At 73.3% G+C, this 56,573-nt stretch carries 52 protein-coding genes (1 of these 52 running past the window's edge); 17 read left to right on the plus strand and 35 right to left on the minus strand.

Going from position 1 to position 56,573, the window contains the following annotated elements; genetic code table 11:
* Positions 1-355: 355 nt before the first annotated feature.
* The 7 genes from V6U82_RS18970 to V6U82_RS19000 form a co-directional block, all read right to left on the minus strand.
* Complete coding sequence (locus V6U82_RS18970; protein WP_120569019.1) at positions 356-949, minus strand: nucleotidyltransferase family protein; 594 nt, start codon at positions 947-949, stop codon at positions 356-358.
* A gap of 140 nt (positions 950-1,089) precedes the next feature.
* Positions 1,090-2,793 carry a bifunctional 3'-5' exonuclease/DNA polymerase gene (locus V6U82_RS18975; protein ID WP_334463071.1) on the minus strand — a complete coding sequence of 568 codons (1,704 nt, stop codon included), beginning with the start codon at positions 2,791-2,793 and terminating at the stop codon, positions 1,090-1,092.
* 37 nt (positions 2,794-2,830) lie between these two features.
* The gene (locus V6U82_RS18980) at positions 2,831-3,787 is read right to left on the minus strand and encodes a carbohydrate ABC transporter permease (protein ID WP_128138358.1); all 957 of its coding nucleotides are present in this window, start codon (positions 3,785-3,787) and stop codon (positions 2,831-2,833) included.
* 13 nt (positions 3,788-3,800) lie between these two features.
* Positions 3,801-4,742 carry a carbohydrate ABC transporter permease gene (locus V6U82_RS18985; protein ID WP_043329767.1) on the minus strand — a complete coding sequence of 314 codons (942 nt, stop codon included), beginning with the start codon at positions 4,740-4,742 and terminating at the stop codon, positions 3,801-3,803.
* 22 nt (positions 4,743-4,764) lie between these two features.
* On the minus strand, positions 4,765-6,180 hold the full coding sequence (gene ngcE / locus V6U82_RS18990) for an N-acetylglucosamine/diacetylchitobiose ABC transporter substrate-binding protein (protein ID WP_334463004.1): 1,416 nt from the start codon (positions 6,178-6,180) through the stop codon (positions 4,765-4,767).
* A 24-nt stretch (positions 6,181-6,204) separates the two neighbouring features.
* The gene (locus V6U82_RS18995; RefSeq protein ID WP_120569015.1) at positions 6,205-6,954 is read right to left on the minus strand and encodes an SIS domain-containing protein; all 750 of its coding nucleotides are present in this window, start codon (positions 6,952-6,954) and stop codon (positions 6,205-6,207) included.
* Positions 6,951-7,898: a MurR/RpiR family transcriptional regulator gene (locus V6U82_RS19000; protein WP_120569014.1), complete on the minus strand. Its 948-nt coding sequence runs from the start codon at positions 7,896-7,898 to the stop codon at positions 6,951-6,953. The genes V6U82_RS18995 and V6U82_RS19000 overlap by 4 nt, the downstream gene beginning before the upstream one ends.
* Before the next feature lie 157 nt (positions 7,899-8,055).
* Here V6U82_RS19000 and V6U82_RS19005 point away from each other — a divergent pair, with 157 nt between their 5' ends.
* Entirely contained in the window at positions 8,056-9,045 is a 990-nt protein-coding gene (locus tag V6U82_RS19005; RefSeq protein ID WP_334463009.1) for an N-acetylglucosamine kinase, read from the plus strand.
* Between the two features lie 189 nt (positions 9,046-9,234).
* Here the strand turns inward: V6U82_RS19005 and V6U82_RS19010 are convergent, their stop codons facing one another.
* The 4 genes from V6U82_RS19010 to ngcE (V6U82_RS19025) form a co-directional block, all read right to left on the minus strand.
* Positions 9,235-9,789 (minus strand): hypothetical protein, encoded by a 555-nt coding sequence (locus tag V6U82_RS19010; RefSeq protein ID WP_334463011.1) that lies wholly within the window; start codon positions 9,787-9,789, stop codon positions 9,235-9,237.
* An 85-nt stretch (positions 9,790-9,874) separates the two neighbouring features.
* Positions 9,875-10,780 (minus strand): carbohydrate ABC transporter permease, encoded by a 906-nt coding sequence (locus V6U82_RS19015; protein WP_128138589.1) that lies wholly within the window; start codon positions 10,778-10,780, stop codon positions 9,875-9,877.
* Positions 10,777-11,685: a carbohydrate ABC transporter permease gene (locus tag V6U82_RS19020; RefSeq protein WP_128138588.1), complete on the minus strand. Its 909-nt coding sequence runs from the start codon at positions 11,683-11,685 to the stop codon at positions 10,777-10,779. Before V6U82_RS19020 ends, V6U82_RS19015 begins: the two co-directional genes overlap by 4 nt.
* Positions 11,685-13,100: an N-acetylglucosamine/diacetylchitobiose ABC transporter substrate-binding protein gene (gene ngcE, locus V6U82_RS19025; protein ID WP_334463013.1), complete on the minus strand. Its 1,416-nt coding sequence runs from the start codon at positions 13,098-13,100 to the stop codon at positions 11,685-11,687. Before ngcE (V6U82_RS19025) ends, V6U82_RS19020 begins: the two co-directional genes overlap by 1 nt.
* 163 nt (positions 13,101-13,263) lie before the next feature.
* Between ngcE (V6U82_RS19025) and V6U82_RS19030 the strand changes: the two genes are divergently transcribed.
* On the plus strand, positions 13,264-14,709 hold the full coding sequence (locus V6U82_RS19030; protein ID WP_334463016.1) for an acyltransferase family protein: 1,446 nt from the start codon (positions 13,264-13,266) through the stop codon (positions 14,707-14,709).
* Positions 14,710-14,712: 3 nt separating this feature from the next.
* On the opposite strand, the gene V6U82_RS19035 is transcribed toward V6U82_RS19030, so the two are convergent.
* On the minus strand, positions 14,713-16,008 hold the full coding sequence (locus V6U82_RS19035; RefSeq protein WP_334463018.1) for an aspartate aminotransferase family protein: 1,296 nt from the start codon (positions 16,006-16,008) through the stop codon (positions 14,713-14,715).
* Positions 16,009-16,125: 117 nt separating this feature from the next.
* Between V6U82_RS19035 and V6U82_RS19040 the strand changes: the two genes are divergently transcribed.
* The gene (locus V6U82_RS19040; RefSeq protein WP_334463074.1) at positions 16,126-17,088 is read left to right on the plus strand and encodes a hypothetical protein; all 963 of its coding nucleotides are present in this window, start codon (positions 16,126-16,128) and stop codon (positions 17,086-17,088) included.
* Positions 17,089-17,145: 57 nt separating this feature from the next.
* Here the strand turns inward: V6U82_RS19040 and V6U82_RS19045 are convergent, their stop codons facing one another.
* The gene (locus V6U82_RS19045; RefSeq protein WP_334463020.1) at positions 17,146-17,832 is read right to left on the minus strand and encodes a Tat pathway signal sequence domain protein; all 687 of its coding nucleotides are present in this window, start codon (positions 17,830-17,832) and stop codon (positions 17,146-17,148) included.
* Between the two features lie 348 nt (positions 17,833-18,180).
* Here V6U82_RS19045 and V6U82_RS19050 point away from each other — a divergent pair, with 348 nt between their 5' ends.
* The 3 genes from V6U82_RS19050 (at position 18,181) to V6U82_RS19060 (ending at position 20,296) form a co-directional block, all read left to right on the plus strand.
* Positions 18,181-18,936 (plus strand): TetR/AcrR family transcriptional regulator, encoded by a 756-nt coding sequence (locus V6U82_RS19050; RefSeq protein ID WP_334463022.1) that lies wholly within the window; start codon positions 18,181-18,183, stop codon positions 18,934-18,936.
* 183 nt (positions 18,937-19,119) lie between these two features.
* Positions 19,120-19,749, plus strand: coding sequence for a DUF6230 family protein (locus V6U82_RS19055; RefSeq protein ID WP_334463024.1), 630 nt, complete (start codon positions 19,120-19,122; stop codon positions 19,747-19,749).
* Between the two features lies 1 nt (position 19,750).
* A complete protein-coding gene (locus tag V6U82_RS19060; protein ID WP_128137258.1) occupies positions 19,751-20,296 on the plus strand; it encodes a DUF6114 domain-containing protein in 546 nt (181 codons plus the stop codon).
* A gap of 53 nt (positions 20,297-20,349) precedes the next feature.
* Here V6U82_RS19060 and murD read toward each other — a convergent pair whose 3' ends face one another.
* On the minus strand, positions 20,350-21,696 hold the full coding sequence (gene murD / locus V6U82_RS19065; protein ID WP_334463025.1) for a UDP-N-acetylmuramoyl-L-alanine--D-glutamate ligase: 1,347 nt from the start codon (positions 21,694-21,696) through the stop codon (positions 20,350-20,352).
* 82 nt (positions 21,697-21,778) lie between these two features.
* Between murD and V6U82_RS19070 the strand changes: the two genes are divergently transcribed.
* A complete protein-coding gene (locus tag V6U82_RS19070) occupies positions 21,779-23,128 on the plus strand; it encodes a hypothetical protein (protein WP_334463026.1) in 1,350 nt (449 codons plus the stop codon).
* A 126-nt stretch (positions 23,129-23,254) separates the two neighbouring features.
* On the opposite strand, the gene V6U82_RS19075 is transcribed toward V6U82_RS19070, so the two are convergent.
* The 3 genes from V6U82_RS19075 to V6U82_RS19085 form a co-directional block, all read right to left on the minus strand.
* Complete coding sequence (locus V6U82_RS19075; protein ID WP_442933450.1) at positions 23,255-25,051, minus strand: PucR family transcriptional regulator; 1,797 nt, start codon at positions 25,049-25,051, stop codon at positions 23,255-23,257.
* Between the two features lie 146 nt (positions 25,052-25,197).
* Positions 25,198-26,649, minus strand: a complete 1,452-nt coding sequence (gene argG / locus V6U82_RS19080; RefSeq protein ID WP_334463028.1) for an argininosuccinate synthase — start codon at positions 26,647-26,649, stop codon at positions 25,198-25,200.
* A gap of 44 nt (positions 26,650-26,693) precedes the next feature.
* On the minus strand, positions 26,694-27,506 hold the full coding sequence (locus V6U82_RS19085; RefSeq protein WP_334463076.1) for a TrmH family RNA methyltransferase: 813 nt from the start codon (positions 27,504-27,506) through the stop codon (positions 26,694-26,696).
* Positions 27,507-27,608: 102 nt separating this feature from the next.
* On the opposite strand from V6U82_RS19085, the gene V6U82_RS19090 reads away from it, so the two are divergent.
* Entirely contained in the window at positions 27,609-29,441 is a 1,833-nt protein-coding gene (locus V6U82_RS19090; protein WP_334463030.1) for a thiamine pyrophosphate-requiring protein, read from the plus strand.
* Positions 29,442-29,444: 3 nt separating this feature from the next.
* On the opposite strand, the gene V6U82_RS19095 is transcribed toward V6U82_RS19090, so the two are convergent.
* The 5 genes from V6U82_RS19095 to V6U82_RS19115 all read right to left on the minus strand — a co-directional run bounded on the left by V6U82_RS19095 (position 29,445) and on the right by V6U82_RS19115 (position 34,943).
* A complete protein-coding gene (locus tag V6U82_RS19095) occupies positions 29,445-30,005 on the minus strand; it encodes a dihydrofolate reductase family protein (protein ID WP_334463031.1) in 561 nt (186 codons plus the stop codon).
* 120 nt (positions 30,006-30,125) lie between these two features.
* A complete protein-coding gene (locus tag V6U82_RS19100; protein ID WP_334463033.1) occupies positions 30,126-32,327 on the minus strand; it encodes a transglycosylase domain-containing protein in 2,202 nt (733 codons plus the stop codon).
* 102 nt (positions 32,328-32,429) lie between these two features.
* Positions 32,430-33,233, minus strand: a complete 804-nt coding sequence (locus tag V6U82_RS19105) for a hypothetical protein (RefSeq protein WP_128137353.1) — start codon at positions 33,231-33,233, stop codon at positions 32,430-32,432.
* A 124-nt stretch (positions 33,234-33,357) separates the two neighbouring features.
* Positions 33,358-34,464 carry an SPFH domain-containing protein gene (locus V6U82_RS19110; protein ID WP_334463036.1) on the minus strand — a complete coding sequence of 369 codons (1,107 nt, stop codon included), beginning with the start codon at positions 34,462-34,464 and terminating at the stop codon, positions 33,358-33,360.
* A gap of 5 nt (positions 34,465-34,469) precedes the next feature.
* Complete coding sequence (locus V6U82_RS19115) at positions 34,470-34,943, minus strand: NfeD family protein (protein WP_128137354.1); 474 nt, start codon at positions 34,941-34,943, stop codon at positions 34,470-34,472.
* Positions 34,944-35,041: 98 nt separating this feature from the next.
* On the opposite strand from V6U82_RS19115, the gene V6U82_RS19120 reads away from it, so the two are divergent.
* A complete protein-coding gene (locus tag V6U82_RS19120) occupies positions 35,042-36,352 on the plus strand; it encodes a serine hydrolase domain-containing protein (RefSeq protein WP_334463038.1) in 1,311 nt (436 codons plus the stop codon).
* Positions 36,353-36,727: 375 nt separating this feature from the next.
* Here V6U82_RS19120 and V6U82_RS19125 read toward each other — a convergent pair whose 3' ends face one another.
* Positions 36,728-37,540, minus strand: a complete 813-nt coding sequence (locus V6U82_RS19125; protein ID WP_334463040.1) for a DUF3097 domain-containing protein — start codon at positions 37,538-37,540, stop codon at positions 36,728-36,730.
* A 161-nt stretch (positions 37,541-37,701) separates the two neighbouring features.
* Here V6U82_RS19125 and V6U82_RS19130 point away from each other — a divergent pair, with 161 nt between their 5' ends.
* Positions 37,702-38,496, plus strand: a complete 795-nt coding sequence (locus V6U82_RS19130) for a hypothetical protein (protein WP_121685435.1) — start codon at positions 37,702-37,704, stop codon at positions 38,494-38,496.
* Between the two features lie 63 nt (positions 38,497-38,559).
* On the opposite strand, the gene V6U82_RS19135 is transcribed toward V6U82_RS19130, so the two are convergent.
* The 7 genes from V6U82_RS19135 to V6U82_RS19165 all read right to left on the minus strand — a co-directional run bounded on the left by V6U82_RS19135 (position 38,560) and on the right by V6U82_RS19165 (position 45,545).
* Positions 38,560-39,339 (minus strand): HAD-IIA family hydrolase, encoded by a 780-nt coding sequence (locus tag V6U82_RS19135; protein ID WP_091048117.1) that lies wholly within the window; start codon positions 39,337-39,339, stop codon positions 38,560-38,562.
* Between the two features lie 33 nt (positions 39,340-39,372).
* Positions 39,373-40,404: a ferrochelatase gene (locus tag V6U82_RS19140; RefSeq protein ID WP_128138317.1), complete on the minus strand. Its 1,032-nt coding sequence runs from the start codon at positions 40,402-40,404 to the stop codon at positions 39,373-39,375.
* Between the two features lie 57 nt (positions 40,405-40,461).
* Positions 40,462-41,229: an enoyl-ACP reductase FabI gene (fabI, locus tag V6U82_RS19145; RefSeq protein ID WP_128138316.1), complete on the minus strand. Its 768-nt coding sequence runs from the start codon at positions 41,227-41,229 to the stop codon at positions 40,462-40,464.
* A 23-nt stretch (positions 41,230-41,252) separates the two neighbouring features.
* Positions 41,253-42,008: a 3-oxoacyl-ACP reductase FabG gene (gene fabG, locus V6U82_RS19150; RefSeq protein WP_128138315.1), complete on the minus strand. Its 756-nt coding sequence runs from the start codon at positions 42,006-42,008 to the stop codon at positions 41,253-41,255.
* 557 nt (positions 42,009-42,565) lie between these two features.
* Positions 42,566-43,516, minus strand: coding sequence for a VWA domain-containing protein (locus tag V6U82_RS19155; RefSeq protein WP_128138314.1), 951 nt, complete (start codon positions 43,514-43,516; stop codon positions 42,566-42,568).
* On the minus strand, positions 43,513-44,460 hold the full coding sequence (locus tag V6U82_RS19160; protein WP_334463046.1) for a DUF58 domain-containing protein: 948 nt from the start codon (positions 44,458-44,460) through the stop codon (positions 43,513-43,515). Before V6U82_RS19160 ends, V6U82_RS19155 begins: the two co-directional genes overlap by 4 nt.
* Complete coding sequence (locus tag V6U82_RS19165) at positions 44,439-45,545, minus strand: AAA family ATPase (protein WP_135241114.1); 1,107 nt, start codon at positions 45,543-45,545, stop codon at positions 44,439-44,441. Before V6U82_RS19165 ends, V6U82_RS19160 begins: the two co-directional genes overlap by 22 nt.
* Positions 45,546-45,798: 253 nt before the next feature.
* On the opposite strand from V6U82_RS19165, the gene V6U82_RS19170 reads away from it, so the two are divergent.
* The 3 genes from V6U82_RS19170 (at position 45,799) to V6U82_RS19180 (ending at position 48,318) form a co-directional block, all read left to right on the plus strand.
* Positions 45,799-46,008 (plus strand): hypothetical protein, encoded by a 210-nt coding sequence (locus tag V6U82_RS19170; protein WP_018788370.1) that lies wholly within the window; start codon positions 45,799-45,801, stop codon positions 46,006-46,008.
* Between the two features lie 73 nt (positions 46,009-46,081).
* Entirely contained in the window at positions 46,082-46,609 is a 528-nt protein-coding gene (locus V6U82_RS19175; protein ID WP_334463051.1) for a PH domain-containing protein, read from the plus strand.
* Positions 46,610-46,959: 350 nt separating this feature from the next.
* On the plus strand, positions 46,960-48,318 hold the full coding sequence (locus tag V6U82_RS19180) for a PH domain-containing protein (protein ID WP_334463078.1): 1,359 nt from the start codon (positions 46,960-46,962) through the stop codon (positions 48,316-48,318).
* Between the two features lie 14 nt (positions 48,319-48,332).
* Here V6U82_RS19180 and V6U82_RS19185 read toward each other — a convergent pair whose 3' ends face one another.
* Positions 48,333-49,403, minus strand: a complete 1,071-nt coding sequence (locus V6U82_RS19185) for a phosphatase PAP2 family protein (protein ID WP_334463054.1) — start codon at positions 49,401-49,403, stop codon at positions 48,333-48,335.
* Positions 49,404-49,518: 115 nt separating this feature from the next.
* On the opposite strand from V6U82_RS19185, the gene V6U82_RS19190 reads away from it, so the two are divergent.
* Positions 49,519-49,923, plus strand: coding sequence for a thioesterase family protein (locus tag V6U82_RS19190; protein ID WP_128139129.1), 405 nt, complete (start codon positions 49,519-49,521; stop codon positions 49,921-49,923).
* Positions 49,920-50,747: an MBL fold metallo-hydrolase gene (locus V6U82_RS19195; protein WP_334463057.1), complete on the plus strand. Its 828-nt coding sequence runs from the start codon at positions 49,920-49,922 to the stop codon at positions 50,745-50,747. Before V6U82_RS19190 ends, V6U82_RS19195 begins: the two co-directional genes overlap by 4 nt.
* Before the next feature lie 13 nt (positions 50,748-50,760).
* Here V6U82_RS19195 and V6U82_RS19200 read toward each other — a convergent pair whose 3' ends face one another.
* Together V6U82_RS19200 and V6U82_RS19205 are read right to left on the minus strand one after the other, a co-directional pair.
* Positions 50,761-51,663, minus strand: a complete 903-nt coding sequence (locus V6U82_RS19200) for an aminoglycoside phosphotransferase family protein (protein ID WP_334463059.1) — start codon at positions 51,661-51,663, stop codon at positions 50,761-50,763.
* Positions 51,664-51,670: 7 nt separating this feature from the next.
* On the minus strand, positions 51,671-52,180 hold the full coding sequence (locus tag V6U82_RS19205; protein ID WP_334463061.1) for a MarR family winged helix-turn-helix transcriptional regulator: 510 nt from the start codon (positions 52,178-52,180) through the stop codon (positions 51,671-51,673).
* 82 nt (positions 52,181-52,262) lie between these two features.
* On the opposite strand from V6U82_RS19205, the gene V6U82_RS19210 reads away from it, so the two are divergent.
* A complete protein-coding gene (locus tag V6U82_RS19210; protein ID WP_334463063.1) occupies positions 52,263-53,489 on the plus strand; it encodes a multidrug effflux MFS transporter in 1,227 nt (408 codons plus the stop codon).
* A gap of 16 nt (positions 53,490-53,505) precedes the next feature.
* Here V6U82_RS19210 and V6U82_RS19215 read toward each other — a convergent pair whose 3' ends face one another.
* Complete coding sequence (locus tag V6U82_RS19215) at positions 53,506-54,435, minus strand: carbohydrate kinase family protein (protein WP_334463065.1); 930 nt, start codon at positions 54,433-54,435, stop codon at positions 53,506-53,508.
* A gap of 328 nt (positions 54,436-54,763) precedes the next feature.
* On the opposite strand from V6U82_RS19215, the gene V6U82_RS19220 reads away from it, so the two are divergent.
* Complete coding sequence (locus V6U82_RS19220) at positions 54,764-55,900, plus strand: lytic polysaccharide monooxygenase auxiliary activity family 9 protein (RefSeq protein ID WP_334463080.1); 1,137 nt, start codon at positions 54,764-54,766, stop codon at positions 55,898-55,900.
* Between the two features lie 60 nt (positions 55,901-55,960).
* On the opposite strand, the gene asnB is transcribed toward V6U82_RS19220, so the two are convergent.
* A protein-coding gene (gene asnB, locus V6U82_RS19225; protein WP_334463067.1) for an asparagine synthase (glutamine-hydrolyzing) crosses the window boundary here: on the minus strand, positions 55,961-56,573 show its 3' portion. The gene runs 1,349 nt beyond the window's last position; 613 of the gene's 1,962 nt are visible here — the last part of the coding sequence; its start codon lies off the right edge, out of view — the gene reads right to left on this strand; it ends in the stop codon at positions 55,961-55,963.

Raw genomic sequence — 56,573 nt, forward strand, 5'->3', positions numbered from 1 at the left:
CCCTACCAACCACGCCCCACCAGCCCCGTCCCCGCTTGACGAAACCCATAGGGACACCCCCCCCGAGGTCGGCTTGGAAGCCACTCAGCGCTTCCTGTCATCGGCGCCTCCCAGGCACCGAGGGGGCGGAAGTGGTCAACTTCTGCGGTGGTGTGACCGGGATCCGACCGCAGCGCGGCTCCGTCGAGCAAGATCGATCGGGCCATCACCAACGACGGGCTACTCAACGTGCTTCAAAATATGAAGGATCATGGGTACGCATCCTCGTTGGCCTACAATCCGGATAACGGGGAAACGCGATAAGGCGCCGAGTGTCCACCCCAGCTATGATGCACCGACGGCATCCCCATGAGAGTCAGGCGCCGACGCGCTGTTCGGGGATGGACAGGCCGTAGAGCGCCATCAGTTCCGGACTGTCGATCCGGCTGCCGTCGGCCACCGAGTCGCAGGCGATGTCGACGATCTGGTCCTTGTGCGCCAGCAGGTACGGCCGCGCCCCCACGTCGGCGCTGGCGAGCGTGGCGATGCCGGACCAGTGCCGGCGGCCGAACAGCATTGGGTAGCCGCGCAGCCCGTCGTAGGTGGCGCAGACCAGCACGTCCGGATACGGCAGCGCGGTGACCCGGCGGACCGCGGCCGCGGTGAGCCCGGGCATGTCCACCGGCACCACGACCACCGCTTCGATGTCGTCGTCGGTGAGCGCGGCGAGCCCGGCCCGGATCGAGGAGCCCACGCCGGTGCCCCAGGCGCGGTTGACCACGACAGTGGCGCCGCTCAGGTCGGTGGTCTGCCGCACCTGCTCGGCCGCCGCGCCCAGGACGACCACGACCTGTGCGCAGCCCGCCTCGGCCATCGTGTCGATCATCTGGCTGACCAGGGGCTTCTCGCCCTGGTGCAGCAGCGCTTCGGGTCCGCCGATGCGGCGGCCGCCACCGGCGGCGATGATCATTGCAGCGATCCGGTTCAGCGGTGCCCCCTCGATCAGGGGACGGACCGGGCACAGCCGCCCGGTCCGTCCCGTCGTACGCACACCGGACCCAACGAGCACGGCCGGGGGCAAGTAGCGGGGCAAAACGGAAAATTGCGTGACTATGCCGCGTCCGCGTAGCAGTCGACAGTGGACAGGTCGAGCGGGAACCGGACCGGGGTGTCGCCGAACAGCAGCCGGGTGGCCCGCGCGCCGGCGGCGGTGACCGCCTCGGCGACGGCCGCCGCCTGCCCGGCCGGACAGTGCACCATCACCTCGTCGTGCTGGAAGAAGACCAGCTCCGCCTCCGTGCCGGCCAGCTCGGTGCGCAACGTGGCCAGCAGCGTGGAGGCCCACTCGGCGGCGGTGGCCTGGATGACGAAGTTGCGGGTGAAGCGCCCCCGCGAGCGGGCCGCCCGGGCCGACGGGCCGTGCGGATCGGCCCCGCCCTCCGGCATCGGCTCCTCCCCCTCGGCGAACCCCGCCGACCCGGGCGGGCAGGTACGCCCCAACCAGGACCGGACCAGCCCGCCCGCCTCACCGGTGCGCGCCGCCGCCTCGACGTAGCCGAACGCGGTCGGATAGTTCTTCCGCAGCACCGCCAGGGCCGGCACCGCCGCCCCGCCGGTCTGCCCGTACATCGCCCCGAGCAGGGCCACCTTGGCCTTCGCCCGGTCACCGGCGAACGCGTCCCGGGCCAGCGCGGCGTAGAGGTCACCGGCGCCGCCCGCCGCGGCGAGCCGCTCGTCGCCGGAGACCGCCGCCAGCACGCGCGGTTCGAGCTGGCCCGCGTCGGCCACCACGAACGTCCAGCCCGGGTCCGCCACCACCGCCTGCCGGATCACCTTCGGGATCTGCAACGCCCCGCCGCCCCGGGTCGCCCACCGGCCGGAGACCACGCCACCCGGTACGTACTCCGGGTGGAACCGGCCGCCCGAGACCCAGGCGTCGCGCCAGGCCCAGCCGTGCGCCGTCCAGATCCGGTACAGCTCCTTGTATTCGAGGACCAGCGGCGCCGCCGGATGCTCCACCCCGCGCAGCACCCAGGCGCGCGTGTTCGGCAGGTCCACGCCCGCGCGGGCGAACGCCCGCAACAGCTCCGCGGGCGAGTCGGCGTGCACCTGGCGTACGCCGAACGCGTCGGCGATCCGCGCCTGCAGCTCGGCCAGCCGGCGCGGCGGCCCGCCGACCGGGGACGCCTCGCCGAGCAGGCCGGCCAGGATCGCGTCGTGCACGTCGGCGCGCCACGGCAGCCCGGCCGCGCCCATCTCGGCCGCCACCAGCGCGCCCGCCGACTCGGCGGCCACCAGCAGCCGGAACCGGCCGGGGTGCGTGGTCGCGGCGATCCGGGCGAGCTGGTCGGCGTACACCCGGGTCAACGCCGTGATGCCCGGACCGGGCGGGCCGGACGGCGGCTCGAACAGCGCGGCCTGGGCGTGGCCCGGCGGCTCGGGCGGGCGGGGCGCCGGGTCCGGCGGGACCGGCGCGCCGGTGACCCGGGCCCAGGCGGCCGGTAGCGCGCGGGGCTCGCCCCACCGGCCCGCGTGCCCGAGCAGCAGCGCCTCGGTCAGCTCCACGTCGTGGCAGCGGTCGAGCCGCACCCCGGCGCGCAGCAGCGCCGGGTAGACGGCCGCCCAGGCGGCCCAGAGCCAGCGGGGGTGCCCGGCGACCTCCCGGGCGGCCACGGCGGCGGCCAGGTCGGCCACCTCCTCGGCCGGGCCGGCCGGGGTGCCGTCGGCGTGCAGCGGTTGCAGCACGCCGCCGCCCCGCTCGTCCGCCACCACCGCCACCAGCACGGACGCGATTCTGCCCGGTGCCACCGACAGCCCGGGGCCCCGGCTCGTCGAGCCGGGGCCGCGAGCGCTACTTGCCGACGCCGGCGGTGAGGCCGGACTGCACCTGGCGCTGGAAGACGATGTACACGATCAGCACCGGAAGCATCGCCATGGTGACGCCGGCGAACAGTCCGGACCAGTCGGACTTGTAGCCCTGGTTGACCGACAGCTCGATCAGCCCCTGGGCGATCACCTGGTTCTTCGGCTCGCCGGAGACCGACTGCATGAGCAGCGTCGGCAGGTACCACTGGTTCCACTGGCCGAGCACGTTGAAGATGCCGATGCTGATCAGGCCGGGCTTGGCCATCGGCAGCATGACGCTGAAGAACGTGCGGGTGTGCGAGGCCCCGTCGACCTGGGCCGCCTCGGCGATCGAGTCGGGCAGCGTCCGGAAGAACGAGTGCATGAAGAAGATCGTGAACGACAGCGACCAGGCCACGTAGACCAGGATCAGCATGAGGTGCTTGTTCGGACCGAGCAGCGGGAGGCTCACCCCGGTGTTGTAGACGCCCTTGAACAGCGGCACCGCGGCCAGGTAGATCGGCAGCGTCAGCCCGGACAGGAACATCCAGTAGATCAGCCGGTTGCCGCGGAACTCGTAGCGCGCCAGCGCGTACGCGGCCATCGAGCCGAGCAGCATCGTCAGCGTCACGCTGAACACCAGCACGAGCAGCGTGTTCAGGAAGAAGCTGTCGATCCCGGCGGTCCAGGCGCGGGCGAAGTTGTCCCACTGCAGCGCGTCGGGGATCAGCGACAGCGGTTCGCGGATCACCTCGGAGTCGGTCTTGAGCGCCGACATCACCACCCACAGCAGCGGGTAGACCACCATGATCGCCCAGACCGCGAGGAACAGGTGCGAGAAACCGTTGAAGATCCGGCCGCCGAAGCCGTTGCCGACGTCCTTCGTAGGCCGGTCCGCGGGCGGGCGGGCCGGCGGCGCCGTGTCGGACCGGGCCGGACCGGAGGGGTGCGTCACAGTACTCATCGTCCAGACCTCCTCAGAACTCGATCCGCTCACGGCGGGTGATCCGCAACTGGAGCGCGGCCAGCAGGATGGTGAAGATGGCCAGCGCGACGGCGATCGCGCAGGCGTAGCCGAACTGGCCCTTCTGGAACGCGTTGAACTGGATCACCGAGGCGAAGATCTCGCTGGCGTGGTTCGGTCCGCCCTGGCTCGGCGTCATGACGAAGACCAGCGCGTACATGTCCAGCGCGATGAAGCCCAGATAGACCCAGGCGACCGAGATGCTGTCCCGCAGCAGCGGCAGGGTCACCTTGAAGAACGTGTGGAACCGGCCCGCGCCGTCGAGGATGGCGGCCTCGTAGATGTCCTTCGGGATCGACTGCATCGCGGCGGAGAACAGCACCATGTAGAAGCCGGCGCCGCTCCACACCGCGATGAACAGCAGCCACCAGAGCACCGCCGGCACGCCGAGGAACGGTTCCGGGTCGGCGGTGAAGGCGATCGGGTTGTCCGCGTCGACCAGCCCGATCTTGATGAGCAGGCCGTTGATCAGGCCCTGCCCGTCGGTGCGGTAGATCTGCTGCCACATGACGGCGATGACCACGAGCGACAGCACCTGCGGGAAGAAGAAGATGACCTTGTAGATCCCGGAGCCGAACACTCCGCGGATGCCGGCCCTGTCCTCGCGTCCGCCCACGTTGAGCAGGAACGCGAGGAACAGGGCCAGCGCGATCGTGAACAGCGGCACGGTGACCAGGAAGAACACGTTGTGCCAGAACGCCTTCCGGATCAGCTCGTCGGAGAACAGCCGGACGTAGTTGTCCAGCCCGACGAAGCGCTGGGAATCGGAGTACCCGCCCCAGTCGGTCAGCGAGTATCCCGCCGCCTGGGCGAACGGCCACACCACGTAGAACAGGTACAGCGCGACGGGCAGGGCCAGGAAGCCCGTGACGAAACGCGCGACTCCGTGCCGCATTGGACTCACTTCCTCGCGGTGATCAGGCGGTGCGGGTCTGCTTCTTGATCGACGAGTCCTTGGCGACCTTGTCGGCGGCCGCCTGCATCTTGTCGACGAACTGCTGCGCGGTCAGGCGACCGGCCATCAGCTCCTCGGAGAGGTTCTGGCTCTCCTTGTCCAGGTCGGCGTAGAAGTCCGGGAACTTCACCGAGATCAGGTCCGAGCTGCCGTTCTTCATCAGCGAGTTCGCCGACGCCAGCGCGGTGTCCTGGACGTTGTCGCCGGAGCCCTTGGTGGAGGCCAGCGACTTGGTCAGCTCGGCGAACTTCGCCGAGCCGGCCTTGGAGAGGATGGCCCGCAGGAACTCCTTCGCGGCCTCCTTGTTCGGCGCCTTGCTCGGCACCACGAAGCCCTCGCCGGAGGAGGCGAAGACGTCCTTGGCGGCCTTGTCCCCGCTCTTGCTCCAGTAGTCGGAGATGGTCATCTCGAAGCCCGGCGGGATGGTCGCGGCCATCTCGTTCTTCAGCCAGGTGCCGACCTGGATGAAGGCCGCCTTGCCGTCCAGGAACGCCTGCTGCGACTGGGTGTGGTCGAGCTTGCCCGGCAGCAGCAGCTTGTCCTTGACCAGCTTCTCCCACGGCTCCAGCGCCGCGACGATGCCGTCGGCCTTCCAGGCGCCGTCCTTCAGGTTGTCGATGTCGACGACGGCCTGCTTGCCGACCGCCTTCCAGATGCTGGCGAACAGCGCCCAGCGCGGGTAGTAGCCGTGCACCGCGTCGTGCACGTACGGCGCCATGCCCTTGGCCTTGATCTTCGGCGCGAGCGCGAAGAACTCGTCCCAGGTGGTCGGCGCCGTCCAGCCCTCCTTCTTGAACAGGGCCGCGTTGTACCAGTTGCCCCAGACCGTGTACGCCACGTTGACGACGTAGAACTTGCCGTTCTGCGTACCGTCGGCGACCGTGCCGGGCAGCAGGCTGTCGGCGACGGTGCCCTCGCTGTCCCAGGCCGGCGCGGTGAGCAGGTCGTCCAGCGGCTCGATCGCGCCCTCGTTGATCAGCGTGCTGCGGTCCATCATGTCGGCGCCCGAGTTCATCACCAGGTCGCTCGGCTGCGTCGCCATCTTGGGCTGCTCTTCGGTCTTGATCTTCTGGGTCGAAGACATGTTGACCGTGACGTTCGGGTGCTTGGCGTTGAAGACGACCTTGTCTTCCTTGGCCCACTGGTCGCCCAGGCCACCGTTGAAGACGACCACCTTGACCGCGCTGCCGTCCTTGACGCCGAACGGGTTGTCCTTGCTCTTGGCCGCGCCGCCGCCGTCGTCGGACTTGCTCGGCTCGCTGCCGGCGCAGGCGCTGAGCAGACCGGCCGCCGGGACGGCCAGCAGACCGGCCGCCGCGGCACGCTGCAGCAGGGTCCGACGGCTGACGTCGCCGAACTTCTCGGGGGAAACCGACATCTTGTCTCTCCTTGTGGTGTCGGGTCAGGCGGTCCGCCGGAGGCGCCCGGCGTACCGCGACTCGAGGGCGAGGTTGTGCTCGTCCCCACCGGGGACGTTGGCGGAGAGGTAGACAGGGGGTACCTCTCCGGCCTGGTGGAACCGTCGTACGACCTCGGCGGTCAGCAGCTGCGCCAGCAGCGCCGCGGTGACCGACGAGACCGCACAGACCGCGCCGCCGCCCTCGAGCGGCAGCAGTGCGTCGCCGTACGGCGCGCCGTTGTCCAGCACGACGTCGGCGAGGTCGGCGAGCCGGTGCCCGGAGGGGTGCCGAGGAGCTACCCGGGCGGTGTGCTCGACCGAGGTGACAGCGATCAACGGATGGCCGCCGCGCTTGACGAGCGTCGCCAGCTCGACCACCGAGCCGTTGATGCCGGACTGCGAGGCGACCACGAACACGTCCCCCGGCTGCGGCGCCGCCAGCGCGTAGAGCTGGTGCGCCACGGCCGGGTCGCGTTCCAGCTTCGGGTCGGCGAGCACGTCGCGGGGCGCGTCGCCGTGCAGCACGAGGTCGTGCAGGGAGAGCCGGTTGGCGGGGACCAGGCCGCCGGCCCGGGCGACCAGCTCGGCGGCGAAGGCCTCCGAGTGGCCGGCGCCGAACGCCTGGAGGACGCCGCCCGCACGCAGCCCGGAGGCGATCAGGTCGGCCGCCCGGTCCACCGCCACGGCCTGGCTGTCCACGAGCCGGTCGAGCACCGGGCGGACCGCGTCGGCGTACCTCTGGGCACTGATCATGAGAGGGCCCCCTTCGCGGCCTTGTGCCCGTCGACGGCCTGGGCGGTACGCCGGAAGGCCGCGTGGGCGCGGTCGTGGGTGCGCTGCGCCACCGCGATGTAGAGCAGGTCGAGCACGACGAGCTGGGGGTGCCGGGCGGAGAGCGCGTCCGGCCGGAACGTGGTGGCCTGGCTGGCGGTGACCAGCACGATGTCGGCCAGCTCGGCCAGCGGCGAGCGGGGGAAGCCGGTGAGCGCGACGGTGGTGGCGCCGCGGCTGCCGGCCTCGGCGAGCAGCTCGATCGTCTCCCGGGTCTGCCCGGTGTGCGAGATGCCGAGCGCGACGTCCCCGGCGCCCAGCAGCGCGGCGCTGGCCAGTCCCTCGTGCACGTCGCTCCAGGCCCACGCGGCGACGCCGATGCGGTGCAGGCTGAACTGCATCTCCTCGCCGACGAGTGCGCTGCCGCTGGCGCCGAAGATGTTCACCCGGCTGGCTCCGGCGATGGCCACCGCCGCGCGTTCCACCTCGGCCAGGTCGAGCAGCGCGGCGGTGTCGTGCATGGCCCGCGTGTCGGCGGCCATGATCTGGTCGAGCACCCGGGACAGCGGGTCGCCGGGCTGGATCTCGCGTCCGATGTCGACGGTCCAGCCCGCCGAACGGGCCCGACCGGTCTCGGCGGCGATCCCGAGCCGCAGGTCCGCGTACCCCTCGAAGCCCATCGCCCGGCAGAACCGGGTGATCGTCGCCGGTGACGTGCCGCTGCGCTCGGCCAGCTCGACGATTGTCGCCCGGGCGGCCGCCTCCGGGTCGCTGAGCACGTGCTCGGCGACCCGGCGCAGCGCACCGGTCAGCTCCCCCGTACCGGCCCGGACCCTGGCCAGCACCCCGTCGGCGCCCAGCCGGTCGGCCGGACCGGCATCGACCACCGCGGTCGCCGCGGAAGTCTCCACCTCGTGCTCGGCCATCGGCGGAAGCCTTTCGGAAAAGAGTGTTAACTGTTAGTGGTAAAAGTTCTTACTGAAGGGCCCTCCCTGTCAAGGGCGTGGGCGAAGTTTTCAAACTGTTACCTGGCGCACCGCCGCGATCTTGCGCCCGGCGACACGGCCGACCAGCATGGGGACCATGTCGGACACCGTCGTGGTCGGCCTCGACGTCGGGGGCACCTCCACCCGCGCGACAGCGCTGAGCCTCGACGGCACACGCCTGGGCGACGGCCGGGCCGGCGGCGGCAACCCCACCAGCCACGGCGCCGAGCGGGCCGCCGCCGAACTGCTTGCCGCCCTGCGCGCGGCGCTCGCCGACATCGACCCGATTCGGGTACGCGCCGGCGTCATCGGCCTCGCGGGCGCCGGCCGCCTCCTGGCCGACCCGCACGGCCGCGACGCGTTCGACCACGCGTGGGCCGAGGCCGGGCTGCGGTGCCCGTACGCGGTGCACGGCGACGCCCTGGTCGCCTACGCCTCCGGCACCCCCGCCCCGGACGGCACCGTGCTCGTCGCCGGCACCGGCGCGATCGCCGCCCAGGTGCGCGACCTACGGCTGGACCGCACCGCCGACGGCCACGGCTGGCTGCTCGGCGACGCCGGATCCGGGTTCTGGCTCGGCCGCGAGGCGGTCCGCCGGCTGCTGACCGACCTGGACCGCGCGGACTCCCCCGGCGACCTGGCCCGGCAGGTGCTGGCCGAGCTGACCGGCACGACCCAGGTGGACGATCAGCCGCGTGCCACCGCCGGCGCCGTGGTGCAGGCGGTGACCCGGCGGCCACCGGTGGAACTGGCCCGGCTCGCGCCGCTCGTGGTGTCGTCGGCCCGCGACGGGGAACCGACGGCAGTCGCGCTGATCGCCGAGGCCGCGGCGCTGCTGGCGGAGAGCGTCTCCCGCATCCGCCCGCCGGGCGCGACCGATCCGGTGGTGCTCGGCGGCGGCCTGCTCACCGGTGACACCCCGCTGGCCGGTGCGGTACGCGCCGAACTGGCCGGACGGTGGCCGGGCGCACCGCTGCACGGTGCCGGGGACGGGGCGGCCGCCGCGGCCTGGCTCGCCGCCCGCGACCTGCCCGAGGTGACCGACCCGGGGGCACTGCACACCCGCCTGGTGCCCCCACCCGCCTGACCCGCCCCGCCGGCTACCTCGCCGCGCCGGCCCTGCCGCGCTGGACGCCCGGCCGCGCTGTGCCGCGCTGCGCCGCGGCGCTCGGCCGTTGGGTGGAACGCCATGGGTGCCAAAGCACCGGTTTGACACCCATGACGTTCCACTCGCGACTCGGGGCAGTTCTCGGCGTGAGCCGGGCACTCCGGCTGATCAGTATCGGTCTTGCGAGTTCGGCTGAGCCTGGTGCCAGCCCTGCGGAGCGGGCTGGCCCGGGTGGGCCTGCGGCGTGGGGCCGTACTGCGCGGGCTGGCCCGGGTGGGCCTGCGGCGCGGGGCCCTGAGGTGCCTGCTGATTCGGGTGCCAGCCCTGCGGGGCGGGCTGGGCCGGGTGCCCCTGCGGCGCGGCGCCGTACGGTGCGGGCTGACCCGGGGCGGGCGGGAACGCCGGCCCGCCCGGGTACTGCTGGCCGCCCGCGAACTGCGGTCCGCCCGCGAACTGCTGCGCGGCCGCCTGCTCGCGGGCCTCCTTGCGGGCCTTCACGGCGCGCACGATCAGCAGGACCGGCAGCACGAAGACGTAGAAGAAGATCCGGTAGCTGTCGCCGTCGAAGAGGAACAGCAGGTAGAAGCCGTACCCGAAGAAGGCCAGGCCGATGACCACGTTGAGGATCCGGGAGCCCTTGCCCTGTTCCTTGACGGCCACACCGACGGCGATCATCGCGATGCCGCCGAGCAGCAGCAACAGCGTGTAGAGGAGGAAGAACATGAGATTCCTGTCGATAGATGAGCGTGCCGGCTCACCCTAGGTCAGCCCGATCTTCCCCACTGCCCCGTTGCCTGTGGCAACCACCTCACTTGAGCTGCCCGGCGGTCAGTCCGGACTGGACCTGACGCTGGAACGCCACGTACACCACGAGCACCGGCAGCACCGCGATGGTCAGGCCGGCGAACAACTGGGCGTAGTCGCCGGCGTAGCCCTGGCTCACCGCGAGCGAACTCAGCCCCTGGGCGAGCATCCGGTCCTGCCCGTCTCCGGGCAGGAGCACCTGCGGCAGCAGGAACTGGTTCCAATGGCTCAGGAAGTTGAAGATCCCGACACTGATCAGTCCCGGTCTCGCCATCGGCAGCATCACCCGGAAGAACAGCCGGAAGTGACCGCAGCCGTCGATCAGCGCGGCCTCCGCCACCGACGTGGGCAGCGTCCGGAAGAACGCGGTCAGGAAGAACACGGTGAACGGCAGCGAGTACGCGGTGTAGACCAGGATCAGGCCCGGCCAGGTGCCGAGCAGGCCGACGCTGCGGACCACGAAGAACAGCGGCACCAGCGCCAGGAAGACCGGGAACATCATGCCGCCGACGAACAGGTAGTAGACCACCTGCCGACCGCGGAACTCGTAGCGCGCGAAGACGTACGCGGCGGTGGCGCCGAGCAGCATGGTCAGGCTCAGCGAGCCGGTCACCACGACCAGGCTGTTGAAGAAGAACCGGCCGATGTGGGCGCTGGTCCAGGCGCGCGACCAGTTGTCGAACCGCAGCGCCTCGGGCAGCCCCCACGGCTCGGCGATGATCTCGCCGTTGCTCTTGAGCGAGCTGAGCACCATCCAGGCCAGCGGCAGGACGGTCATGGCCGCCCAGAGCAGCAGGAAGCCGTGCGAGAAGACGTTCGCCACGCCCAGCTCGCGGCGCGGTGGCCGGTCGGCAGGGGTGGCCGCGCGGGTCGCCTCGGCGGCCGGGGCGCCGGTGTCCACGGTGGTCACGAGTACTCGATCCGATCACGCCGGGCGGTGCGCAGCGCCAGCACCGCCACCGAGAGGGTCAGGAAGAACATCGCCACGCCGATCGCCGAGGCGTACCCGAACTTGTTCTCGCTGCCGAACGAGGTGTCGTACATCCGCAGCCCGATCACGTCGGAGGAGAAGTTCGGCCCGCCGTTCGTCATGAGCTGGACCAGGATGAAGCCGTCCAGCGCCGCGATGGCGAGGTAGATCCACGCGACCTGGATGGTGTCCCAGAGCAGCGGAATGGTGATCTTCCGCAGCATCGTGGTGCGGGACGCGCCGTCGAGCAGCACCGCCTCGTAGATGTCACGCGGGATGGCCTGCATGGCGGCGCCGAAGAGCACCACGTAGAAGCCGACGTTGCTCCACACCATCACCGCCAGCACGCACCAGAACGCGAAGCGCGGGTCGCCGAGCCAGGCCGGGGTGGCCAGCCCGACGGCGCGCAGGGCGCCGTTGAGCAGGCCACTGGTCGGGCTGTAGATCTCCTTCCAGAGCAGCGCGATGATCACCACCGAGAGCACCTGCGGGAAGAAGTAGACGAGCCGGTAGACCGAGGTGCCCCGCACCCCGGTCACCCCGGCCCGGCCCTTGCGTCCGCCCATGGTGAGCATGCTGGCGAAGAACAGGCCCAGCCCGATCGTCACCACCGGCACCACGGCGAGCAGGATCGCGTTGTTCTTCAACGCGTTCCACACGTACCCGTCGCGCAGCAGCGTGCGGAAGTTCGCCATGCCGACCGGGTCGGCCTGCGCGGAGTAGCCCATCCAGTCGGTGGTGGAGATCTGAAATGCCTGGAGGTACGGCGAGAGCACGAAGATGCCGTACAGCGCCAGTGGGGGCAGCAGGAACGTGAGGATCAGGGGGAGGCGGCCCTGTCGCATCACGCCGACCGCTTGTACTTCTTGACCGAGCTGTCTCCGGCGATCGAGTCGGCACCCTTCTGGCACTGGTCGAGGAACTCGGCCGGGGAGATCCGGCCGCTGAAGAACTCGCCGCAGGCCGCGTCGACCAGGTTGCGCTCCAGCTTGCGGTAGTAGTTGTTGTAGACCCAGTTGAAGCCGTTGGACCCGGACGCGTCGAGGGCCTTGACCACGGTGCTGAGCCCGTACGGCAGGTCGATGCCCTCGGTGGCGCCGGCGACCACGGGCAGGCTGGCGACCTTCCGGGTGAAGTCCTGGGCGCCCTTGCGCGACAGCATGGTCCGGAAGTACTCCAGGCCACCGGCGACGTTGCGCGCCTTCGCCGGCACCATGAACGGCTCGCCGGCGGTGCCACGGATCGCCTCGTACGGCAGCTTGTCGCCGCTGCCCAGGCTCGGCGTCGGCGCGACGGTCATGTTGAAGCCGGGCGGCGTGACGTCCTTCTGCTCGCTCTCCAGCCAGGAACCGCAGGAGATGAACGCGGCCTTGCCCTGGCACCACGCGGTCTGCGACTGCTTGTGGTCCAGGCCCGGGGAGCCGTCGAGGATGAACTTGTCCTTGACGATCTGGTGCCAGGCGTCGGCCGCGGTCTTCATGGCGTCCGACTTCCAGGCGTTGGGCTCCAGGTTGTCGATCGCCAGCGCCACGGACGGGCCGCCGAGCTTGATCGCGGTGGAGATCAGCGGCCAGCTCATGTAGCGGGGGTGCACGCCGGCGTACGTCCAGGGGGCGATGCCCGCGGCCTTGATCCGGCGGCAGAGCGCGATGTGGTCGTCCCAGGTCTTGGCGTCCTCCCAGCCGCGGTCGGCGAACAGCTTGGTGGAGTGCCAGATGCCGTACACCGTGTAGGTGTAGTTGAGCACCAGGAACCGGCCGTCGTAGGAGCCGACCTCGACGGTGCCGGGCAGCAGCGTGTCCTTGACCGTCTTGCCGGGCGTGTCGAGGCTCGGCGCGGCGAGCAGCTCGCCCAGGTCGGCGAGCGCGTTCTGGGAGACCAGGCCGTTGAAGTCGATCTGGCCGGCGCCGGAGTTGTTCACCACGTCCGGCGGGCTGCCGTCGACGAAGCGGGGCTGGAGCGTCTTGCTGATCTCCGCGGTGGCCGAGTGCTTGATCTCCGCCTTCGGGTAGCGCTCCTTGTACATGGCCTCGTGGGCCTTGGCGTAGTCCTCCCCGAAGCCGCCGTTGAAGATCACCACCTCCAGCGGGGCGTCCTCGGCCACGCCGAGCGGGTTCTGCTCGCTCTTGGTGCCCTTGTACGCGCCCTTGTCGCCCTCGTCGCCGCCACCTGAGGTGGCGCAGCCGGCGAGCAGCCCGGCGGCGGGGGTGGCCAGCAGACCGGCGGCGGCGCTGCGCCGTAGGATCTCACGCCTGTTCATCGCATCTCCTCGGTCCGGGTACGCGTGGTGAGCACCCTGTCGCTTGTCTTCACAAGACGCATTTCCAATGAAGAATTTCTACGACAGTGCGACGGGGACCACAAGACCTCTCGACCGATCCGTTATCCGTACCGGTCGGAGCCGGCTGGCCTAGCCTGACCTCATGCGCCGCCTGCGGCAGCTCGCGCAACGCACGCCGCCGGGGCGGGAGCGCTACGTCGACCTGCTCCGGGCGCTGGCCATCACCATGGTCGTGCTCGGCCACTGGGGCGTCACCGCGATCGGGTACGACGACGGCCGCCCCGCCGGCCACTCCGCGCTGGCGGACCTGCGCTGGGCCTGGCCGCTGACCTGGGTGGCCCAGGTGATGCCGGTGTTCTTCCTGGTCGGCGGCTACGCCAACGCCGCCTCGCTGGCCGCCCGCCGGGGCCGGGGCGGGTCGGCGGCCGGGTGGCTGGTGGACCGCAGCGCCCGGCTGGTCCGGCCCACCACGGTGTTGCTGCTGGTCCTGGCCGCGGGCGCGGGGATCGCCACGCTGCGCGACGCCGACCCGGCGCAGGTGCGCACGGTGGTCTGGTTCGCCACCATCCCGCTGTGGTTCCTGGTCGCCTACGTCGCGGTGGTGGCGCTGACCCCGCCGATGTACGCGCTGCACCGCCGGTTCGGGCTCGCCGTGCCGGTGGCGCTCGTCGTCCTGGTGGCGCTCGGCGACCTCGGCCGGCTCCTCGGCCCGGCCGCACTCGCCGACGGCAACTACCTGTTCGGCTGGCTGGCCGTACACCAGCTCGGTTTCGCCTGGTACGACGCCGCGCGGGCGGACGCCCGCCGCACCGGCGACGCGACCGGCGCCGGAGCGACCGCCGGCACCGCGGCCGGGGCCGACACGGCCGGCGCCGCAACCCGGAGTCTGTTCCGCCGCAACCTGCCGCTGTCCGGGCGGGCCGGCGCGGTCCTGCTCGGCGGTGGGCTGGTCGCGCTGGTGCTGCTCACGGCGGTCGGGCCGTACCCGGTGGCGATGCTCCACGTGCCCGGCGAGCGGCTGGACAACGCGGCGCCGCCGAGCTTGGCGCTGATGGCCGCGGCCGCCGCCCAGCTCGGCCTGATCCTGCTGCTGCGGCGCCCGGCCGGGCGCCGGCTGCGCCGGTCCGGCCCGTGGCAGGCGGTGCTCGCGGTGAACGCGGTGGTGCTCACCCTCTTCCTCTGGCACCTGACCGCCGCGGTGCTGCTCGTCGGCCTGCTGGACGCGCTCGGTGTGCTGCCCACTCCCCCGGTCGCCTCGGCGGCCTGGTGGGCGTGGCGCGTACCGTGGCTGCTCGCGCTGGCCGCGGTGCTGGCCGTGCTGGTCGCCGTCTTCGGGCCGGTCGAGGCCCGCACCCGCCGCCCGGCCGCGACCGGGCCGGCCGGGGCGGGTGGCCGACGGCTGCGCGCCGGTCTGGCCGTGGCCGGGTACGCGGGCGTGCTGGCCGGTTTGCTGCTGAACAGCCTCGCGCCCAAGACCGCGCCGGAGCCGCTGGGCCTGCCCGCCCCGGCGCTGGTGGCGTACCTGGCCGGGGCGGGTCTGTTGCGGCTGCTCAGGTCCGGGCGGGCCGGACCGCACCGGCCGGGTTGACGCTCACGCCCCGATCGAGCTGCGGATGGCCTCGGTCATGATCGCCAGGCCCTCCCGGGCCTCGTCCTCGGTGAGCGTCAGCGGCGGGCCCATCCGGATCACGTTGCCGTACAGGCCGCCCTTGCCCACCAGCAGGCCACCGGCCCGGCACGCCTCGAACACGCGGGTGGTCAGCGCCGCGTCCGGCTCGACGGTTCCCGGGTGGACGAACTCGACGGCGAGCATCAGGCCCTTGCCGCGCACCTCGGCGACCTGGCTTAGTCCGGCGGTGGCCGCGCGCAGGCCGTCGCCCAGGATCGCGCCGACCCGGGCGGCGTTGCCCTGGAGGTCGTGGTCGAGCAGGTAGTCGAGCACCGCGTTGCCGGCGGCGGTGGAGACCGGGTTGCCGCCGAACGTGGAGAAGCTGATCGCCGGCACCGACTCCAGCACCTCGGCCCGGCCGACCACCCCGGCGAGCGCGAAGCCGTTGCCGATGCCCTTGGCGAAGGTGAGCAGGTCCGGCGTCACGCCGTGTGCCTGGTAGCCCCAGAAGTGCTCGCCGGTACGGCCCCACCCCGTCTGCACCTCGTCGCTGATCAGCAGGATGCCGTGCTCGTCGAGCACCTTCTTCCAGGCGGCGAAGAGCCCGTCCGGGCCGTGCACGAAGCCGCCCACGCCCTGGACCGGCTCGGCGATCAGGCAGGCCACGTCGCCCGCGGTCTGTGTGGCGAGCACCTCGCGCAGGTCCTCGACCGCCGCGTCGACCCGGTCGGCGTCGTCGAGCCGGGCCAGCAGCCCGCGCAGCCGCTCACCGGAGTGCAGCCAGGCCACCTGCAGCGGGTTCAGCGCGCTGGCCGACCAGCCGCGGTTGCCGGTGACGCCCATCGTCGCGTACGACCGGCCGTGGTAACTGTTGCGGACCGCGAGGATCTGGTGCGAGCGCCGGTGATTCGTGGCGACCAGCAGCGCGGCCTCGTTCGCCTCGGTGCCGGAGTTGGTGAAGAAGACGCGGGCGTCCGGGATGCCGGAGAGCCGGGCGATCTTCTCGGCCAGCTCGACCTGCCGGCGGATCAGATAGAGCGTCGAGGTGTGCACGAGGCCGGTGCGCAGCTGCCGCTCGACCGCCTCGCGGATCTCCGGGATGTCGTGACCGACCATCGTGGTCAGCACCCCGCCGAAGAAGTCCAGATACGTCCGGCCGGCCGCGTCGGTGACCCGGCGGCCGGAACCGGTCACCAGTTCCAGCGGTTCGGCGTAGTAGAGCGGCATCCAGGACGGGAGCACGGCCCGGTGCCGGGCCAGCAGGTCGTCGGAGGTCATCGGCGCACCCTTCAGCGGAGGTGGATCCCCGCACGTTCCCACCACGACCGGGGCCGGGACAACCGGCACTGTGCGAGTCGGCCCGGCGGTAGCATCCGCCGGGTGCGGACGGATCAGGTGACGCTGCCGGGCGGCGCGGCGGGGACGACGCGGGAGCGGCTCCTCGCCGGGGTCCGGTCCTGGGTGGAGTCGGCGCCGGTGCGGCGTCTCGTGGCGCACTTCGGCGGCGACTGGCCCGACGGCGACCTGGCGGCGGTGCTGGCCGGGCTGGACGCGTTCTCCGCCCGCCGCTGGGACTTCCGGCAGGGACGGGAACGCCCGGACGCCCGGGAGCCGGCGTTCGACCCGGCCACCGCCGGGCTGGTGCTGAGCGCCGCCGCCGCGCTGGGCCTGGTCCGCGCCGTCGCGCCGGCCCGATCCAGGTACGCGCACCTGCTGGTGCTCGGCGGGCTGGCGCATGCCTGCCTGCGGCGCACCGCGTACGCGGCGGTGCTGGCCCGGACAACGGCCGAGGTGACCGGCGAGGTGGCCGTGCTGGGCAGCTTCCGGCCGCTCTCCGCGGCCGAGTCCCGGGTGCTCGACGCGGCCGGACTGTCCGGCTGCGCCACCGAGGTGGACGTCCTCGACGCCGGTGTGCGGCTGGCGTTCGGGGTGGACGAGCCGGACGACGAGCGTGGCGAGCCGGCCGGTCATCCGCACCGGGCCTGGTCCTCGCGCACCTACCGGCCGGCCGGGCTGCCCCCGGTACGGGTGCTCGCCGCGCCGTCGAGCGAACCGGACCGCCGTCGCGCGCACACCGCCGACACGCAGCGGTTCTGGGCCGAGCACGTGCGGCTGCGCGCGGGCGACCCGGTGCTGATGGTGACCGCCCCGATCTACGTGCCGTTCCAGCACTGCGACGCGTTGCGGACGCTCGCCGTGCCGTACGGGTGCGGCATCGAGACGGTCGGGGTGGACCCGGCCGCGCGCGCCGCGGTCACCGTACCGGAGCCGACCCTGACGCCGGGCCGCTACCTGCAGGAGATCCGGTCGGCACTGCGGTCGATGCGCGCGCTGCACGCGACTTTGACGGCCGGCTGAACCGGCGCGCGGGCCGGTGCCCGGCGAATCGCCGCGCACCGGCCCGAGAGCCGGACGTCAGTTGACGTAGACCGCCGGGCTGCCGGTCTTGCTGGTGTCCCTCACCGGCGAGTACGTCGCGGTGAAGTACGCGGTGCCGAAGCAGAGCGACGGGCCGGAGAACTTGGTGAGCGGCTGGTTGGTGAAGCTGATCGAGTTGGTGGCGTTGGACGCCGTACCGGTCAGCGAGTTCGTGCTCGTGCGGTAGACGCAGGTGATCGCGCCGAGCAGCGAGTTGAGCACGACGGTGCTCTGGATCGGCGCCGCCGTCGTCCCGGAGATCTTGACCACGCCGGCACTGGTCACCGAGGTGGTGTAGGGCAGGTTGTTGACCGTCACGCTCTGCACGCCGGTGGTGCCGAAGACGTTCGTCGTGCAGCTGGAGAACGACTGAGCGGTCAGGCTCTCGGTCGCGGTGCCGGGAGCGGTCGGGTTGGTCAGCACCTTGGCGCTGAAGCTGGACGCGGCGCACTTGATGCCGGTGGTGCCACTGGTCGAGGAGTAGAACGTGGCGTTGGTGCCGCTGCGCAGGCTGGCCTGGATGACGTCGCCCACCGACACGGCGGTGCCGGCGACGGTCGGGTAGGTCAGCACGGCGCTGGCGAGCGAGGTGGTGGGTGCGGCGGTGGCGGGGGCGGCGCCGACCAGACCGGTCAGCAGCGCCAGGGCGGCGAGGCCCGCGCCGATACGTCCGTACCTGGGCATGGTTGTTCCTTCCGGCGGTGGGACAGGAAACGGTGCCGGCGGCGTCCGGGGTGGACGGAGCCGGTGGAGACGGCGGCCGGGAAGGGCTGCCGCCGGTGGTGGTGCGCCGATTCGGCCTCAGCGGGCCGGGCGGCGTGGCGCAGTGCGGCGTCGCCGCGTCACCTCGGTCTCTCCGGCCTTGGGGGGACGGGTCCGCGCGGCGATAATGGCAGCCATCCGGCCCTCCTTCGACGCGTTCGGGTGACCGATGAAGAGAGATCACCAGCGGTGACGGGGCGTGAACTGAGCGTGTCGAAAGTTATAAACCCCGGAGGGTCGTAAAGTCAACGCATCAAGAAGGGTCGATGAGTGACAGTCCCGAGCCCGCCGTCGCCGGCACCCGTACCCCTGCCGGGCGCCCGCCACGGCCGCGACCCGGACCGCGCCATCAAGCGCGGGCCGCGCCGCGTGCCGGCCGAGGAGGTGGCGGCGACCCAGCGCGACCGCCTCTTCGACGGGCTGGTCCGGGAGGTCGCCACCCGGGGGTACGACAACGCCCGGGTCAGCGACATCTGCCACGCCGCCGGGGTCACCCGGCCCGCGTTCTACGCGCTGTTCAGCGGCAAGCAGGACGCGTTCCTGGCCGCGTACCGGCACGGCATCGCCGTGGTGTCGCACCTGATGGAGGACGCCTACCGCGATGCCGGACCGGCTTGGCCGGAGGCCGCCCGGGCGGCGCTGCGCACGCTGCTCGACGTGCTGGCGAGCGTGCCCGCCTTCGCCCGGATGGCGCTGGTCGAGGTGGACGCGGCCGGCCCGGACGCCCGCCGGGAGCGCGACGCGCTGCTGCGCAGCTTCCGCCGGTTCTTCGCCGGAGCCGGGCCGGATCCGGCCGGCGTGGACCGGGACGCACTGCTGTCCACCGTGGTCGGCGGCATCCACGCCACCATCCGTGAGCGGGTGGCGCAGGGGCGGGCCGAGGAGCTGCCACTGCTGCTGCCGGTGCTCACGTACGCGGCCACCGCGCCGTTCCTCGGGCCACGGGAGGCGGGCCGCGTCGCCCGGGCGGCCCGGGCGGACGACGGCCAGGCCACCACCGCGCCCTGCGCGCCCGGCCAGCCCTGAGCGATGGAAAACCGCAGCGGTTTTTCACTTTGGCCGCTTTTGGCAAATGCCGCCCAACCAACTGCTACAGGCAGTTGACCGCCCCTTTACTCAGCGGTAACTTCGGCCTGCGCCCCTCGGCGCGCACATCCTGCGAAGCCAATTCACATCGTCGCAGGTGAATTGATCTCGAAAGGGGCCGGCATGCCGGAGCAGATCGAGCAGATCGAAACCGATCAACCGAGAAGCGGCGTGCGCTGGCGCCAGTTCGCCGTCACGTTCGGCGCCGTGGCGGCCGGCGCGGCCGGCATGGTGGTGCTGACCGCGCAGGGTGTGCTCGGCGCGCAGTTCGCCATCTCGGGCATGCCGTTCACGGTCACCGCCGACAAGCTGGAGGGCACCGGGTTCGAGCAGTTCGCCACGCTCGACCAGATGATCCCGGACAGCCCCAACCAGGGCGACACCGGCGGGCAGGTGCTCGTGATCGTCTCGGCCATCGACAAGGCCGAGCTGACCAATCTCTGCCAGAGCATCAACCTGGGCGGGACCAACCTGCGGATCACCGCCGGCAATTCGGGCAAGCCGGTGACCGCCCGCACGCTCGTGGTCGACGGCGACGAGATCGCCGGTAACGCCTCCTTCAAGAACATCGACGTCGGGCAGGACGCCAGCACCGTCGACAAGGTCCCCGGGGTCAAGGGCAACCCGGGCGTGTTCGCCCAGCAGGCCGACACCGTGACCATCACCAACCTGCGGCAGAACAACTACGCCACCACCGCCGCCGTCTTCACGCTGCCCAACCTGCGCATGGGCTTCAGCTCCGAAGGGTGCTGACGTGACCGCAGGACAGCACTCGGCGCCCGCCGCCGGCGTCCGTACACGCTGGCGGCGCTGGCGCCGGGCGCGGCCGTTCACCGCCGGGCTGCTCATCGCGCTCGGCGGCGCGGAGATGCTCGTGACGCTGCGCGCGCCGCTCGGGGTGCTGCTGCACGTCGGGCCGCAGGGGCTGGCCGCGTACCTGGTTCCCCTCGTCCTGGTCATCTGCGGCGTGCTGCTGATCACCACGCCGCAGCAACGCGTCTTCTACGCGGTGCTCTCCCTCGTGCTCGGGCTGGTCTCCTGGCTCACTTCGAACCTGGGCGGGTTCCTGATCGGCATGCTGCTGGCGCTCGTCGGCGGCGCGCTCGCGTTCGCCTGGACGCCGGTCAAGGCGCGGGCGGCCCGCAGCGCCCCGGAGGCAGGGCCGGCCGAGACGGAGCCCACGGAGGTCGCGCCCGCGCAACGCGAGCCGGTCGACCGATCGGCGCCCACGGAGTCCCTCGACGCGATCCTGTCGGCCGAGCCGGCGCCGCACCGGGACGCCCGGGCGGAACGCGGCTGACCGGGCGGGCGGTGCCGCTCAGGCAGCCGGTGTCGCTCAGCGGGCGGTGTCGCTCAGCGGGCGGTGTCGGCGACCGCCTGCGCGAACACCTCGGAGCGGTGCTCGAAGTTGCGGAACCGGCCGTAGCTCGGCGCTGCCGGGGACAGCAGCACCACCCCGCCGGCCGGAGTCAGCTTGCGGGACAGCCCGACGGCGGCGACCAGGTCGTCGGCCAGCTCGGTACGCACCGACGGCAGCCCGGACAGCGCCTCCACGATGCGGGGGCCGCTGTCCGGCACGCCGATCACGGTGATCTCCCGGCCGGCCAGGTGCGCGCGTAGCGGGCTGTAGTCCAGCCCCCGGTCGGCACCGCCGACGATCACCGTCAGCGGCCGTCCCTCGTACGCGTCGATCGCGTGCATGGCCGCGTACGGGCTGGTGGCGAGCGTGTCGTCGACGAACGTCAGCCCGGACGGATCGGCGATCTCGGTGAGGCGGTGCGCCAGGCCCTGGAACTCGGCGACCGCCACCGCGAGGCTGTCCTTGCGCGCCACCACGTCGATGCCGAGCGCGTCCAGCACGGCCAGCGCGACGCAGAGGTTGCCCTCGTTGTGCCGCCCGACCAGCGGCAGCACGGCGCGCGGGAACAGCGGCGTGTCCCGCAGGTGGAACCACTGCGTGCCGTCCGGCCCGGTGGCGACGTGCGTGGTGTCCGGCGAGCCGGCCCGTACCGCCGCCCGGTCGCCCAGCTCCGCCGCGAGGCGCGGGTCGGCACCGTTGACCACCACGGCGTGCGGGCCGTGCGCGATCAGGTTCAGCTTGTCCCGGTAGTACTCCCGCTCGCCGCCGTGCGCGTCCAGGTGCTCGGGGAACAGCGCGGTCACCACCGCCACCCGCGGCGAGTCGGTCAGATCGGAGCACTGGTAGCTGGACAGCTCCAGCACGTACAGCTCCGCCTCGGGCAGGTCCAGCAGCGGCACCCCGATGTTGCCGCCGAACACGTTCGGCCGGTCCATCGCGGTGAGCAGGTGACTGATCAGGCTGGACGTGGTGCTCTTGCCCTTGCTGCCGGTCACCCCGACGGTGCGGTCCGCGTGGTCGGCCATCCACAACGCGCTGCCCTGCGTGACGGGCACGGACCGGCGGCGCAGCTCCACCATCCACGGGTGGGTGTTCGGCACGCCCGGCGAGCGGACCACCACGTCGGCGGCGGCCAGGCGCTCGAAGCCCTCCTCGCCGGTGACGAGCGGCGCCGCGGCGGCGAGCGGACCGTCCCAGGGCAGCGTGAGGAAGTTGGCGCTGTCGTCGACGACGACCAGGCCGGCCGGCCCGTGCGCGGCGATCGCGGTCACCGCGGCCCGGCCCTCGCGGCCGGCGCCCCAGACGGCGACATGACGTCCGCGCAGATCAGACAGGCGCACGGGCTCTCCTCGGGTCGACGCACGGCGGGCAGGGTCCGGCCCAGCCGGACACGGACGGACGAACCAGGGCCTAGTATGGCGTGTGCCCAACGAGCAGCTGCGGCGGATGGACGCCTTCACCTTCCCGTCCTACTCGATCGACTTCGCCACCGGCAAGGTCCTGTTCGACTACGCCCTGACCGGTCCCGGCGGCGAGCAGCGGTTCACCGAGGTGATCACGCTTCCGCTGCCGGCCGAGCCGGTCTCCGACGCCACCGCGGCCACCCTGGCCCGGGTGCTGGAGCTGCTGCACGTGGTCGCCGGCGTCAGCTACTACAAGGCTGCCGCGCCGCCGCGGCTGGTGCTGCCCGCACCGCTGGGCGCCGCCGCCGTCGAGCTGGTCACCGCCGTCTACACCAAGGGCCTCGCCGAGTACGCGTATCGCAACGAGCTGCCGCACGTGCTGGAACTGCGTCCCGAGGTGCCGTCCGGCGCCGTGGACCCGGCCGTGCCGGTGGACAACTCCGACCGCCGTCCGCTGTCGGCGGTGGGCGGCGGCAAGGACTCCATCGTCACGCTGGAGGCGCTTCGCCGCGCCGGTCTCGACCCGGTGCCGTTCTCGGTCAACCCGAACCACGTGATCGTGTCGGTGAACGAGGCGTCGGACCTGGTGCCGCTGGCCGCCCGGCGGCGGCTGGACCCGGTGCTGTTCGAGCTGAACGCCGCCGGCGCCCGCAACGGGCACATCCCGGTCACCGCGATCAACTCGCTGATCGCGGTGGCGACCGCCGTCCTGCACGGGCTCGGCCCGGTGGTGATGTCGAACGAGCGTTCCGCGTCCGACCCGAACCTGATCTGGAACGGTCACGAGATCAACCACCAGTGGTCCAAGGGCGTCGAGGCGGAAGGGCTGCTGCGCGCGGCGCTGGCCGAGCACGCCGGGCTCACCGAGCCGTACTTCTCGCTGCTGCGTTCCCTGTCCGAGCTGCACATCGCCCGGTTGTTCGCCGAGATCGACCGGTACGACGCGGTGGTGACCAGCTGCAACGCGGCGTTCAAGCTGCGGGACGCGAGCGAGCGCTGGTGCCGCGACTGCCCGAAGTGCCGGTTCGTGTTCCTGGCCATGGCGCCGTTCATGCCCCGGGAGCGGCTGACCGGCATCTTCGGCGGTGACCTGCTGGCCGACGAGTCCCAGATCCCCGGCTACCGGGAGCTGCTGGGCATCGACGGGCACAAGCCGTTCGAGTGCGTGGGCGAGGTGGAGGAGTCGGTGGTCGCGCTGAGCCTGCTCGCCCAGCAGGAGCAGTGGCGCGACGCCCCGGTGGTACGCGCGCTGGTGGCGGCACTGCCCGACACCGCCTGGCAGGCGGCGGCGACCTCCGACGTGTTCACCCCCGGCGGCGACAACTTCGTCCCCGCCCTCTACGCCAAGACCCTGACCGCTCTGACCTGACCCCCTCCCCCGCCCCACCCGCCCCACCCGCCCCACCCCGTCGATCATGAAGTTGGCGGGACGGATTCGGCGAAACACCGGCTCAACCTCATGATCGACGGGGCGGGACCGGCGTGACGGGCGGGGTCAGGGGGTGCGGATGGCGTCCAGGGCCAGCAGGGCCACGTGCAGGGACAGGCACCTGTCGACCGAGTCGAGGTCGGCGTCGAGGATGCGGCCGATACGGGCCAGCCGCTCGTAGAACGCCGGCCGGGACAGGTGCGCCGCGGCCGCACCGGCCGACTTGTTCCGCCCCTGCTCCAGGTACGCCCGCAGGGTGCCGAGCAACTGCTCCCGTGGATGCTGGGCGTCGTAGGCGAGCAGCGGCCCGAGTTCCCGCTCGACGAACGTCTGCAACCGGGGCTCGTCGCGTAACAGGTGCAGCAACCCGGCCAGCCCGACGTGCGGCAGGCGGTAGCAGGGCAGATCCCGGGGATCCCGCCGGGCCGCCTCGGCGACCTGCCGCGCCTCGATCAGTGACCGGCGCGCCTCGCGCAGGCTGCTCACACCGGACCCGGCCGCCACCACGATCGCGGCCCGGGGTGGCGCGTCGGCCGACCGCGCACTCCCCGACGCCACGGCCCGTCCGGCGGGACGGTCCGGAGCGTCGGCCGGGCGGGCCGGGCGGGCGGCGGGGGCGGCGTCGAGGCGTACCCGGCGCAACGCCGCGGCGAACGCGGACAGTGCCTTCTCCTCGGCGGCCGGGTCGGGGAGCGCCAGCAGCGCGCCCACGGCCTGGTCGTCGAGCGGGCTGGTCAGCGCGGTGAGCTTGGCGTCCCGGACGGCCTGGCTGACCGCCTCGGCGAGGTCGCGCAGCCGGGCCGGGCCGGCTTCCGGACCCTCGGTGTCGGTGTCGCGGCGCCCGCCGCGCCGGGCGGGGGCGGGCTCGTCGTCGGGGGTGCCCGCGTCGCCGGCGGGCTCGTCGGCACGATGGCGGACCACGACGCCGACCAGGTGCCGGCGGTCCAGCACCACGCCGAGCGCCTTGGCGCGCAGCGCCACCTCGTCCACCGGGCGGGTGTGGTCGATCAGGGCGGTCAGCAGCGTACGGTGGATCTGCCGTTCCAGGCCCTCGGCGTCGCGCCGGATCAGCCGGCCCAGGGCCAGCGTGGAGGCGGCCCGCTCGATCAGGATGGTCAGCCGGGTCGGCGGGGTGGACTCGGTCGCCGGCCAGCGCAGCAGCAGCCGTCCCCAGTCCTGCCCCCGCGCGCCGACAGTGGTGACGAGCCAGCCGCTGTCCGGGTCGTACGCGGTGCGCCCGGGCGGGCGGATCTGCCGCGAGTGCCGCTCCCAGCCGTCCAGCAGCAGTTGGGCGTTCTCCCCCGCCGGGTCGTACGCGAGCACCTGCCGGGACAGGTTCTCCAGCACCATCGGGCAGCCGGCCAGTTCGGCGGCCTGCCGCAGCACCTCGGCCGGTTCGGCGCCCTCCACCGACAGTTCGGTGAACCGCTGGTGGATCTCCTCGGTGGCGCGCAGTTCGGTGAGCTGGGCGTCCACGATCAGCGCGTGCACCGCCTCGGTGATCCGGACGAACGGGGTGCCCCGGCGCAGCTCGATCAGGGGCAGGCCGCGTCGTTCGGCGGCGGCGGCCATCACGCGTGGTACTCCGCTGACGTAGCGGCGGCCCAGCTCGACCACCAGCCCGGAGACGCCGACGTCGGCCAGGGCGCCGATGAACTCGCGGAGCCCGGCGTCGTCGCCGGGAAGGCCGATTCCGGTGGTCAGGACGAGTTCCCCGCCGCCGAGCAGGGTGGCGATGTCCGGCACCTCGGCGATGTGCACCCAGCGCACCGACCGGTCCAGCCCGGCGTTCCCGGCGACCAGGCGCGGCGCGCCGTGGCGCACGGGCACCAGGTCCAGCACCTCACGCACGGTAGGGAACACGGGCGACACGCTACCCTGCGTCACCACCGTTGCCGAGAGCCGGACGGCCCACCGGCGAACCGGCGAGGCGGGCGGGGGCGACGGAACGAGCCGCGGACCGCTGACCCGCCGGCCGGCGGTCCGCGTACTGCATGCGGGAGGCAGCGTCAGTCGACGCCGAACTCCATCGCGGCCCGGTCGAGCGCCTCGTCCTCGGCGGTGGGTACGCCCCGGGACGCGATGGCCTCCGCGCCGCCCTGCGGCATGGCGCCGATCAGCCCGGTCGAGGCCGCCTGGGCGGCGCCGACGACCCGCTGCGGGGTGCCGCCGCCGACCATGCCGACGGAGGCGTACTGCTCCAGCTTGGCCCGGGAGTCGGCGATGTCGAGGTTGCGCATGGTGAGCTGGCCGATCCGGTCGGCCGGGCCGAACGCCGAGTCCTGGGTGCGCTCCATCGAGAGCTTGTCCGGGTGGTAGCTGAACGCCGGGCCGGTGGTGTCCAGGATCGAGTAGTCCTCGCCCCGGCGCAGCCGCAGCGTGACCTCGCCGGTGACCGCCGTGCCGACCCAGCACTGCAGCGACTCGCGCAGCATCAGCGCCTGCGGGTCCAGCCAGCGGCCCTCGTACATGAGGCGGCCGAGGCGGCGGCCCTCGTTGTGGTAGTTCGCGAGCGTGTCCTCGTTGTGGATGGCGTTGACGAGCCGCTCGTAGGCGGCGTGCAGCAGCGCCATGCCGGGGGCCTCGTAGATGCCCCGGCTCTTGGCCTCGATGATCCGGTTCTCGATCTGGTCGGACATGCCCAGGCCGTGCCGGCCGCCGATGGCGTTGGCCTCCAGCACCAGGTCGACGGCGCTGCCGAACTCCTTGCCGTTGATCGTCACCGGGCGGCCCTGGTCGAAGCCGATGGTGACGTCCTCGGCCGGGATCTCCACGGACGGGTCCCAGAACTTCACGCCCATGATCGGCTCGACCGTCTCGATGCCGGTGTCCAGGTGTTCGAGCGTCTTGGCCTCGTGGGTGGCGCCCCAGATGTTGGCGTCGGTGGAGTACGCCTTCTCGGTGCTGTCCCGGTAGGGCAGGCCGCGCTCCAGCAGCCACTGCGACATCTCGGTGCGCCCGCCCAGCTCGGTGACGAAGTCGGTGTCCAGCCACGGCTTGTAGATCCGCAGCTGCGGGTTGGCCAGCAGGCCGTACCGGTAGAACCGCTCGATGTCGTTGCCCTTGAACGTCGAGCCGTCGCCCCAGATCTGCACGTCGTCGGCGATCATCGCCCGGACCAGCAGCGTGCCGGTCACGGCCCGGCCCAGCGGCGTGGTGTTGAAGTAGGCCCGCCCGCCGGAGCGGATGTGGAAGGCGCCGCAGGTCAGCGCCGCCAGCCCTTCCTCGACCAGCGCGGCGCGGCAGTCGACGAGCCGGGCGACCTCGGCGCCGTAGCTGAGCGCGCGGCCGGGCACCGAGGCGATGTCGGGCTCGTCGTACTGGCCGATGTCGGCGGTGTAGGCGCAGGGGACGGCGCCCTTGTCGCGCATCCACGCGACGGCTACCGAGGTGTCGAGGCCGCCGGAGAAGGCGATGCCGACACGTTCGCCGATGGGCAGGGAGGTGAGAACCTTGGACACAAGGAAGATTATGCACGCCGTCGCATGGTCATGCAACCCGGTCCTCAGAGCGCGTCTTCCCGCCCCAGCTCCCAGAACGCCACCGCCGCCGCCGCGGCCACGTTCAGCGAGTCCACGCCGCGCCGCATCGGGATCACCACCCGCACGTCGCTGGCCGCCTGCGCCGCCGCGGTCAGCCCCGGCCCCTCCGCCCCGAGCAGCAACGCCGCCCGCTCCCGCTGCGCCGGGGTCAGCCGCTGCATCGGTACGGCATCAGGCGCGGGCGTCATCGCGAGCACGGTGAAACCGGCCGCCCGGACCTGGTCCAGCCCCTCGGGCCAGCGGTCCAGCTTGGCGTACGGCACCGCGAACACCTCGCCCATGCTGACCCGTACGCTGCGCCGGTAGAGCGGGTCGGCGCAGGTAGGGGACAGCAGCACCGCGTCGACGCCGAGCGCTGCGGCGCCCCGGAAGATCGCGCCCAGGTTCGTGTGGTTGTTGACGTCCTCCAGGACCACCACCCGCCGGGCGGCGGCCAGCACCTCGTCGGCGGACGGCAGCGGCTTGCGGTGGAACGACGCGAGCACACCCCGGTGCACGTGGAAGCCGGTGGCGCGCTGGAGCACGTCCGGCGTGGCCGCGTACACCGGCGCGTCACCGGTGTCCAGGTCGGCGAGCTGGTCCACCCGCTTGGCGTCGACCAGGTACGACCGGGCCGGGTAGCCGGCCCGCAGCGCCCGCCGCAGCACCAGCTCCCCCTCGGCGATGAACAGCCCGTGCGGCGGTTCCCAGCGGGTACGCAGCTCCACGTCGGTGAGCGCGCGGTAGTCGGCGATCCGGTCGTCGTCGGGGTCGGTGATCTCGTGGACGGGCACCAGGCGATTCTGCCCGGCCCGCCCGGCCGCTCCGGCGCGGGCCGGGTTTCCGTCGTTCCGGGCGGGGAACGGAGCCGGAAGGCCGACGGCGACGGAGGGACCACGATGGGCGCGGATCACGACGGCAACCTCCCCCGCGACGCCACAGTCGCCGACTACCTGGTGGCCCGGCTCGCCGAATGGGGCGTGCACCGCTACTACGGCTACCCGGGCGACGGGATCAACGGCATGACCTCGGCGCTGCAACGCGCCGAGGGCCGTGCCCGGTTCGTCCAGGTCCGGCACGAGGAGACCGCCGGTTTCGCGGCCGGTGCGCACGTCAAGTACGGCGGCGGACCGCTCGGGTGCGTGGTGGTGACCAGCGGTCCGGGCGCGATCCACGCCCTCAACGGCCTGTACGACGCGAAGCTCGACCACCAGCCGGTGGTGGCGCTGCTCGGGCACACCGCGCTGCCCGCCGAGGGCGGCGGCTACTACCAGGAGGTGGACCTGCTCTCGCTCTACAAGGACGTCGCCTCGGCCTTCCTGGCCCAGCTCGACGACCCGTCGCAGGCCCGGCACCTGGTGGACCGCGCCTGCCGCACCGCGCTGGCCCGGCGTACGGTGACCGCCCTGGTCCTCCCCTCCGACGTGCAGGACCTGCCGGCGGTGCCGCACCCGCCGCACGCACACGGCTACTACCACACCAGCGCGGTGCCGAGCAGCACGCCGACAGTGCCGCCGGAGGCCGACGTGCGCCGCGCCGCCGAGGTGCTGCGCGGCGGCGAGCGGGTGGCGATGCTGGTCGGGCAGGGCGCGCTCGGCGCCGAGGACGAGGTACGCCGGATCGCCGACCGGCTCGGCGCCGGGGTCGCCACCGCGCTGCTCGGCTTCACCGCCGTCGACCACCGGCAGCCCTGGGTGACGGGCGCGATCGGCCTGCTCGGCAGCCGCCCGAGCTGGCAGCTCATGCGCGAGTGCGACCGGCTGCTGATCGTCGGCAGCCAGATGCCGTACTCGGAGTTCTATCCGCCGGAGGGCCAGGCCCGGGCGGTGCAGATCGACATCGACGGCACCCGGATGGGGTTGCGCTACCCGACCGAGGTGAACCTGACCGGCGACGCCGGGCCGACGCTGCGCGCCCTGCTCACGGAGCTGGGCCCGGGGCCCGGCCCGACCGCCTGGCGGGCCACCCTCGCCGACGCCACCGGCAAGTGGCGGGCCTCCCAACGCGAGGTCGCCGCCCAGCCCGCCGACCCGGTCAACCCGCAGTCGCTGTTCGCCACGCTCGACGACGCGCTGCCCGAGGACGCCATGCTCGCCGTGGACTGCGGCACCGCGACCGCCTGGTACGCCCGGCACGTGCGGGTCCGCCCCGGCATGCTGGCGAGCCTCTCCGGCACGCTGCTGTCCATGGGCGGCGGGATGCCGTACGCGCTGGCGGCGAAGTTCGCCCACCCGGACCGCCCGGTGATCGCGCTGCTCGGCGACGGGGCGATGCAGATGAACGGCGTCAACGAGCTGATCACGGTGGCGAAGTACTGGCGGGAGTGGGCCGACCCCCGGTTCGTGGTGCTGGTGCTCAACAACCGGGATCTCGCGTTCGTCAGCTGGGAACAGCGCTCCGGCGAGGGCACGCCGATGTTCCCGGACAGCCAGGACCTGCCGGACGTGGCGTACCACAGGTGGGCGGAGGTGCTGGGCCTCGGCGGTGAGCTGGTCGACTCCCCCGCCCGGGTGGACGGGCTGTGGCAGCGGGTGCTCGACGCGGACCGCCCGGTGGTGGTCAACGCGGTGGTGGACCCGGCCGAGCTGATGCTGCCGCCGCACTTCACCGTCGAGCAGGCCCGCAAGACCGCCGCGGCGGTGCTGCGCGGGGACAGCGATCGGGCCGGCATCGTGCGGCGCGGCGTACCGGCCGCGCTCGCCACGTACCGGCCCCGCCGCCGGGGCCGCTGACCGTCAGGCCCGCGCGTAGCGCAGCAGCACCGACCGGCCGTCGAACGTGCGCGTCTCGACCAGTCGCAGGCTCTGGCGGGCCAGGTCGGGCAGCACCTGCCGCCCGCCGCCGAGCACCACCGGGTGCACGATCACCTCGTAGGTGTCGACGAGCCCGAGCGCGGCCAGCGCCGTCGCCGCGCCGGTGCCGCCGGTGACCAGCAGGTCGCCGGGGAACCGCTCGCGGACCGCGGCGAACTCCTTCGCCAGGTCGCCGCCGCCGACCACCACGGCGCCGTGGGAGGCCTCGGCGAGCGTCCGCGAGACCACGATCTTCGGGGTACGCCGCCAGATCGGCGCGAACGCCAGGTCGTGCGGGTGGTCGGAGATCGACTCGACCTGGGGCCAGTAGGAGGACATCATCTCCCACACCCGCCGCCCGTAGACGAAGGCGGCGGCCCGCTCGGCCAGCCCGATCGAGTACGCCGACAGCTCCTCCCCCATCTCCGGCCAGTCGAACTCACCGTTCGGCCCCTCGATGAAACCGTCGACCGACGTGTGCACCCCGTAGACGACAGTGCCCATGATGTGTTCCTCCGCGTCGCACGGCGCCCCCGGAACGGGCGCGCTCGCCGGTGGGTCGGAGCCGGCCGGGCGGATCCGACAACCCGGCGGCGTCGATCTCCGGCTCGACCGGTGCGGCCCTTATCCGCGTTCGCGCAGCCAGCGCAGCACGTCGGAGGGCAGCTCGCTGTCGTCGCGCTGTTCGCGGCGGTCCGGCTCGGTCCGGCGGGGCGGCTGCGGGCGCTGCGGGTCGCCGACCAGCGCCCGGCTCGGCGCGGTGAAGTCGGCCACCGGCTTGCCGGTGAGCGCCGTCTTGATGGTCCGGGCCACCGCGTCGATCACCTTCGCCTGCACGGCGGAGCCGACCAGGTCGGTGGCGTCGTCCGGGTTGGCGGCGATGCCGGCCACCGCGACCTGCGGGGTGTACCCGACGAACGTCTCGGTGGCGTTGCGCTCCGAGCTGCCGGTCTTGCCGGCCACCGGACGGCCGACGATCGAGTCGACGGCGGTGGCGGTGCCCCCGTTGCACTGCCCGAACGCGGACTGCTGGCCGACCGGGCACCGGGCCGCGTCGGTGGCGGCGCGGGCCACGTCCGGTTCGAGCACCCGCTTGCAGGACGGCTGCGCCACGTCGACGGCGTCGCCGTCGGGCGCGGTCACCGAGACCACCGGCAGCGGCGTGCAGTACGTGCCCTCGGCGGCCACCGTGGCGTACGCGTTGGCCAGGTCCAGCGGGGTGGTGGCTGCGACGCCGAGCGTGAACGCGCCCCAGTTCGCGGCGTTGTCGCGGGCGAACGCGGCGTCGGAGTCGGCCCGGAAGGTGATGCCGAGCCGCTGCGCCATCTCCACCACCTTGTCCTCGCCGACCTGCTCGGCCAGCCAGACGAAGTACGTGTTCACGGAGCGGCCGAAGCCGTCCCACATCATCCGGTAGCCGTCCATCCACTGCGGGTTGGCGTTCGCCGGGCACCACGTGCCGTCGCAGTTGCCCTCGTCGTCCGAGGCGTACCGGGTGGGCAGCCGGCTGGGGGCGTCGAAGCCGGTGGACAGCGGCTTGCCGGCCTCCAGCGCGGCCAGCATGGTGAACATCTTGAACGTCGAGCCGGCCTGGTAGCCGTCGACGCTGGCGCCGCCGGAGATCAGCGGGTTGACCGTGTTCGGGTGGTTGGCCTGCCCGTCCGGGTTGGCGTCGAGGCTGTAGTGCCGGTTCACCGCCATGGCGAGCACCCGGCCGGTGCCGGGCTCGACCGCCGCGATCGGCAGCGCCCGCTTGTTGCCGTACCCGTAGACCTTGGTGGCCTGCTCCTGCGCGGTCTGCTGGATCTTCGGGTCCAGCGTGGTGACGACGCGGTAGCCGCCCCGGCGCAGCGCCTGCTCCCGCTCCTCGGGCGTGCTGCCGAAGGCCGGCTGGGTGAGCCACCAGCGGCGCAGGTAGTCGCAGAAGAAGCCCCAGTCGTCGTGGCCCTGGGCGGTGGCGGTGCAGCCGTTGGGCTGGGCGGTCGGGCGCAGCGTCAGCGGCTCGGCCTTCGCGGCGGCGGCCTGCTGCGCGGTGATCGCGCCGGTCTCGGCCATCGCGTCGAGCACGTACCCGCGCCGGGCCAGCGCCTGGTCCTTGTCGCCGTCGATCGGGCTGTACGCGTCGGGCGACTGCACCAGGCCGGCGAGCAGCGACGCCTCGCCCAGCGTCAGGTCGGCCGGGGCCTTGCCGAAGTAGCGCTGGCTCGCGGCGGCGACGCCGTACGCGCCGGAGCCGAAGTACGCGATGTTGAGGTAGCGGTTGAGGATCTCGTCCTTGGACAGCGACTGCTCCAGGGCGTTGGCGTACCGGATCTCCTGGAGCTTGCGCCCGACTGTCTGCTCGGTGGCGGCCTGCCGCTCCTCCGGGGTGCGGTTCGGGTCGGTCTTGAGCACGTTGCGGACGTACTGCATGGTCAGCGTGGAGCCGCCCTGCTCGGTGCCGCCGCCCTTGACGTTCGCCACCAGCGCGCGGGCGATGCCGCGCAGGTCCGCGCCGCCGTGCGAGTAGAACCGCCGGTCCTCGGCCGCGATGATCGCCTGCCGCATCACCGGGGCGATCTCGTCCAGCGACACGTCGGTGCGGTTCACGTCGTAGAACGTGGTGATCAGCGTCTTGCCGTCGTTGGCGTAGAGGTAGGAACGCTGTGGCTGCACCGGGGTGCGCAGCGCGTCGGGCATGTCCGCGTACGCGCCGAGCGCCGCCCGGGCGGCGAACCCGCCGAGCAGCCCGCCCGGAAGCGCGGCGACCGCGAGGACGAGCCCGGCGAGCAGGCCGGCCAGCAGCACGGTGAACAGCCGCGACAGCGGCGACCTGGGAGACGGCATGGACGCAAGGATTGCCACGAAAGCCGCCTACCGGCCACCCCACCAGGCAACTGTCAGTTACCTCACGGCAACCGTTCAGCTCGCGGCCCCCGGACGAACCGGTCATCCGGCGCCGAGCGGGCCCTTCGGTGACGCGGGCGGCACCGGTGCGGCGGCGACGCTGGCCGCTGCGGCGTCCCGGGCGATCGTCTCGGGCACCAGGCGACCGCTGCGGTAGCCGATGCCGATGCCGGCGACCAGGACGAAGATCGCGCCGAACGTCTGGAGCGAGCCGATCAGCGCGCCACCGAGCCCGAGCAGCGGGGCGGCGATCATCAGCATCGTCCCGTCGCCGTAGGAGAACATCCCGGACCGGGCGACCGACCAGCCGGTCAGGAACCAGCCCACGCTGTAGAGGGTGGCGCCGAACAGCACGATGCCGCGTGCGGTCACGCCGAACACCGGCGTCTGCTCGGCCAGCCCGGCGAACGGCAGCATCAGCACCATCCCGCCGATGCTCGCCAGCAGCCCGGCCAGCGCGACGCGGCGGCAGCGGGTGGCGGCGAGCAGCCCGGTGAGCGCGAGCAGGGCGAGCAGGCCGAGCCACACCGCCGCGACCCAGCCGACCAGGTAGAGCGGCCGTCCGTCGGCCGGGTACGGGTCGTTGCCCACGCCACCGTCGCTGGCCATCGCCACCAGGCCGTAGAGGACCGCGTACGCCGGCAGCAGCCAGACCGCCGCGCGGGCGAACCGGCGGATCGACCAGGCCCAGGTCGCGTCGGTGGCCGGCGCCCCCGGGCCGGGTTCGGAGACGAACGGCAGGACCCCGAAGCCCCCTCCGGTACGCCGGGAGCCGATCGGCCCGGCGGGGTCGTGCGCGCCGGGGACCGGGGTACGGGAGAACAGCCGGTTCGCCGGGTCCTTCATACGTCACCTCGTTCGCGCCATGGCCCGGGACGCGCTACGGCGCTCCGGCCCTGCTCACCACCCGTCCTGAAACCGATGGTGGCAGCCGCCGGAGCGCCGTATGAGGGATTCTCGGATTTGCCGGTCAGCCCCGCTCGCGCTGGTCCGCCGGGTCGTTCACCAGGCTGGCCGGGTCCACCGGCTCCGGTGCCGGAAGGCCCTTCGGCGCGTTGCCGCCGGTGGCCTGCGCCTCGGCCACGCGTACCTCGTTGTGGATCTCCTGGGCCGCGGTGGCCGCGGCCTGGGCGGCCTCGGCGGCCTCCCGCTCGACCTCGCCGGCGCTCTTGGCGGCCTCCGGCGACGGCACGTCACCGGCCATGTTGGCCAGCCCGCCCAGCGCGCCGCCCATGCCCTCCAGGGCCTTGGTCAGCTCGGTCGGGACGATCCAGACCTTGTTCGCAGTGCCGTTGGCGATCTGCGGCAGCGCCTGGAGGTACTGGTACGCCAGCACCTTCTGGCTCGGGTTGGCGGTGTGGATCGCGTCGAAGACGGTGCGAATCGCCTTCGCCTGGCCCTCCGCCTGGAGGATCCGGGCCTGCCGGTCACCGTCGGCGCGCAGCACCGCGGCCTGCTTCTCACCCTCGGCGGTGAGGATCTGCGACTGCTTGTGCCCCTCGGCGTTGAGGATCGCGGCGCGGCGGTCCCGCTCGGCGCGCATCTGCTTCTCCATCGAGTCGCGGATGCTCGGCGGCGGCTCGATCGCCTTGATCTCGACCCGGGTCACCTTGATGCCCCAGCGGCCGGTCGTCTCGTCCAGCACGCCGGACAGGTGCCGGTTGATCTCCTCGCGGCTGGTCAGCGCGCGCTCCAGGTCCAGCGAGCCGATCACGTTACGCAGCGTGGTGACGGTGAGCTGCTCGATGGCCTGGAGGAAGTTCGAGATCTCGTAGGTGGCCCGAACCGAGTCGACCACCTTGAAGTAGAGGACCGTGTCGATCGAGACGACCAGGTTGTCGGAGGTGATCACCGGCTGGGGCGGGAAGCTGACCACCTGCTCGCGCATGTCGACCTTGGTGCGCACCGCGTCGACGAACGGCACCAGCAGGTTGAGGCCCGGGTTCAGCGTCCGCTTGTACCGGCCGAGCCGCTCCACCACGTCCTGACGCTGCTGCGGCACGATCCGCACCGCCTTGAACAGCGTCACCACACCGATCAACGCCACCGCGATCATCAGGATCGCCAGAAACTCCATACCGTTCACCTTTTCGCTTCGGGCAGCTCGCCCGGGGTGGAAATGTCGTCCTGCCATACCAGGGCGGTCGCGCCCCGGACCTTTATCACCTGCACCCGCTCACCCTCGGCGTACGTGCGCGTCGCGTCGTACGAGCGGGCCGTCCACAGCTCACCATCGATCTTGACCATGCCCCGGTCGGCGTCGACCGGCTCCAGGACCACAGCGGTGGCCCCCTCCAGCGCCTCGACCCCGAACGGCTGCTCCCCGGTCTCCAGCGACGGCCGGGCGTGCCGCCGGACCACCGGACGGACCACCGCCACCGACAGCGCCGACACCACCGCGAAGATCACCGCCTGGAGCGCCACCGGCGCACCGAGCGCCGCGGCGCCGGCGGCGGCGAACGCCCCGACCCCGAACATGATCAGGAAGAGCGTCGTCGTGAAGATCTCGGCGACCGCTAATACCACACCCAGAACGATCCAGAACACGGCGTCCACGAGACCAATCCTGACACGTCGACGCACGTGTCATCGAACTGTCATGATCGCTAGGCTCGGCACGGCGTACCGCGCCGCCGGCCGACGAGGAGGACGACATGCCCCTGCTGCCCGAGACCGCGCGTCAGGTGGACCTGCTGGTCGCCCGGGCCCAGGCCGAGGGACGAGGCCCCTCGCTCGCGCTCGGCGTGATCCGGGACGGTCACCTGGCGCACCTGGCGGGCGCCGGCGAGACCCCCCGCCCCGACGGCGACCTCCAGTACCGGGTCGGCTCGATCACCAAGACCATGACCGCGGTGCTGGTGATGCAGCAGCGCGACGCCGGACGGCTCGCGCTGGACGACCCGCTGGACGCGCACCTGCCCGGCACCCCGGTCGGCTCGGTGACCGTGCGCCGGCTGCTCGGCCACGTCAGCGGCCTGCAACGCGAGCCGGACGGCGAGTGGTGGGAACGGGCCGAGGGCGTCGACCTGGACACCCTGCTGGCCGGGCTGACCCCGGACAAGATCGCCCACCCGCCGCACTTCGTCTACCACTACTCGAACCTGGCGTACGGGCTGCTCGGCGGCGTGCTGGAACGGATCACCGGCACACCGTGGGCGGACCTGCTTACCGAGCGGCTGCTGGCGCCGCTGGGCATGCGCCGCACCACGTACCACCCCACCGAGCCGTACGCCCCCGGCTACGTGGTCCACCCCTGGCACGAGACGCTGCGGGAGGAGCCGCGTACCGACACCGGCGCGATGGCCCCGGCCGGGCAGCTCTGGTCGACGGTCGAGGACCTGGGCCGCTGGGCGGCGTTCCTGGCCGACCCGGACCCGGCGGTGCTCTCCCCCGCCACACTCACCGAGATGTGCGCCCCCGTGGTGATCAACGACCTGGACTCGTGGACCGGCGGCCACGGCCTCGGAATCGAGCTCTACCGGGTCGGCGACCGGGTGTACGTCGGGCACGGCGGCTCCATGCCCGGGTACGTCGCCGGCCTGGCCGTGCACCGGCCCACCCGCACCGCCGTGGTCAACTTCGCCAACTCGTACGGGCTGCGCGGCCACCACATCGGCGCGCTCGGCCGGGAGGCGCTCACGCTGGTGCTGGACGCCGAACCGGCCGCGCCCGCCCCCTGGCGCCCGGCCGGGCCGCCCGCCGCCGACGTGGCCGCGCTGACCGGCCGCTGGTGGTGGATGGGCGGCGAGTACGAGTTCCGCGTCGACGCCGCCGGTGACCTGGTCGGCGGCCTGGCGGGCAAGCCGCTGCTCCGGTTCACTCCCGAGGGACCGGACCGGTGGCGGGGCCGATCCGGCTCCCAGGACGGCGAGATCCTCACCGTCCTCCGCGACGAATCCGGCACCCCGGTAGCCCTCGACATAGCCACCTTCGTCCTGACCCGCTCCCCCGACGAAATCCCCTAACCCCCGCCCCGCCCTTCCCCCCGCCCCGCCGATCTTGCACTTGCGGCCCTCATTCCGCCCCGCTATGCCCGATCCGCAGGGACCACAACTCCATGATCCACGCACACCCGCACCGCTCACCCCCGTGATCAAGGAGTTTGCGTAGGTGTTGATCTCCAATACACCCACAAACTCCTTGATCAAGGTGGCGAGGGCTCGAGGGGCGCCAGGACAGGACCCGGAAGGAAGTCCGAGACGGGGCCGGGGCGGGGAGGAGGTCCGAGGCGGGCGGAGCTGGCGCACGGCGGGGCCGGGGGCGACCGTGACCGGCGCAGGGATCGAGCCTGACCGCCCGGAGCCGGGCGCGGTCGCCCCCGGCCCCCACCGAAACCACAGTCAGACAGGCTCGGTCACGAAGTCGATCAGGCGCTCCATCGCGTTGATCAGCGGCGTCTCCACGTCGGCGAAGCTGTCCACCCGGGACAGGATGTGCCGCCACATGTCCGCCGGCTCGGCCACCCCGAGCGCCGCGCAGACGCCCTCCTTCCAGGGCTGCCCCGGTGGCACCACCGGCCACGCCGCGATGCCGAGCGCCGCCGGGCGTACCGCCTGCCACACGTCGACGTACGGGTGCCCGGTGACCAGCACGTGCGGCGAGTTGACCCGGGCCACGATGCGGCTCTCCTTCGAGCCGGGCACGAGGTGGTCGACGAGCACGCCGAGGCGGCGGGACGGGCCGGGCGCGAACGCTTGTACCTCGTCGGCGAGCGCGTCGATGCCGTCCAGCGGTTCCACCACGACGCCCTCGATGCGCAGGTCGTCGCCCCAGATCCGCTCGACCAGCGCGGCGTCGTGCACGCCCTCGACCCAGATCCGGCTGGCCTTGGCGACCTGCGCCCGTACGCCGTCCACAGCGATCGAGCCGGACGCGGTACGCCGGCGCGCGGCCGGCACCGGTGCGCGGGCGGGCCGCCGCAGCGTGACCGGCTTGCCGTCCAGCAGGAACGCGGCGGGCAGAAGCGGGAAGTTGCGCCGCCGCCCGTGCCGGTCCTCCAGCACCACCGCGCCGGAGTCGAAGCCGACCACGGCGCCGCAGAACCCGGAGTCGGCGTCCTCGACCACCAGGTCGGGTTCGGCGTCGACCTCGGGGGTCACCTTCCGTCGCCGCCAGTCGCCGGCCAGCACGTCCCCGTCGTATCGCCCCGCCATGCCGCAGACGCTAACCAGCGTCCCGGCGTGTCGCTCGGCGACGCGCCGACCGGGCCGTCATCCGTCGGCACGAAACGGTGCGAAGGGGGTAGTTGGGGCCAGGTCGCGCCGCCGGAGCGGCAGCCGAGACAGCAGCGGCGCGGAGCACGTACCCTTTCCGCATGTCCTCCCCCGCAACGGGCGCGGCCACGCTGGCTCCGCGCCGGTCGAGCCGGTTCGTCGCCTGGGTGCGTGCCTGGCGAGCCGGCCTGGTGCCGTTCGACGAGGTGGCCGACGCCGTCGCCGGCGACGAGGAGCACCTCGTCGCCGACGCCCCCGGCACCTGGACCGACGTGTCGCTGCGGGAGGCGCTGCCCAGCCTCGCCAAGCATTCACCCGACGACATCCGCCTGGTGCTGCCCGCGCCCGGCGACCCGCGGGGCCTGCCCGGTCCGGGCGCGTTCGCCGGGGCGGCGCTGGTGGCGGGCGAAGCGGTGGTGGCGAGCGGGATGGGGCTGGTGCCCGAGGTCCGTACGCACACCTCCGGCTCGGGGATGACGTGGGAGACGGTGCTCTGGCGGGTCCATCCGCTGCCGGCGGACGCGCCGAAGGCGTCGCTCGCCACGCCGGGCGCGGCGGAGGCCGAGGCCGAACTGGCCGCCGTGCTGGCCGAGACCACCGCGACGCTGACCCGGCTGGACGTCGCGCAGTGGCGCCCCGAGCTGGCCGGCGCGCTCGCCGCGCTCCGCCGCCCGGACGGCGCCACCGACCTGCCGCCCGGCTTCGACCCGCGGGCCCGCCGCCTGTTCGCCCGCGCGGCGGTGCTGGACCGGGTGCTCGCGCTGGCCGGGGAGAGCGCGCCCGGCGGCGCGGTGAACACCTACGAGGCGCAGCAGCGGGACGCGGCGCTGCGACCGCTCACCACCGCGTGCCGACAGGCCCTGGTGGCCGCCTGCAACGCGCCGCTGCGGCTCTAGCTCCGCAAGCGCCACCGACAGCCGCCGGGCGAGCAGCGGCCGGAGCCGCAGGAGAGTTCGCGCTCAGACCTCGTCGATCAGGTCGGCCACCGAGTCGACGATCCGCGACGGCCGGTACGGGTACCGTTCCGCCTCGGTCCGGCTGCTGATGCCGGTGAGCACCAGGATCGTCTCCAGCCCGGCCTCCAGGCCGCACAGGATGTCGGTGTCCATCCGGTCGCCGATCATCGCGGTCGACTCGGAGTGCGCGTCGATGGTGTTCAGCGCCGAGCGCATCATCATCGGGTTGGGCTTGCCGACGAAGTACGGGTCGACCCCGGTTGCCTTCGAGATCATCGCCGCCACCGAGCCGGCCGCCGGCAACGCGCCCTCCATCGACGGGCCGGTGGCGTCGGGGTTGGTGCAGATGAACCGGGCGCCGTCGTTGATCAGCCGGATCGCCTTGGTTATCGCCTCGAAGCTGTAGGTGCGCGTCTCCCCCAGCACCACGTAGTCCGGGGCGAAGTCGCTGAGCACGTACCCCACCGCGTGCAGCGCCGTGGTCAGGCCGGCCTCACCGATCACGTACGCGGTGCCGCCCGGCCGCTGGTCGGCCAGGAACTGCGCGGTGGCCAGCGCCGAGGACCAGATCGCCTCCTCGGGCACGTCCAGCCCCATCCGGGCCAGCCGGGCCTGGAGGTCGCGCGGGGTGTAGATCGAGTTGTTCGTCAGCACCAGGAACGGCTTGCCGGAGGCACGCAGCTTCTTGACGAACTCCGGGGCGCCGGGCACCGGCTGCCCCTCGTGCACCAGCACGCCGTCCATGTCGGTGAGCCAGCTCTGCACCGGCTTGCGGTCAAGCATCGTGTCGTCCCCAGGGGTGTCGTCGGTTCGGGCTCACGGCCGGCGGGCCGGGGGCACGCAGCACAACGCCGGGCAGGTGTCCCAGGCCGGCAGTTCGCCGAGGCGGCGGCGCAGCCGCTCCCCGTCCGGGGTGGTGCGCTCTCCGACCAGTTCGCGGACCATCGCCACGAACCGCGGGTCGACACCCGGCGTGCCGGCGCGGACGAAGTCCAGGCCGAGCTGCTTGGCCGTCTCCAGCGCCTCGGTGTCCAGGTCCCACACCACCTCCAGGTGGTCGGAGACGAAGCCGATCGGGCTGACCACCACGCTCGTCACGCCCTGCTCGGGCAGCGTGGCCAGGTGGTCGTTGACGTCCGGCTCCAGCCACGGCACCTGCGGCGGCCCGGACCGGCTCTGCCACACCAGGTCGTACGCCAGGTCGGGCGCGGCCGCGGCGTGCACCAGCCGGGCGACCTCCTCGAGCTGGGCGGTGTAGCGCCCGCCGTGCGGGCCGGCGGTGGCCGCCGCGGACATCGGGACGGAGTGCGCGGTGAAGACCAGCCGGGTGCTGTCCCGCTTCGCCGGGTCGAGCTGCGCCAGCGCGGCACGGACCGCGTCGGCGTGCGGCTCGACGAAGCCGGGGTGGTCCCAGAACTGGCGCAGCTTCTCGATCAGCGGGGCGTCCGGGCCGACCGCGGCGCGGGCCGAGGCGATGTCCTCCTGGTACTGCCGGCAGGACGAGTAGCCGCCGTACGCGCTGGTGACGAACGCCAGCGCCCGGGTGATCCCGTCGTCGCGCATCCGCGCGACGGTGTCGGCGAGCATCGGATCCCAGTTGCGGTTGCCCCAGTAGACCGGCAGGTCGACGCCGTTGGCGGCGAAGTCCTCGCGGATCGCCGCGAGCAGGTCACGGCACTGCTGGTTGATCGGCGACACCCCGCCGAAGTGCATGTAGTGCTCGGCGACCTCGGCCAGCCGGTCCGGCGGCACCCCCCGCCCCCGGGTCACGTTCTGCAGGAACGGGAGAACGTCCTCGGGCCGTTCCGGGCCACCGAAGGAGACCAGCACCAACGCGTCGTACGCCATGGGGACCATTGTCCCTCGCGGCCCGGGGCGGCGCGGCGGCCACCCCGGGTCCGGGTGTCAGGCGCCGATGGCGTGGTAGCCGCCGTCGACGTGGACGATCTCGCCGGTGGTGGCCGGGAACCAGTCGGACAGCAGCGCCAGGCAGGCCCGGGCGGCGGGCTCGGAGTCGGTGAGGCTCCAGCCCAGCGGGGCCCGCTCGGTCCAGGCGTCCTCGAACTGGTCGAAGCCGGGGATGGACTTGGCCGCGATGGTGCGCAGCGGGCCGGCCGCGACGAGGTTGCTGCGGATGCCCTGCTTGCCCAGGTGCAGCGCCAGGTAGCGGGAGGCGGACTCCAGGCCGGCCTTGGCCACGCCCATCCAGTCGTAGACCGGCCACGCCTTGGTGGCGTCGAACGTGAGGCCCACCACGGCGCCGCCGGCGGACATCAGCGGCAGCGCGGCCATGGCGAGGGACTTGTACGAGTAGGTGGAGACCTGGAGCGCGGTCGCCACGTCCGCCCAGGGTGCGTCGAGGAATCCGCCGCCGAGGCAGCTCTGCGGGGCGAACCCGATCGAGTGCACGACGCCGTCCAGGCCGTCGACGTGCTCGCGTACCTTGTCGGCCAGCCCGGCCAGGTGTTCCTCGTTGCTGACGTCCAGCTCGATCACGGGCGCCGGCTCGGGCAGGCGCTTGGCGATCCGCTCCACCAGGGAGAGCCGACCGTAGCCGGTGAGCACGACCTGGGCGCCGTTCTCCTGGGCGAGCTTCGCCACCGAGAAGGCGATCGACGCGTCGGTGATGACGCCGGTGACCAGCAGCCGCTTACCGGCGAGAAGTCCGGACATTGCGTGTCTCCTCCGTGCTCTGCTCAGTGACCCATGCCGAGGCCGCCGTCGACCGGGATGACGGCGCCCGTGACGTATCCCGCCGCGTCCGAGGCGAGCCAGGTGACGACGCCCGCGACCTCGTCCGGGGTGGCCATCCGGCCGGCCGGGATCGACTTGCGGATCTCCGCCTTGCGCTCCTCGGGCAGGCCCGCGGTCATGTCGGTGTCGATGAAGCCGGGCGCCACCACGTTCGCGGTGATGTTGCGGGTGCCCAGCTCGCGGGTGATGGAGCGGGCCACGCCGACCAGGCCGGCCTTGCTGGCCGCGTAGTTGACCTGACCCGCGCCGCCGGAGAGACCGACCACCGAGGAAATGAAGATCATCCGCCCCCAGCGGCCGCGGAGCATCTTCGTCGAGGCCCGCTTGGCGACTCGGAACGAGCCGGTCAGGTTGGTGTCGAGGACGCGGGCGAACTGCTCCTCGGACATCCGCATGATCAGCGTGTCGTCGGTGATGCCGGCGTTGGCGACCAGCACCTCCACCGGGCCGAGTTCGGCCTCGATCGCGGTGAACGCGGCGTCGACCGACTCGGCGTCGGTCACGTCACACCGCACACCGAACAGGCCGTTCTGACCGCCGGCTCCGCCTGCGCCAGACCCCGGCTCGGCTGCGCCGGCACCGGGGACTCCGCCGCTGCGGTAGGTGACGGCCACCCGGTCGCCCTGCTTGGCGAACGCCTGCGCGATGGCCAGGCCGATCCCCCGGTTCCCGCCGGTCACCAGCACGGTTCGGGCCACGGATCCCCCTCTTGTTCCAGTGATCTCTCGGTCGGTCGGAGCCTAGGGGTTACCGACAGGTAAGCGCTAACCCGCGCAGGTCACAGCGCCGCTCCATCCGGGGGCCGCGGGACCGGCGGCCGCGCGCGCGACACCCACACCCCCGGTGTACGATGATCGCGTCTGCGGGCCGCTCCGTGCCCGCTCCGGGCCCCGCCGACCGCAGGAGGTGATCGCTGTGCGAGATAGCGATCCTCCCAGTCGTGGCCGGGCCCACCGTCAGCCCCGCTGAGCCACGGCTCGGTCGACGCGGCTGACCCGCTTCCCGCCCTCCGCACCGCATCCGCTCTTCGGCGACACCTGCCGGGGGTGGCCCTGCCGCGCGGCGGAGCACCCGGTCACGACTTCGTGCGCGTACGCCCCGACCCCCATCGGCCCGCACCGGCCGACCGTCGCCACGGAGCACACTCATGAGCCGTTACGTCGCCCCGCTGGGCTTCACCCTCGCCGCCGTCTGGGTGGCCGTCCTGTTCGTGCTGGCCGGCGGCGGTCACTGACCACCGCCGGCCGGTTCCGGCTCAGACCAGCCGGGACGTCCAGAGCAGACTCAGCCCGCCCGCGCACAGCGCCAGCAGCAGCGCGACCCCCGCGTACCACTGGGTGATCTCGCGCGGCTCGGTCCGGTAGCCGATCGAGCTGCCCATGTCCTGGTAGACCTGCTTCAGCTCGCTGGCCGACGCGGCCTCGTAGAAGAATCCCTGCGTGGTCTCCGCGAGCTGGGACAGCGCGGTGCGGTCCACCGGCACCCGCTGGAGCTGCCCGCCGATGTCGACCTGCCCCGAGTCGGTGCCGAACGCGATGGTGGACACCGGCACGTTCGCCGCCTGCGCCGCCGCGGCGGCCTCCTCGACCGAGCGGCCCGACGTGCGGTAGCCGTCGGACAGCAGCACGATCCGGGCCGGCGGGATGCCGGCGGCACCGTCGGCCGGCACCGAGCGGATCGCCTCCAGGCAGGTGAAGACCGCCTCGCCGGTGGCTGTCGCCTCGGCCAGCACCAGCCCGTCGATCGCGGTGGTGACGGCGGCCCGGTCCTTCGTCGGCGGCACCAGCACGTTCGCCGACTTGGCGAACGAGACGAGCCCCAGGTTGTAGCTCTCCGGCAGCTCGCCGACGAACTGCTTGGCCGCCTCCTGCGCCGCCTCCAGGCGGTTCGGCGACACGTCGTCGGCCTGCATCGACAACGACACGTCGATGGCGAGCATCACGGTGGCCCGTTCCAGCGGCTCGCGGGTGTCGATCGCCGGCCGGGCCAGCCCGGTCGCCAGCACCAGCAGGCAGAGCAGGAACGCGGTCGCCGCGACGTGCCGCCGCCAGCCCAGTCCCTTGGGCGCGACGGTACGCAGCAGGTCGACGTTGGTGAACCGCAGCGCGTACTGCCGGCGGTGCAGTTGCCGCCAGACGTACGCGGCGGCGAGGGCGAGCACCGGCAGCACGGCGAGCAGCCACCACGGTTGCAGAAAACGGATCATCGAGTCGTCCCTCGGGTGCGGGCGTGCCGCTGCGCGGCGACGAAACGCACCATGTCCAGCAGCCAGTCTCGGTCGGTACGCAGGCGCATGTGGGCCGCGCCCGCGGCGCGCAGTTCGGCGGCGATCGCCCCGCGCTGGGCGGCCGCCGCCTCGGCGTACCGGCGGCGCAGGCCCGGGTCGGCGGTCTGCACCTCGTGCAGTTCACCGCTCTCCGGGTCCACCACCGGCAGCACCCCCACGTCGGGCAGTTCCAGTTCCCGCGGATCGACCACCTCGACGGCCAGTACGTCGTGGCGGACCCGCAGCTTACGCAGCGGCCGGCCCCACTGCTGCGGCGGCGCGAGGAAGTCCGAGATCACCACCGCCACGCCGCGCCGCCGGGGCGGCCGGTTGAGCATGTCGACGAGCGCGCCGAGGTCGCTGCGGCCGGGCCGGATCTCGGCGCCGGCGACCGCCCGCAGCAGCCCCTGGGCCTCCTTGCGGCCGGAGCGGGCGGGCAGCCGCAGCATCGTGCCCGGCCCGCCGGTGCCGACCACCGCGCCGATCCGGTTGCCGCCCCGCACGGTGAGGTGGGCCAGCGCGGCGACCGCGGCCACCGCCACGTCCCGCTTGAGCCACCGCCCGGTGCCGAAGTCCAGGCTGGCCGACATGTCGACGGCCAGCCAGGTCTCCAGTTCGCGGTCGGCCACCGTACGCCGCACGTGCGGCATCGTGGTGCGGGCGGTGACCGGCCAGTCCATCCGGCGCACGTCGTCGCCGGGCCGGTACTCCCGGGACTCCCCCGCCTCGCTGCCCGGGCCGGGCAGCAGCCCGGCGTAGTCGCCCTGGAGCAGCCCGTCCAGCTTGCGGGTGACCATGAGCTGGAGCCGGGCCAGCGCGGCCCCCGAGCGGTCGCCGGTGGCGCTCAGCGGGGTGGGCGGGGTCACGGCCGCTGCCCGGGCCACCCGTTGTGCGGCACGGCCGGCGGCGGTGGTGTGGCCTGCTGGCGGGGCGCGACGGCGGGCAGCGGGATGGTCGACATCACCCGGTGCACGATGTGGTCGGCCGGTACGTCGTCGGCGAGCGCGTCGTAGCTGAGCACCAGCCGGTGGCGCAGGATGTCCGGCGCGATGTCCTGCACGTCCTGCGGCAGCGCGTAGTCCCGGCCGCGCAGCAGCGCCAGCGCACGGGTGGCCCGGACCAGGCCGAGCGAGGCGCGCGGGCTGGCGCCGTACTGGATGAGCTGGGCCACGTCGGGCATGCCGTGCTCGGCCGGCGCCCGGGTGGCGAGCACCAGCCGGACCGCGTAGTCGACGAGCGCGTTGTGCACGAACACCTGGTCGGCCTTGTGCTGGAGGGCGACCAGGTCCGGGGTGTCGAACACGCGGGCCGGCTCGGGTGGGGCCACGCCCATCCGGTAGACGATCTCCCGCTCCTCGGCGTCCGTCGGGTAGCCCACGACGATCTTCATGAGGAACCGGTCCCGCTGCGCCTCCGGCAGCGGGTAGACGCCCTCCTGCTCGATCGGGTTCTGGGTGGCCATGACCAGGAACGGGTCGGGCACCCGGTGACTCTCGCCGCCGATGGAGACCTGCCGCTCGCTCATCACCTCCAGCAGCGCCGACTGGACCTTGGCCGGCGCGCGGTTGATCTCGTCGGCGAGCAGGAAGTTGACGAAGACCGGGCCCAGCTCGACGTCGAACTTCTCGCTGGACTGCCGGTAGATCCGGGTGCCCATGATGTCGGCGGGCACCAGGTCGGGGGTGAACTGGACGCGGGCGAACGAGCCGCCGACGACCCGGGCCAGCGTCTCCACGGCGAGCGTCTTGGCCACGCCCGGCACGCCCTCCAGCAGGCAGTGGCCCCGGGCCAGCAGCGCGACGAACATCCGCTCGACCATCCGGTCCTGGCCGACGATCACCCGCTTGGTCTCGAACAGCGCCCGCTCCAGCAGCGTGGCGTCCTGGGCCGGGGTGGTGCCCGCCGGGGGCGGCGCGTCCGGCGCCGCCTCGGTCGGGTTCGGCACGTCGGGTGTGGTCGGCTGGGCCACCGGTCCTCCACAGCAGGGTCGTCGTCGCGGCGTGGTGCGTATCAAGACTGTCATGCCTCGCTGAGAGCCGAGGGTGGGAGAGGCACGATTTTCGCCGCGCCGTCCGGCCCGCCGTCCCGCCGCGCGGGAAACGCTGAACACGGGTGGACAACAAGGGGTCCGCCGTGTGTACGATTCACCCCGTCGCCGGGCGGCTCCCCCCGTGGCCGCCCGGCGCTAAAACTCCCGGCGTGCGGCCTCTAGACTCGCCCCGGTGACGACTCCCACCACCCCGGACGAGACGCTGATCTGCTCGGCGCGGGGGTGTCGCGCACCCGCCGCCTACCAGCTCCGCTGGCACAATCCCCGCCTGCACGCGCCGGACCGGCGCAAGACCTGGCTGGCCTGCCCGGACCACCGGGGCTCCCTCGGTGACTTCCTCGACGCACGGGGCTTCCTCCGCGAGGTGGTCCCGCTTCCCTGATCGCCTACGCTCGAAGCGTGAGCGAGCAGATGATCCGAGCCCGTACCGGCGGCGAGCACGGCAGGTCCTCCCGGTGAGCGGTGACGGCACGGCCGGCGTCCCGCCCGCCTCGCGCAGCGCGTTGGAGCCCTGGCCGGACACGGTCCGCTGGCAGCCGATCTCGCGCGACCTGATCTGGGTGGAGCTGATCCGGCTCGGCATCGGGCTGGCGGTGGCGTTCGTGGTGCTCGGCGTGGCCTGGGCGCTGGCCGGGCACTGGCTGCTCGGCGCCGCCGTCGGCGGGGCACTGCTGCTGGGCGTCTGGCGGTCGATCACCATCGTGCGCGCCGTCCGCGCCTGGGGGTACGCCGAGCGCGAGGACGATCTGCTCGTGCGGCACGGCCTGCTGGTGCGGCGGCTGTCCATCGTGCCGTACTCGCGGATGCAGTTCGTCGATGTGAGCGCGGGTCCGCTGGAGCGCGCCTTCGACCTCGCCACCGTGCAGTTGCACACGGCGGCCGCCGCGAGCGACGCCCGCGTGCCCGGGCTGCGTCCGGCCGAGGCGTCCCGGCTGCGCGACCGGCTCACCGCGCTGGGCGAGGACCGGGCGGAGGGCCTGTGAGCGATCGGAGCGACTCCGGCGCCCCGCCGCCCCACGACGACCGGCCCGATCCGAACCCCGGCCCGCCCGCGCCGCCCGGCCCGCCCGCGCCGGGGCAGCCGGCCAACGGGTATCCGTGGCCGCCGGCGCCGGGTTACGGCCCACCCGCGGCGCCGCCCGGATACGGGCCATCTCCCGGCTACGGGCCACCGCCCCTCCCCGGACCGCCGCCCGGACACGGACCGCCGTCCGGACACGCACCGCCGTCCGGACATGCACCGCCACCCGGCTATGGACCGCCCGGCTCGACGGCGCCCGGATACGGGCCGCCGCCCGGTCCCGACGCGGCGCCCGGTCCGTGGCCCGCGCCGCTGCCGCCGTACCCGGGACCGTGGGGTCCGGCCGCCGGGCCGCCCGCCGGTGGCGAGGAGCCCCGGCAGCGGCTGCACCCGCTCAGCCCGGCGCTGCACGGCGCGAAGTCGCTGGTCGTGGTGATCGCCGGGCTCTCCTGGTCGACGCTGTCGCGGGTCGGGTTCGGCTGGTTCGCGGTGCTGGTCACCGTCTTCGTGCTCGGTGCCACGGTGCTGTCGGTGGTGAGCTGGTGGAACACCGGCTACCACCTGGTGGGCCGCGAGCTGCGGGTGTACGAGGGCCTGCTGTGGCGGCGTACCCGGGCCATCCCGCTGGAGCGGTTGCAGGCGGTGGAGGTGGTCCGGCCCCTGCTGGCCCAGCTCACCGGCCTGGCCGAGCTGCGGCTGGAGGTGGTCGGCGGGGGCAAGACGGAGGCGCCGCTGGCGTACCTCAGCGTGGCCGAGGCCACCGCGCTGCGGCAGCGGCTGCTCGCGGTGGCCGGTCGATCCGCCCCGGCGCCGGCTCCGGTGGCCGAGCCGGGCGCGCCGCCCGCGCCGGAGGGGCGCCGGCTGCACGCCGTCCGCAACCAGGACCTGCTGATCAGCCAGTTGCTCACGCCGCAGGCGTTCCTGCTGCCGCTGGGCCTGGTGTTCGTCGGCGCCCAGTTCCTCTCCGAGGGCTCGTGGTCGTTCATCGCGGTGGCCAGCACGCTCACCGCGATGGCCGGCGTGGTGCTGCAACCGATCCGCCGGGTGCTCGACGACTGGAGCTTCCGGCTCGACCGGGACGACGGCACGCTGCGCGTGCACAACGGGCTGCTGGAGACGCGGATGCAGACCGTGCCGCTGCACCGGGTGCAGACGGTACGGGCGACCTGGCCGCTGCTCTGGCGGATGAAGGGGTGGCTGCGGCTGCGGCTGGAGGTGGCCGGCTACTCGGCCGGTGAGCCGGACGACCGCAACCGCCCGGACCGGCTGCTGCCGGTCGGCGACGCGGGCACCGGTGCGATGGTCGTGGCGGAGGTGCTGCCCGGCGTACGGCTGGACGCGCTGCCCGCCACGCCGCCCCCGTCGCGGGCCCGGTGGCTGCGCCCGCTGAGCCGCAAGGTGGTCGGCGCGGGCCTCGACGAGCAGGTCTTCGTGGCCCGCTCCGGGCTGCTGACCCGGCAGTTGACGCTGGTGCCGTACGCCCGGATCCAGAGCGTGCGCGTCACCCGCGGTCCGGTGCAGCGGCTGCTGCGGCTGGCCACCGTGCACGCGGACACGGCCGGTGGGGCCGGGGCGGCGGCCGTCGACCGGGATCTGGCCGACGCGTGGGAGCTGGCCGCGGAGCTGACCGAGCGGTCGCGCACCGCCCGCCGTACCGACAGCGACCGCTGACCCGCGCCGGCGGTCTACCGGCGTTCGGCGGGCACCGCGTCCCGGTCGCCGGCCACCCGGTCCGGGGTGTCGGCAGCGGTGTCGTCGTCGGCGGGCGGGGCGCCGGCGGCGACAGCGGGCTCGCCGGCTCGCCGGGCCCGCCGGGCCGCCCACCAGCGCTCGGCCAGGCCGACCACCAGGAACGTCATGCCCACGTACGCCCAGCCGACCAGCACGTCGATCAGGTAGTGCTCGCCGCTGTACATCAGCGTGAACGTCATGGCCAGCGGGTACGCGAGCATCAGCGGCCACCAGCGCTTGCGCACCGACCGCATGAAGAACAGCACCACGAACAGCGCGAACGCGGTGTGCAGCGACGGCATCGCGGCCACCGGGTTGGAGGCGATCTGCCCGGCGTTGAGCAGGTTGCCCGCGCCGTGCATGCCGATCTCCTTCCAGCCCCGGGTGGAGATCCGCGCGACCTCGGTCAGCAGGCCGTTCTGCGCCGCCCACCACGGCGGCGCGGCCGGGTAGGCGAAGTAGGTGACCAGTCCGGCCGCGCACAGGAAGCCCCAGCGGGACATGTACGCGATCCAGCGCCGCCGGTTCCGCATCCACAGCACGGCGGCGGCGGCGAACGTCGCCACGAAGTGCGAGAAGTAGATCCAGCTCACCAGCACGTCCCACCAGCGCACCTCGGACGCGTCGTACAGGCGCTCCTGGAGCCAGATCGTCGGCACCTCGCCGCCGGTGAGCCACCCGGTGAGGAAGCGGTCGGCGACGATCAGCTCCATGGCGTGCGGGGTGGCGCCGTTGTCGGCGAACCCCCGGGACAGGTTGTACGCGGCGAGCAGCAGCACCACCGGGATCCAGTCCCGGGCGAACCGCAGGTGGCTGCGCCACGGGCGGGCCGAGTTCCACGCGACCGTGCCGGCCCAGATCCACAGGAACGCGTACGCCGGGTCGGTGGGCAGGCCGATGGCGAGCCAGGCGACGACGAAGGCGACGCCCCAGACGGTCATCGCGATCACACGGCGGCGCCCACCGTCGGGCGACTCGGTGGTCGCGTCGGGGGCGGGGGTCGGAGATTGGGTCAGCTCGGCCATCGCGGACAAGGTTAACGGCGGGCGACCGGCGGGCCTGCGGGCGGGCGGTGCCGACCGGGCCGGCGGCGGCTCGGACGCCGGACGGCCACGGGTCGGCTGCACTAGGCTCGGCCGCATGCAGGAGCAGCCGGAGTCGCCCTTCACGCCGGGCCTGACCGCCCGGGTCGAGCTGACAGTGACCGACGCCGACACCGCGCAGGCGGTCGGCTCCGGGGACGTGCCGGTGCTCGGCACACCCCGGGTGCTGGCGCTGGCCGAGGCGGCGACGGTGGCCGCCACCGCGACCCGGATGCCGTCCGGGTCCACCACGGTCGGTGTACGGGTGGAGCTGGAGCACCGCGCGGCCACCCCGGTGGGGCGTACCGTCGCGGCCCACGCCGAACTGGTCAAGGTCGACGGCAAGCGGCTCGTCTTCGACGTGACAGTCACCGACGGGCCCACCGTGGCGGCCCAGGGGCGCGTCGAGCGGGCGCTGGTCGACCGGCAGCGTTTCGTCGAGCGGGCCCTCGGCCCGTCATGACCGCCGGTTTCTCCGAGGTCGCCGCCGGGGTGCACGTGCTGCGTGAGCCGGTGCTCGCGGTGAACGTCGTGCTGGTGGTCGGTGACGGCGCGGCGCTGCTCGTCGACACGCTCTCCACCGCCGGGCAGGCCCGGGAGCTGGCGGAGGCGGCGCGGGCGGTCACGCCGTACCCGTGGACGATCGTGAACACGCACCACCATTTCGACCACTGCTTCGGCAACGCCACGCTGGCCGGGCCGGAGACCGCGATCTACGCGCAGGTCCAGGCCGCGGCGGCGCTGCGGGACCGGTCCGGCGCTGTGCGCCGCGCCGCGTACGAGGAGATGCGCGCCGGGCATCCGGCGCTGGCCGAGGAGCTGGCGCACACCGAGCTGCGACCGCCGACGCACGAGGTGCACGAGGAGACGGTGCTCGACGTGGGCGGCCGGCGGGTGGTGCTGCGCCATCCCGGGCACGGGCACACCGACGCCGACCTGGTGGTGCACGTGCCGGACGCGGACGTGCTGGTCGCGGGCGACCTGGTGGAGCAGAGCGGGCCACCGGCGTTCGAGGAGTCGTACCCCCTGAAGTGGCCGGACGCGGTGGCCGACCTGCTGCGGATGACCACGCCCGCGACGGTGGTGGTGCCCGGCCACGGTGAGCCGGTCGGCGTGGACTTCGTCCGCGAGCAGCACGCGCAGCTCGCGCGGCAGGCGTGGCTGATCCGCGCCGGGCACACCGGCAGCGCCCCGCCGGAGCGGGTGGCGGCCGAGTCGCCGTTCGGCGCCCGGCCGGGCCTGATCGCCGCTCGCCGCGGCTACGCGGAGCTGGACGGCACGGCCTGACCGGTGGCCGGGCTCATCCGGCGTCGGCCAGGATCTCGCGGAGGCGGTTGCGGCACTCGGCGACGAACGCCGGGAACGTGTCCCAGTAGTAGGAGACGCCGCTGGCCGCCACCCCGAGCGCCCAGGCGCGGGCCCGCGCCCAGGTCACGTCGTTCACGCCGAGCGCCTCCCGGTAGGCGTGCCGGGCCGGCGGCGGGAGGTCCCAGATCGGCGCGTGTTCGGCGTCGGGGTGCCCGACGGTCAGGCCGCCGAAGTCGATGACCGCCCGCAGCCGCCCGTCGTGCACGAGCAGGTTGGTGGGCTTGAGGTCGCCGTGCAGCCAGACGTGCGGGCCGGCGGGTTCGGGCAGGGTGAGGGCGTCCCGCCACAGCCGGACGAGGGTGTCGACGTCCGTCTCGTCGCCGATCCGGCTCCGGCAGTCGTCGAGAGCCGCCGAGATCCAGCTGTCGCAGGGGTGGAGGCTGCCGCCGCGGTATCCGCTCAGGTCGCCCGCGCGGGTCGCGCCGAGCAGGTCGGCCGCGTGCAGGCGCCGGACGAACACGGCCAGGTCGGCGCCGAGCGCGGCCCAGTCGCCGACGGTGCCGGGCCGGACCTCGTCGCCCGGTATCCACCGTTGCACCGACCACGGCAGCGGGAAGGCGTCGGCCGGGACGCCGGCGTACACCGGTTCGGGCACCCGGTACGGCAGCAGCGGTGCGAGCCGGGGCAGCCACCGCTGTTCCTTGCGCAGGGCGCCGGCCTTCTCCGCGGTCCGCGGCAGCCGGACGAGCAGGTCGGTGCCGAGCCGGTACATCGTGTTGTCGGTCCCGGCGCCCGCGGGCGTGAGCGGCAGGGCGGCCCACTCCGGGCGCTGCTCGGTCAGCAGCGCCCGGACGATCTCCTCGTCGACGGGTATCTCGTCCTGGTGCAGCGCCATCCGGTGATCATGCGGGGCGGGGCGGCCCGGCGGCCACCGGGTTTCCGGGGGCCCGTCCGGGTGGTTCCGGCCGGGCGGAACCCCGCAGCGCGTCCCGCAGCGCGTCGAGGTGCGGGGCGGCGGCCAGGATCGCCGCCCGTGCCGGCGGGTCCAGCTCGGCCAGGGCGCCGGCGAGCAACGCCGCGCGGTGGGCCTCGTAGTGGGCCATCCGCTCCCGGGCGGCGTCGGTGACGTGCAGCCGGACCACACGGCGGTCGACGGGGTCGCGGTCACGGGCCAGCAGCCCGGCGTCGGTGAGGTCGCGGACCAGCGTGCTCACCGTGTTGGGCGCGGTGCAGAGGCGCCCGGCCACCTCCTTGCCGCTGATGCCCGGCGTCTCCCGGACCAGCAGGAGCACCTCCACCTGCGCCTCGGGCAGCGGGTCTCGTCCCACGCGCGCCCCGGTCCGCCGGCGCAGGAGCCGGTGCAGCTCCCCCAGGGCCGCGCCGAACCGCGCGACCTGCTCGTTCGTCGCCACGGGGTCACCCGCCTCACATCGCAATAGTTCTGACTACAGATGTAAGGTACCCCGGACGCACCGATCCAGGGGGTACCCACTCGTGAGCAACGCCGCGCCGACCGCCGCGCGCCCGGCCGCCGACCGCACCGCCGCCTCCACCGGCGGCGTGACGCTGCTGGTGCTGCTCGGCACGCTCACCGCGATCGGCCCGTTGTCGCTGGACATGTACCTGCCGGCGTTCCCGGCCATGACCCGCGATCTCGGCGCCGACCAGGCCGGCATCCAGCTCTCGCTGACCACCTGTCTGATCGGCCTCGCCCTGGGCCAGCTCGTCACCGGTCCGCTCAGCGACCGCTGGGGGCGCCGCCGTCCGGTGCTGGTCGGCGTGGTCGCGTACACGGTGCTGGCGCTGGCGTGCGCCGCGGCGCCGAACGCCCCGCTGCTGGCCGCCGCGCGGTTCGCCCAGGGCGTCGCCGGCGGCATGGGCGTGGTGGTCGCCCGCGCGGTGGTCCGCGACCTCTACTCCGGACGGGACGCCGCGAAGTACTTCTCCCGGCTCACCCTGGTCTTCGGCGTGGCGCCGGTGGCGGCGCCGGGCGTGGGCAGTCTGGTGCTGCGGTTCGGCTCGTGGCGGGCGGTCTTCGTCGCGCTCGCCGTCATCGGGGCGGTGCTCGCCGTCGCGGTCGCGCTGCGCCTGCCGGAGACGCTGCCGCCCGGGCGCCGCAGCACCGGCGGTCTGGGGGGCACCGTCCGGACCATGCGGTCGCTGCTCGCCGACCGGGTCTACCTCGGGTACGCGCTGACCCAGGGCTTCGCGTTCGCCGGGCTGTTCGCGTACATCTCCGGGTCGTCGTTCGTGTTCCAGGACGTCTTCGGCGTCTCCGCGGCGGTGTTCAGCGTCGTCTTCGGCGTCAACGCGCTCGCCCTGGTCGCGGTCGGGCAGGCGAACGCCCGGCTGCTCGACCGGTTCACGCCGCGCCGGCTGCTGGTCACCACGCTCGTGGCCGGCCTGGTCACGGCGGCCGGGGTGCTGACCGGCGCGCTGGCCGGCAGCCTGGCCGTGACGGCGGTGGCGCTGTTCGCCTTCGTCGGCTCGCTCGGCATGGTGATGCCGAACAGCACCGCGCTGGCGCTGGACGCGCACGCCCGGCACGCGGGCACCGCCGCCGCGCTGATGGGTGGCATCCAGTCGGTCGTGGGCGCGCTGGCCGCCCCGCTGGCCGGGCTCGGCGGCGAGGGCAGTGCGCTGCCGATGGCGGTGGTGCTGGCCGGCGCCGCGATCCTGTCGCTGACCGCCGTCCTGACGATGGCCCGCTCCCGCCCCTGATCGCGGGGCGGACGGGTCACGGGAAGCGGGCGGCCACCCGGGCGCGGGTGGGCATGGCGGTGGCGCCGCCCGAGGACTCGCACACCACAGCCGCCACCCGCAGCGCGAACGCGACCCGTTCCCGCCAGCCGGCCGGGTCGTCCGGCTCACCGTCGGCCAGCAGGTCCGCCACCAGCGCGCCCATGACCGAGTCGCCCGCCCCTGTCGCATCCACCGCGTCCACCTTCGGCGCGGGTACACGTACCACGTCGTCGGCGGCGGCGACCAGGGCGCCGTCCGCGCCGAGCGTGACCACGACGGTGCTCGCGCCCAGTTCCCGCAGGTACGCGGCCACGCCCGCGACCGGCTCGTGCGGGTAGAGCACCCGCGCGTCGGCGGCGCTGAGCTTGACCAGATGCGCGGCGGCGGCGAACTCGGCGACCACCGCGCGCAGACGGTCGAGCGCGTCCGGCGCGGTGAGCAGGCTGGGCCGGACGTTCGGGTCGAACACGCGCAGCCCGCCGGCGATCGACCAGGCGCGGCGGGCGGCGGCCAGCACCGGCGGCTCGAGCAGCACGATCGAGCCGCAGTAGAGCACGTCCGCGCCCTCGATCAGCGCCACGTCCAGGTCGTCCGGGCCGAGCAGCGCGTACGAGCGGGGCTCGCCGTAGAAGCGGAAGTCGGGCTCGGGGCCGGCGAACGTGGCCACCGCGAGCGCGGTCGGCGCCGGCACCGTCACCGTCCCGCTCACGTCCACCCCGGCGCCGGTGAGGAAGGCGCGGATCCGCCCGGCCAGCGCGTCGTCGCCGAGTGACCCGACGAACCGCGCGTCCCCGCCGAGCCGGGCGACCGCCACCGCCACGTTGAGCGGCCCGCCGCCGATCGCCTGCCGGTAGACGGGCTCCCCGTCGTGTGCGGCTTCCAGCAGATCCACGAGCGCCTCGCCGAGCACCACCGCGTAACCCATCCTGGCTCCCCTCGTCGTCCTCCCCCGATCCTGGCGCATGCCGGGGTCGCCGCGCGCCGCGACCCGGACATCGAGCAGCACCTATTGCGGGCCGCGCCCCGACGTGGTGGGATGGCGGTGCCGGGTGACGACGCGGGGGGCTGCCGCGTCGCCGGCCGCCGGGTCGAGCCGACGCGAGGGCATCCACGGTCCGTGGCAACGGACCGCAGGCGGTGCGCGCCCGCCGACGGCCCCGGCCGCACGCCGACCGGGCGCGGGCACCGCGATCGTCGCATCCGCTCGTCGCAGCGGGGCGGGCCGAACCGGGCCACGCTCCGCGAGTCAGGAGATCCCCGTGCACCGATCCCGTACGGCCGCGTTGCTCACCGCGGCCGCCACCCTGGCCCTGGGCGCGTTCGCCCTGGCCACCAACTCCGGACCGGCGGCCGCGCACGGCGCGGCCATGACGCCGGGCGCCCGCACCTACCTGTGCTGGAAGGACGGCCTCACCGGAACCGGTGAGATCCGGCCGAACAACCCCGCCTGCTCGTTGGCGGTGGCCGCGAGCGGGGCGAACTCGCTGTACAACTGGTTCAGCGTGCTGCGCTCCGACGCCGGCGGGCGGACCGTCGGGTTCATCCCCGACGGCAAGCTGTGCAGCGGCGGCAACCCCGGCTTCAGCGGGTACGACGCGGCGCGCAACGACTGGCCGATCACCCACCTGACGGCAGGCCGGTCGATCGAGTTCCGGTACAGCAACTGGGCCCACCACCCGGGCACGTTCTACTTCTACGTGACCAAGGACAGCTGGAGCCCGAACCGGCCGCTGGCCTGGAGCGACCTGGAGGAGCAGCCGTTCCTGCAGGTGACCAACCCGCCGCAGCGCGGCGCGGTGGGCACCAACGACGGCCACTACTACTTCAGCGGCAACCTGCCGTCGAACAAGAGCGGCCGGCACATCATCTACTCGCGCTGGGTCCGCTCGGACAGCCAGGAGAACTTCTTCGGCTGCTCGGACGTGACGTTCGACGGCGGCAACGGCGAGGTGACCGGGATCGGCTCGGGCGGCAGCAACCCCCCGACGACCGCGCCGCCGACCACCGCGCCCCCGACCACCGCGCCCCCGACGACCGCGCCGCCGACCTCACCTCCGCCGGTGACGACCAGCCCGACCATGCCGGCCGGCTCCTGCATGGCGGTGTACAAGGTGGTCAGCGCCTGGGGTGGCGGCTTCCAGGGCGAAGTGACGATCATGAACCACAGCACCCGGACGTACACCGGGTGGACCGCGAACTGGACCTGGCCCAGCGGCCAGACCATCAACCAGGTGTGGAACGGCACGTTGAGCGGCAGCGGGGCGTCGGTGAGCGTCTCCAACGCCGCCTACAACGGCAGCGTCCCGCCGGAGGGCACCACCACGTTCGGCTTCACCGCGAACTACTCCGGCACCAACACCCTGCCGACCGTCACCTGCACCGGTCGCTGATCCCGCACGGAGAAGGGCCCCCGGGGAACATCCCGGGGGCCCTTCCTCGTCATGCTCGGGTCAGCGGACCATGCTGCCGACGACCGGCTTGGTGAGCAGCGCCGACTGGTTGCGCTGGATGCCCGGGTCGAGCGTCTTGGCCACGAAGATGGCGTGCCAGATGCAGAAGATCAGCACGGTCCACACCTTGCGGGAGTGGTCGGCCTCCTCCCGCTTGTGCTCGTCCAGCAGGCGCATCGCGTACGACAGGTCGATCAGGTCACCCGCGCCCGAGGTGGACAGCACGTGCCGCGCCCACTCGTACATCTCGCCGCGCAGCCAGACCCGGGTCGGCGTCGGGAAGCCCAGCTTCTTGCGGTTGACGATGGCCGGCGGCACGACGCCCTGGAGGGCCTGGCGCATCGCGTACTTGGTGGCCTCGGAACGGGGCGGCAGCTTCAGGTCGACCGGGATGCCGGCGGCGACGTTGAACACCTCCCGGTCCAGGAACGGCACCCGCACCTCCAGCGAGTGCGCCATCGAGATCCGGTCGGCCTTGACCAGGATGTCGCCGCGCAGCCAGGTGTAGAGGTCGACGTACTGCATCTTGGTGACGTCGTCCAGCTCGGTGCACTCGGCGTAGATCGGCGCGGTCACGTCGGTGTAACGCACCGAGGGGTCGTAGCGGCGCAGC

It is taken from the genome of Micromonospora sp. CPCC 205554, from assembly GCF_036902745.1.
Lineage (GTDB): Bacteria > Actinomycetota > Actinomycetes > Mycobacteriales > Micromonosporaceae > Micromonospora > Micromonospora tulbaghiae.

Coding starts and splice junctions, on each gene's coding strand:
- V6U82_RS18985 (WP_043329767.1), bottom strand. CDS start 4,742: ATGCGGCACGGAGTCGCGCGTTTCGTCACGGGCTTCCTGGCCCTGCCC.
- V6U82_RS19010 (WP_334463011.1), bottom strand. CDS start 9,789: ATGTTCTTCCTCCTCTACACGCTGTTGCTGCTGCTCGGCGGCATCGCG.
- V6U82_RS19055 (WP_334463024.1), top strand. CDS start 19,120: ATGCCGGAGCAGATCGAGCAGATCGAAACCGATCAACCGAGAAGCGGC.
- V6U82_RS19090 (WP_334463030.1), top strand. CDS start 27,609: ATGGGCGCGGATCACGACGGCAACCTCCCCCGCGACGCCACAGTCGCC.
- V6U82_RS19105 (WP_128137353.1), bottom strand. CDS start 33,233: ATGAAGGACCCGGCGAACCGGCTGTTCTCCCGTACCCCGGTCCCCGGC.
- V6U82_RS19125 (WP_334463040.1), bottom strand. CDS start 37,540: ATGGCGGGGCGATACGACGGGGACGTGCTGGCCGGCGACTGGCGGCGA.
- V6U82_RS19100 (WP_334463033.1), bottom strand. CDS start 32,327: ATGCCGTCTCCCAGGTCGCCGCTGTCGCGGCTGTTCACCGTGCTGCTG.
- V6U82_RS19045 (WP_334463020.1), bottom strand. CDS start 17,832: ATGCCCAGGTACGGACGTATCGGCGCGGGCCTCGCCGCCCTGGCGCTG.
- V6U82_RS19095 (WP_334463031.1), bottom strand. CDS start 30,005: ATGGGCACTGTCGTCTACGGGGTGCACACGTCGGTCGACGGTTTCATC.
- V6U82_RS18995 (WP_120569015.1), bottom strand. CDS start 6,954: ATGATCAGTGCCCAGAGGTACGCCGACGCGGTCCGCCCGGTGCTCGAC.
- V6U82_RS19135 (WP_091048117.1), bottom strand. CDS start 39,339: ATGCTTGACCGCAAGCCGGTGCAGAGCTGGCTCACCGACATGGACGGC.
- V6U82_RS19110 (WP_334463036.1), bottom strand. CDS start 34,464: ATGGAGTTTCTGGCGATCCTGATGATCGCGGTGGCGTTGATCGGTGTG.
- V6U82_RS19000 (WP_120569014.1), bottom strand. CDS start 7,898: ATGGCCGAGCACGAGGTGGAGACTTCCGCGGCGACCGCGGTGGTCGAT.
- V6U82_RS19130 (WP_121685435.1), top strand. CDS start 37,702: ATGTCCTCCCCCGCAACGGGCGCGGCCACGCTGGCTCCGCGCCGGTCG.
- V6U82_RS19035 (WP_334463018.1), bottom strand. CDS start 16,008: ATGACCTCCGACGACCTGCTGGCCCGGCACCGGGCCGTGCTCCCGTCC.
- V6U82_RS19120 (WP_334463038.1), top strand. CDS start 35,042: ATGCCCCTGCTGCCCGAGACCGCGCGTCAGGTGGACCTGCTGGTCGCC.
- V6U82_RS19140 (WP_128138317.1), bottom strand. CDS start 40,404: ATGGCGTACGACGCGTTGGTGCTGGTCTCCTTCGGTGGCCCGGAACGG.
- V6U82_RS19200 (WP_334463059.1), bottom strand. CDS start 51,663: ATGGCGCTGCACCAGGACGAGATACCCGTCGACGAGGAGATCGTCCGG.
- V6U82_RS19195 (WP_334463057.1), top strand. CDS start 49,920: ATGACCGCCGGTTTCTCCGAGGTCGCCGCCGGGGTGCACGTGCTGCGT.
- V6U82_RS19185 (WP_334463054.1), bottom strand. CDS start 49,403: ATGGCCGAGCTGACCCAATCTCCGACCCCCGCCCCCGACGCGACCACC.
- V6U82_RS19020 (WP_128138588.1), bottom strand. CDS start 11,685: ATGCGACAGGGCCGCCTCCCCCTGATCCTCACGTTCCTGCTGCCCCCA.
- V6U82_RS18970 (WP_120569019.1), bottom strand. CDS start 949: ATGATCATCGCCGCCGGTGGCGGCCGCCGCATCGGCGGACCCGAAGCG.
- V6U82_RS19190 (WP_128139129.1), top strand. CDS start 49,519: ATGCAGGAGCAGCCGGAGTCGCCCTTCACGCCGGGCCTGACCGCCCGG.
- V6U82_RS19030 (WP_334463016.1), top strand. CDS start 13,264: ATGCGCCGCCTGCGGCAGCTCGCGCAACGCACGCCGCCGGGGCGGGAG.
- V6U82_RS19005 (WP_334463009.1), top strand. CDS start 8,056: ATGTCGGACACCGTCGTGGTCGGCCTCGACGTCGGGGGCACCTCCACC.
- fabI (WP_128138316.1), bottom strand. CDS start 41,229: ATGTCCGGACTTCTCGCCGGTAAGCGGCTGCTGGTCACCGGCGTCATC.
- V6U82_RS19215 (WP_334463065.1), bottom strand. CDS start 54,435: ATGGGTTACGCGGTGGTGCTCGGCGAGGCGCTCGTGGATCTGCTGGAA.
- ngcE (WP_334463013.1), bottom strand. CDS start 13,100: ATGAACAGGCGTGAGATCCTACGGCGCAGCGCCGCCGCCGGTCTGCTG.
- ngcE (WP_334463004.1), bottom strand. CDS start 6,180: ATGTCGGTTTCCCCCGAGAAGTTCGGCGACGTCAGCCGTCGGACCCTG.
- V6U82_RS19155 (WP_128138314.1), bottom strand. CDS start 43,516: ATGATCCGTTTTCTGCAACCGTGGTGGCTGCTCGCCGTGCTGCCGGTG.
- V6U82_RS18980 (WP_128138358.1), bottom strand. CDS start 3,787: ATGAGTACTGTGACGCACCCCTCCGGTCCGGCCCGGTCCGACACGGCG.